Raw genomic sequence first — 57,671 nt, 5'->3', positions numbered from 1 at the left:
ATGGTCCTTAACCAGTAGTACAAAATGCTATAATCTGTATCTGGTTTCTCTTTTTTAGCCCATACTGCGGCCCCAATGGCGGCTATGACGGCAATAATGATCCAGTCGATGAAACTTCCTGTGGCAGAACCAAAGCTGGGGAAATACCTGGTAATGAAAAAAATATCTCCATAATTGAGGTTGAGCCAGTTAATGGCAAAGATTCCTTTATAGTACTTCCAGTCCAGCGGGATGGTTTGAAGAATGAAATAGATGAAAAAGAAGCGCAGAGCGGTTTTTTCATAACCATTCCATTCAGGAGAAGATTGATCTAATTTAATAGTTGTCATAATCTATAAATTTTAATATCCTGGATTATTTGGCCCTAATGCCGGATCTATCAGCAGCTGATCATTGGGAATAGGCATCAGGTATTTTCTGACGTCAGTAATGTTCAGTACAACGGATGCTCTTCCTGTTCTTACCAGGTCAAACCAGCGGTGCGGCTCAAAAGCAAATTCAACTCTTCTTTCATTTTCAATAGCCAACAACACATTTGCTTTGGTAACTGCAGGTGTTCCCGCCAGTCCAGCACGGTCTCGCACCGCATTCAGGTCAGCAATGGCACCGGCTAACTTATCATTGGCAACAGTTGCACCGTCGGGAGCCTGGTTACTTCGTGCTTCGGCGCGGATCAAATAAAGTTCAGCTATGCGAATCAGATAAGAAGGATCTGTTGCAGGACTCCTGTAATATAAATTGCCATACCAACGGTTCTGGTTGTCTTTTGCCACCAAAACACTTCTTGTACCTCCAATCAGTGGATCATTTACCAATGCTACAAATGCATCATTGGGTGCCCATTGGCGAGTTCCTCCATTTTGCTGAGGCTGCCATTGTCCACGATGCCCATTGGTTTCTGCTGCGCTGTAAAAGAGTTCGAACACAGACTCCTGAGTGGCCCTGGCATCGTTCTGAAAGAAACTTCCAAAAGGTTTCAGTAATTTGTAATTCGCGTTATCAACAATCAGCTTTGTTGCATACAATTCTGCATTTGCCCAATCGCCTCTATATAAGTAATACCGCGACTTTAGCGCCCATACTGTTTTTCGGGTAGCTCTATGTCTGTCCGTAGTTTCAGTCAACAGAGGTTCTGCTTTATCCAGATCGTTCAACACTTGTGCGTATACTTCATTTTGCGGACTGCGCGGAATCCCACTGTTATCAGTTGCCGTTTCAGTAGGCTTGGTGATCAGCGGTACGCTGCCCCAGGTGCGGGCCAGATCGAAATAGGCTAATGCACGAATAAAATAAGCCTGACCGACGATCTGGTCTTTTGTACTTTGGTTAAGGAGTGGATCTGTTACTCCAGGAACCTTTTGAATAACCTGGTTCGCCCTGCTAATGGTTAGGTAAATGGCCGACCAAGCGCTGCTGATGGTAGAGTTGTCAGCACTAACATTATGATTTATGAATTCCTGAACCTGTGATTGTGAACCTGTCCATTGTATGTTATCACCATTGAGATATCCAATTGACTGAAATGTGGTACCATAATAAGACCCGGATGCCAGTGCAGCATAAACCCCGGTTAGTGCAGTTTGTGACGATGCATTGTCGTAGATCGTTTGCTTGTCTGACACTGATGCACGAGGCTCTACATCCAGGTATTTCTCGCAAGAGGAGAAGGACAGGATGCTAAAGAAGGACAAGATATATATTGCTTTTTTCATGATTTCTAATTTCTTATCCCTAATTATAGGGACACATTTATACCAAATTGAAAACTCCGTGGCTGTGGTGGTGTACCCAAATCAATTCCCTGCGCATTTTGTGAACTACTGGCAGAAGACTCAGGATCAAGGCCTGTATAATTGGTGATCAGGAACAGGTTATTAGCCGTCACAGACAATCTCACCCTATCCAGCTTAACCCGTTCTGTAATCGATTTAGGAAGTGTATAACCAAGTACCAAAGAGCGTAAGCGCAGGAAAGAGGCATCTTCCAGCCAACGACTGCCATCATCTTTATAGTTGTTGTTGTTAATTCCATCTGGCCTTGGTGTGTTCGTTACATCACCAGGCTTCTGCCACCTGTCTACGTTACTGGCAAAAATGATACGGTTGGCATCACGTGCTCCGCCAGCTTCACCAAAAAACCTGTTGTGGTTATACACCTTGTTTCCATAAGAAAAGGAAAAGAATACACCCAGATCTAATCCTTTATAAGCAAAATTATTACCCATACCGCCAAAGAACTTAGGCCATACGCTCCCGTAGACCTGCCTATCTGCAGCAGTGATCTTACCATCCTTATTGTAATCATCATACACCACGTTACCCGTTTGTGGGTCTACATAAAGCTCTTTATATAGGTAGAAAGAGTACAAAGGGCTTCCCTCTATATTCCAGATCAGGTCCCTGCTTCCAAACTTCACCGGTGCAGATAATTTCTCTATTTTGTTCTTATTTCCGGATATATTGAAGCTCGTTGTCCAGTTAAAGTCCTTTCCTTTAATATTGGTAGAGCTGATTCCCAGCTCATAGCCCCTGTTACTAATCTCTATCTGATTTTTAGTATAACTACTAAAACCTGTTGTAGCGGCTAACGGGCTGGAAATTATCCCATCACTGGTATATTTTCTGTAGTAATCAAATGAAAATGCCAGCCTGCCCTCAAATAAAGAGAGATCAAATCCTGTGTTGAACTGAGTAGTTTGCTCCCAGCCAAGATCAGGATTGGCAATTTGCTGAGGTGCTGTACCTGGGTTTCCAAGGTATGATGAACCTCCAGACCAAAGGCCAAGTGAAGAAAAATCATCGGCACCATTCTGGCTTCCTGTAATACCATAACTAGTTCTGATCTTCAGATCAGTGATAAAGTCCACATTTTTCAAAAAGTTTTCTTCTTTAACCTGCCATGCTGCACCTACGCCGGGAAAATACCCCCATTGCTTGTCCTTTCCGAATGCAGATGATCCATCCGCACGCAGACTGAAATCAAGCAGGTATTTGCCATCGAAATTGTAATCAAGCTTAGTAAAGAAGGCAGCAAGATTCCTTCTCGACCACCTTTCTGAACCAGTAGTTACCGCAGCCGAGGAAATAAGCTTATACGAATTGTTGGCAAAGCCTCTGCCGGTGGCCGAAGTGGTACTACTCACATCGCTTTGCAATGTATTACCCACTAAAATGCCAAATGTATGTTTGTCATTAACCTTAAAACTATAGGAAAGTGTTTGCTCATTAAGCAGCGAGGTGCGCTGACCAACGGATGAAGTGGCCAGACCATTTGGACTTCCCGAGATCAGGAAAGTATTCCAATATTCAGATTCAGGATAATTGGTATAGTCCAAACCAAAACTGGAACGGAACTTCAGTCCTGGTAAGAGTTCTGCCTCACCGTATAGGTTACCAATGTAACGTAAACTGGTAGAGTTGATGTCGTAATTTTCAAGCAAAAGCTGTACATTATCAAAGCCGGCTCTACCAACCAATACACCCTGTGCATTATAAGGTGACAGATATGTAGGTGTGTGCAGTGCCGCCTGAAGTAAACCACCAGCTGGCCCATCTCCTGCCCGGCCTTCATTGCGGTGGGTCCTGCCAAGGGTGTTGCTTATACCCACTGTTATTTTATTAGTGATCTTCTGATCAAAATTTGCCTTGAAGCTGGCGCGATCGAAAGATATAGGTGCCAGAATTGACTCCTGTTTGTTGTATCCCGCCGAAATGTAATATTTTGTTCCGTTGTTTCCTCCAGCCAAAGAAACATCGTAATTCTGCAGCGCAGCAGTACGAAAAACCTGACTTAAGCGGTCGTAAGTTTGCTGCTCTTCAGGTAAGCCTCTGCCTCCTTCTGAAACAGGACGGAACGGGCGGGTAGCAAAAGTTCCACCAGTATTGATGTAATTCTCGTTAATCAATTCAGCATGTTGTGGGCCGGTTGCCAGATCCCATAGTTTAATGGCTTTTGCAAAACCATTATTTACATTCAGATCAAGCTTCGGCTTCTGGTTAAAGTTACCACGCTTAGTGGTAATGATAACAACCCCATTGGCTCCCCTAACCCCATAAAGCACAGTTGCTTCAGCATCTTTCAACACAGAAATACTCGCAATATCGTTCGGGTTAATATCAGCAATAGGCGATGTGGACTTACCACCTGTATCATAAGTCTGCAAGCTGGTATTACTTATAAATACCCCATCTATCACATACAAAGGATTGTTGTTTCCGTTAATACTATTAGCCCCGCGCAGTCGAATGTTTACAGTCTCGCCTGGCACACCCGTATTATTGGTGATCTGTACACCAGCTACTTTTCCCTGAAGCTGCGATTCAAAGCTACCACCCGGAATGTTCTTTACATCATCGAGACTGGTTTTTACGACAGATCCGATTACGTTTCTGCGCTCCTGCGAACCGTAGGCCACTACTACCACATCATTTAATTGGTTAGTAATCTCCTTTAATTCTATTTCTATAGCTTCAGTTCTGGCTATCACTTCCCTTTTCTCATATCCGATAAAAGTGATAACCAAAGTATAGGGCAGTTTCTGGCCAGTTACAAAGTTGAACCTACCATCTTTGTCAGTCTGTACCGAATGTGTAGTACCTGTAATGCTTACACTGGCACCGGCGATTCCTTTTCTGGTTACCTGGTCTATAACCTGCCCTTTTAATGTAGAATTGACAATTGTTTGGGTTTGAGACCTGGAAATCAATGGAATAAATAAAAACATTATAAGACCGCTAAGCAGCAGTAATGTTTTTTTAACAAAGGAGCGAGCACTAGATAAAGGCCTCTCCTTTTTAAAATTTTGCATAACTTTAAAAAGTTTTAATTAATTAATCGTTGGTTGAAACTAGTGGCATTTCAGTAGGTGATTGGCGTTGCATACTGATGGCCAGCGTAAAGGCAGGATCTTATCCTGTCTTTATTTTTTTAAGGGAGTAGCAAAAATGCTATTGCTCGAAACAGCAACAACAGTAAGCTGAGAATTTCAACTTCAGGCGAATAGATGTGGCGTCTTCTTTTTTGTGGAGTAATTGTTTTTCCATGTGTTTATTTAATCATAGTAATTGATTCTTTTTCCACAAATGTAACGGCATTTTTTACAAAAACAAATTAATTCTATCGATTTACTAGATTTTATTATATTTGGCCGTCATAAGTCAATTGTAAATTAGAAATGAAAATAAAAATTGTTGTTGGAACAGCCCTGCTAGGTCTGATTTTATTTCATCAGGTATCTGCCCAGCAGCCCGTCCCATCAACGCATAAAAATGGGACAAGTTATCCTTCAAGATTTGGCTTTGGCAGGTTGGCTACAACAGCAGAAATTGCCTTATGGGATATAGACGTACGTCCAGATGGAAAAGGACTTCCTGCGGGGCAGGGTGATGTATTAAAAGGTAAAGTAATATATACATCAAAATGTATGGCTTGTCATGGCAATAACGATACAGATCTTTCAAAAATCAAACTCCCTGCTCCCGTCCTGGTTAGCGATACTTTAGCGAAAAGCAGGCCTAAGGCCATCGGAAATTACTGGCCGTATGCAACTACATTGTTTGACTACATCCGTAGAACAATGCCTTACAACCAACCCGGATCATTGACCGATAACGAGGTATACAGCATTACTGCCTATCTTCTTTATGCCAATAAAATCATTAAACAAAATCAGTTGCTGAATGCAAAAACATTACCAGGTATCGTTATGCCTGCAAAAAAACTGTTCATTATGGATGACCGTAAAGGAGGGCCTGAAGTCAGGTAAGGAACAATGAAAGCGCAAAAAAAAGATAAACAAGTTATAAAATCCAACAAGATAAGCCGCCGGACCTTGCTTGGCGGGATGGTTGCTGCCGCTGTTTTACCAGTGAATTCGATATTTGCAAAACATGTACAAACAGGACCGCATATTGCCCCTGAACCACCAGAAGATCCGACAAAAACAATAGGCCCCGGCCCAAGTGCACAAGGCAAGCGCTCAACATTTGAACATCCTGTACGCAAGTTTTCGGAGACCTCTTCACGTAGCCCTTTGCAGGATTTTCATAGCACCATCACTCCTTCCGATCTTCATTACGAAAGACACCATGCCGGCGTACCAGCCATTGACCCACAAAAATATGAGCTGCTTATCCATGGAATGGTTGAGCGTCCAATGAAATTTACACTTGCAGAGCTGAAGCGTTTTCCCGCTGTGAGCCGAATCTGTTTCCTGGAATGTGCCGGTAATTTTCGTGGAGGAAAGGAAGAATTAACTCCACAGGAGATACTAGGGCTTACCAGTCAGAGCGAATGGACCGGAGTTATGCTGTCAACCCTTTTTCGTGAAGTGGGTGCTGATCCAAAGGCTTTATGGTTCCTGGCAGAAGGCTCAGATGCTGCTGTCATGACCCGCAGCGTTCCGGTAAAAAAGGCCTGGGACGATGCTATGATCGTTTATGCACAAAATGGAGAGGCTATCAGACCAGAACAAGGATATCCGGTACGCCTGCTGCTCCCGGGATGGGAAGGCAACATGAACATCAAATGGCTGAGAAGAATAGAGTTATCAGACGAACCCTATATGACCAGGGAAGAAACCTCAAAATACACCTACCCGGTAAAAGATCGTATACGAATGTTCAGCTTTGAAATGGATGCCAGGTCGATTATTACTTTTCCTTCTTATCCTCAAAAGATAATGCCTGGCTGGGTTGAGATCAGGGGAATTGCATGGAGTGGCAGAGGAAAAATTGAAAAAGTTGAAGTGAGTACTGATGCGGGGAAAACCTGGCAGGATGCCAGACTACAAGATCCGGTGCTAAGCAAGGCGCATACTTATTTCAGGCATCTCTGGCAATGGGATGGTAGCCCAACGGAAATACTAAGCCGCGCTGTTGATGAAACAGGATATGTACAGCCAACCCTTAGGCAACTGGCTGAAGCACGTGGCACAGCTATGGGTGGTTACCACATGAATCCCATTACATCATGGCAGATTAAAACAGACGGCAGCACATTGTTTAAGCCCGAATAGATAGCAACCCTTTTACAAGGGCTTTCCATTGAGGATAAGACAGCCCAATTTTAGCACCCCAACCTACAAATACATTGCGGATGTTATCAAGGGTGTTATCGGTACCGGTATTAGGCATCTCGTTCCTACCGTGTTCCTCTGCACTAACAGTATTCCCCATACGTTTGACCTGAAAGGTCGAGGTTGCCTCATCTGTGAGAAAATGCGCTGTATCCTCTTTGTCGTTTAAAGGGTTAGCAGAAGGCCGTACCGTGATGCTCAATACTTCTGCACCATCCAATTCCTCGGTTATGATCTGTTCAATCCGAACCCAATCATAGCCTTTACCTGCAACAGTTCCCGGACCAGGAATATCAATTTTAATATGATCGCCATCTATTGCAAACCTGCTTACCTGATGACCACTAGAATCGGTAAGGTAAAAATTTGACATTTCAGTACCTGCGATCTTTGCCCATTGGTTTATATCCAGCAATCTTTCCTTCACAATTTTAAAAAAATCTACCGCCTCGGCTACCGAGGCTAGTTCGACCTTTTCTACGGCATTCATTTCTGTTCCGTTCTGTTGTTCAGGGACATGACTTGCTCCCGGATCATTGTTATGATTTGTTTCCATGATACCAATAGCAACTGATACAATCCTAAAAAGTTTTGATTTTAAATAAAATTATAGTGGTCTTCTCTTAGTCAGGAAACACCATCTGCTGTATACTGCTTCAACATATTCGTTGATGGGGCAAAAAACAAGCTGCCGGTGCATGCAGTGCTGAAATCGAGTATCCTATCGTAATTTCCAGTCGGAACTCCAATAAACATTCTTTCCAGCATTTTATGAGTAGTGCTAAAAGTGCTGGCATATGCAATAAAGTATGTGCCAACCTCATTTTTTGATGGAGATCCGAAGGGCATGTTGTCTCGCACGATCTTCAGCTCGTTGCCATCTTCATCTTCTATAGCTGCCAAAGCACTATGTGAGTTGTCAGGTTTTAGGTCATCAGGCATCTCAATATCGCTCATTTTATACCGACCTATTACTTTTTCTTGTTCTTCGACTGGCAGTTTTGTCCAGCCTCGCATATCATGCAGATACTTTTGTACGAAAAGGTAACTTCCCCCTGCATAAACCGGATCCTCGTCACCAACCGTGGCAAAGAATTCGCGTTGATCGCCTACGGGATTTTCTGTGCCATCCACAAAACCGAGGATCGATCGGCCATCCCAATACCTAAAACCATGTATTTCTTCCAAACAATCTGCAACCGGGTCTAATATTTCGGTTATAGCGGTCAACATATCAAAACAAACGGACATATCGGTACCACGTAAATGAAAATGCAGATCCCCTGGAGTAGCTACAGCCGTATGTTTTAAACCGGTAACAGGTTCAAAATTCTTAAGTTCTTTGGGTAGTGGTGTGGGCAATGAAAGTTGAAGCCAGGCATCATGACCAATACCCAATACACAACTTACCCGCCCACCAGGAACCCGTATAATATAAGAATGGTTAAGGTTAGCTACCAGAGCGCAAAGTTTTTCGAATGCAGGTTTGATTTCTATATTGTGCTTAAACTTCCACACAGTGAATATGGTATTATTATTTGGGTAGTCCGTTATATTTTGTGACTCTTGCGTTATCGGTCTTTTCATATCATTCTAATTTAAGATTTAAAATTAAAAACATGAGACAAGATTTCTGCAGAAAAAAAGATTCAGAGGCTTTTTTTGTAATTTTGTTATCCTTTTGATTTATGAAATAAAATCTCCACTATAAGTAAATACTTAAATAAAAGATGATCACAAGACAGCGCACCAATTGGCTGAAAATGTTATTTATATGGAAAGGATCCGTAATAAATAAAATTATCGTCCAGCTTATAGTTATTGCAGTATTATCATTGATCACCCTATACTTTAAGGGGAAAATATATGACTATAAAGTACACCTTAATCCCACAATTTTCACCTTAATTGGCCTGGCTTTAGCTATTTTTATGGGCTTTTGCAATACGGCAAGTTATGATCGGTATTGGGAAGGGCGAAAACTTTGGGGCGCATTAGTTATTGAATCCAGGTCTTTGACAAGGCAGGTGTTGACGCTTATAAATGATCCTTCTCCTGAAGGAAAAAAAAGCAAAGAAGATTTCATAAAAATGATAGCAGCATTCTGCTGGTCTCTTAATTATCAATTGAGAAATAAGTCCGGAACAGAACACCTTTCCCGACTGCTTTCGGCAGAGCAAGTGGATTATTTAAGAGATAAAAGACATATTCCAGTGATCATTTTAGATTTTATAGGAGAATGGGTCAGCAAACAAGCCAAGAAAAATCATATTGACACCATTGTTTTAGCTTCTATAGATAACAGGCTTAATCAGTTTTCACAAATCGTTGGAGGTTGTGAACGAATTTCCAATACGCCTTTGCCGTTTGCATATAGTGTCTTATTACATCGTACCGTTTATTTTTACTGTTTTTGGCTACCCTTTGGTTTGGTAGATAGCTTAGGCTGGATGATGCCTTTGATCGTGTTACTTATTAGCTATACTTTCATTGCTTTAGATGCGATTATACAGGAAATTGGCGAGCCGTTTGGAGAAGAAGAAAACGACCTCGCTCTTAATACCATTTGCAGGGCTATTGAACATTCGATTTTTGAGCAGGCACAAATTCCACAGGAAGACTATAAACCTACCAATTCCTATTTTGTAGACTAACTTATAATTGGTCTATTAATTCGTATATTTTAGGATTATGCTTTTTGATCTTAATTTTAACAAATTTTGATGCTGGCATATTACTTCCCCGGACAACATTATTAATAGAAACCAACACGTTGGTTTCAGGAAAATAAGTCATGGTGTTCCCTTCTGGTATCTGGTATGAAACGATAATGAATAATGGAGCGATCCGTTCGATGCCGTTGTCATAATTAAACAAATCTACCTTTTCCCCATCTGCAAATCCCGCTTTCTCAATATCTTTTTGATTCATAAATATTACCCGACGCTCATTCTTAATCCCTCGGTACCGATCGTCAAGCCCATATATTGTGGTATTAAATTGGTCATGCGTACGCGTTGTCGCCATCATATATTCATCCGGAGCTAGTACATTTTCAGGTATGGATGTTAGGGTAAATGGAGCCCGATCGCCAAATTTCTTGGTAATGAAGTTCCCTTCTCGTGCAGCATTAGGCAAATAAAATCCTTCTTTATGCCGCACCCTTAAATTATAATTCTCAAAACCCGGGATGCACTTTTCAATGTCGTCCCTTACCGCATCGTAGCTATTGGCATAGCGTTGCCAGTCGATAACCGACCTCCTCCCTAAAGTTGCAATCGCCATTCGGCATACAATCTGTGTTTCGTTCACGAGCTTATCCGATATTGGCTTTAGCATGCCCTTAGATGATTGTACTACGCCCATTGAATTTTCCGTACTCACAAACTGTGGTTCACCATTAACCATGTCGATATCACTGCGTGAAAAGGTTGGAAGAATCAATGCTTCCTGCCCATGCACCAAGTGGCTTCGGTTAAGTTTGATAGAAACCGAAACGCTTAAATTAAGCTTCCTTAATGCTTTAGCAGTAAAAGTAGTGTCGGGTGTTGCCGATAAAAAATTTCCACCCATACTAAAAAAGACTTTCACTTTGCTTTCGTGCATAGCTTTGATTACCCCAACCACATCGTATCCATGTTCACGGGGAGGATCAAAGCCAAAAACTTTTTGAATGCGATCCAACTGTTCGTTACTGGGTTTTTCGTTAATCATCATGGTTCGATTGCCCTGAACATTGCTGTGTCCCCGAACCGGACAAACACCAGCACCAGGCTTACCTATGCTTCCTTTAAGCAACAGTAAGTTTACGATCTCCTGAATCATCTCTACTCCGTTAGGTTGCTGAGTAAGCCCCATTCCCCAACAAAAAATAATCCGCTTTTTGAATGCCAGCATTTGGGCAGCCTCATAAATTGCAGCTTGTGATACCCCAGAGGCAGCTGCAAGATCTTCCAGTTTGTAATGGTCAAACTGTTTGATAAAGGCATCGTACCCAATAGTTTTATCTGCAATAAATTTTTGGTCAAATACCTCGCCTGGAGATTTTTTTTCAAAATCAATCAGCAGGAGCCCGATAGCTTTTAAAAGCTCCATATCACCATTTATTTTTACAGGCAGATAAAGATCTGCAAGCTTAGCACCACTTCCAATAATGCCATTTATTTGCTGCGGGTTATGAAAACCCATCAGTCCGGCCTCTGGCAAAGGATTAATCGCAATGATTTTTGCCCCGTTTTTTTTACCTTTTTCCAATGCACTCATCATTCTGGGCGCATTGGTTCCCGGATTTTGCCCAATGATCACAATCACGTCTGTATCGTAAAAATCATTTAGCTTTACAGTTCCCTTTCCAATACCAATGGTTGGCAACAAAGCAGTACCCGATGTTTCATGACACATATTAGAGCAATCTGGCATATTGTTGGTACCAAATTCTTTTGCGAATAGCTGATATAAAAATGAAGCTTCGTTACTCGTTCTGCCAGAGGTATAAAAAGCAGCTTGATCCGGTGTTTCTAGTGCATTTAGATGTTCCGCTATTTTTTTAAAAGCATCATCCCAGCTGATAGGCTGATAATGAGTGCCGCCTTTTGGCAAATAAACAGGTTCGGCCAATCTCCCTTTACTGCCTATTTCAAAATCCGTTAATTTGGCCAGATCGAAGACAGAGTTCTTTTTAAAGAAGTCTGCAGTAACTTTTTTGGTAGTTGCTTCCTCTGCCAGAGCCTTTGCCCCATTTTCACAATATTCGCCCAAAGGAGATCGATCATCATCTGGATCAGGCCAGGCGCAGCTTGGACAATCAAAGCCTCCCATTTGATTCATCCTAAACAAAGCCCTTGTACCACGAATGGGTACCCCCTCCTCAAAAAGATCACCAAATGCCGCCATCACAGCAGGAATTCCTGCAGCCCATTTTTCAACCTTTGTTAATTTCAGGTCTAATAATTTGTATGGATTTTCTGCAGCCGGTTCTTTTTTCTCTTTTTCCATAGCTCATTTGTTTAGTAATGGATTGGGAAAATTATCACTCTGGTCCTCTTCAACATTATCAAGACAAGTAAAGTCTTTTTCAATGAGTAAGCTAACAGGCCCCTTCCGATCATCAAAACCCACCCTATCTGTATTGTTGAGTTCATCAACCATTGTTTTTGGTATGCTTAGTACAATCCGATCGCCAATGTAATCAGCCGACAGACCATCACCATCTATAGTTTCAATGGCATACACCAGCGTTTTACCCACAAACTCAGAACGTTCCTCTAGAAAGCCTTCAGATCCCAGCTTTGCGACGTCAGATTTGGTCAGTCTATATCTCAGCGAGTTGCCTTTAATTCTAATTTTCATCTGTATATTATTTGTTTTTCAATTGTTATGAAGCTGTCAGATTTTTCATACCACTATGTAGTTTGAGAAATCATGATGGTTTCATGCGATGTTGGTATTAATATTCTACTGCTTAAATTGTAAATATTGAACCTGTCTTCTTTCAGGAAACCCAAAAGTGTAATATCAAATTCCGCAGCAAGTTCCACTGCAAGACTCGATGGAGCGCCAATGGCAGCAACAATTGCAATACCGGCCATGGCTGCTTTCTGAATTAATTCAAAACTTGCCCTTCCACTCAGCAATAAAATATGCTGATCCAATGGCAGGTCGTCGTTGACTAGTGCCCTGCCAATTAACTTGTCAAGTGCATTGTGTCGCCCAACATCTTCCCGCAACAGAACTAAATCACCTTTGACAGTAAAAAGGCCTGATGCATGAATGCCTCCGGTAGCTGCAAACCCGCTTTGGGCTGCACTTAACTTTCCTGCCAATTTATATAATATATCTGTTGATAGGTTTAATTGGGGTTTATCCTGATTATTAAAAGGACTAACTGTCCTAATAGATTCAATAGAGCCTTTTCCGCATACTCCGCAACTAGAGGTGGTATAAAAATTCCGGTCAGATTGCTGCAACTGAGGTATGAAATTTTCAGCGAGTTCCACCTGCACGATATTCTGCTTTTGTGATGAACATTTCATGTCTAAGTGATAGGTATCAGTCACATCCTGATAAGAAGAAATAATTCCTTCTGTAAACAAAAAGCCTACTGCAAGTTCCAGGTCATTACCTGGCGTGCGCATGGTCACAGATATATTCTTTTGTATCCGCTCTGACCGGGGGCCATAAGCAATTCTTATTTCAAGAGGCTCTTCTATGGAAAGTAGATCCGATAAAGGTGCACTTATTAAACCCTTAACCTTTCTGACAAGTATCTGCTTTATGGAAACTAATTCTAAATCCTCCATTTCCGTACGGTTTTAATAAAATAATCGCTCTTAAAATTAAGAAAAAATCAGTCTAAAAAGAATTGTATGGGAGATATTCAACCAAAGAATAATCGATTAGCCTCAGATATTATTTAAATCACTTATTGTGTTATAGTTATCAAAATAAGCCTTCCATTTTTTAGGAACAGGAAGGTAACAGGCATCTAGCTGTTCAAGTGCATATTTCATACTGTGCTTATGCAATTCCTGATTCATATACAAGGCATATACCTTGTCCAATGCCTTTGCTGAATATATGCCGCATAGTGGTTCAGATTGCTTTTCCTTCATAAAGACCAATGCATCGGCCGGCTTATCCTCATACTGTTGAACAACAAAGTCTAAAAGATCAACTTCCATGTTTATCATATCACAGGCAAGTACCAGTAAATCTTCCTTCGGATAAATAAGGTGTACGGATAAGATGCCTCTAAGTGGGCCTCCGATAGATAATACAGGCTCGTCTGCGATTAATGAAGAGGTAGGAAAGACAGTTTGGTATATTGGTAATTGTAGTGTATTTACGGATATGGCAACAGGAATTTGTAATGATGACAACTTTGCAAATGCTTGTTGCGCCCATGTTTGTTGCCCATTTTGCAACAGGCCTTTATCCTTTCCCATTCTTAGACTTTGACCACCTGAAAGAACTACTCCAATCATTTTTATTAGTTTATTGAAACAAATTTAGACATTCTATAAGTTCGATTGTTATCAAATTATCTCAATCAGTAATATTGGTAGTAATACCCGTAATCCATCTACCATTAATGCCTTTAGTTATTTTGATCTTTGAATTAAAGAATTGAAGATGAAAAGCATCATAACCCTATGGCAAGTTATTAAGGATAAGGTATATGATTTAACATTAAAAGCAAAATATAATTAGAAAAACAGTATTTTAATAGAGAAATATCACCAAAAACCATTAGCATATGATTAACTTAAATATCAATCAAAAATCTTATGAGGTAGATGCAGATCCAGATATGCCCCTTTTGTGGGCCATTCGGGATCTTGTTGGTCTGACCGGAACCAAATATGGATGTGGTGTTGCTCAATGTGGAGCCTGTGTAGTTCACCTGAACGGAGAAGCTGTACGGTCATGTGTAACCAAAGTTAGCCGGGCGGAAGGTAAAAAAGTCGTCACCATCGAAGGACTATCAAAAAACAATGATCATCCACTACAGTTAGCCTGGAATGAAGTTAATGTGCCACAATGCGGGTATTGTCATTCTGGTCAATTGATGTCGGCAGCTGTGCTATTGAGGGAAAACCCAAATCCTACAGATGAGGATATTGATAATGCTATGTCTGGAAACATTTGTCGTTGCGGTACCTATCCCCGCATTCGAAAAGCGATTCACTTAGCAGCAGAACTGCATAAAAAGGAAGGCAGAACAATATGAAAAGATCAATAATTATCATGGCAGTCATCCTCTCCATGATTGGAATCATGGCTTTCAGCTTGAGTACTGTAAACAACCATCCCAATGTTACTGGAGAAACCACACAGAAAATAAAAAAGGACAGTATAGCATCAGTAAAAGCCTTTGAACAGGTTTATAAAGTTTTAATGAGCCCACGCTGTATGAACTGTCACCCTTCGGGAGATATCCCTTTACAGGGAGACGACAGTCACCTGCATGAGATGTATCCAAAAAGAGGGCACGACGGCAAAGGCGTGTTTGCGATGAAATGTGCGAATTGCCATCAGCCGAACAATACTCCTGGTTTACATGCCCCACCGGGAAATCCGGACTGGCATTTGCCACCTGCAGATATGAAAATGGTGTTCCAGAGCAAAACAGCACATGAACTGGCTAAACAACTGGTAAACCCTAAGCAAAATGGCAATAAGTCTATGAAACAACTATTGGAACATGCAGACGATGGGTTGGTTTTATCTGGATGGAATTCGGGAGAGGGACGTTCACAGCCACCAATGAGCCATGCAGCATTCAAAAAAGCATGGGAAACATGGATCAATACCGGGGCATATGCTCCTAAAAGCAAATAAATTAATTCTACAACTATGAGTACTAACCAAGTTTCCAGAAGAGATTTTCTCAGGGTTTCAGGTCTGGCAGGCACAGCATTGTGCCTAGGTTTCTATTTCCCTTCAAGTGCCAAAGAAGCAGAAATCGTGAATACAAGTGGGGTAGCAAAATCAGAAGTAGAACTGAACGCCTGGATCCACATAGATACAGATGGCAAAGTCACTATTTTTAACCACCGTGCCGAAATGGGTCAGGGTTCTTTTCAGTCCGTTCCACAAATTATTGCCGAAGAGCTCGAAGTTGATCTGAAAGATGTAAATATCGTTTTCGCCCAAGGTAACAGAGAAAAGTACGGCAGTCAGATTACCGGCGGAAGTTCAACCATACGTGGATCTTATAAGAATTTATTAAAGTTAAGCGCAACTGCCCGGATTATGCTGATCACCATTGCAGCAAAAAAGTGGAATGTACCCATTACTGACTGCTATGCAGAATCCGGCCAAGTACTACACAAAGCTTCAGGAAAGAAATTTCACTATGGAGAACTCGTTGTAGATGCTTCGAAACTAGAAGCACCGAAAGAAGTTGTCCTTAAAAAAATCTCCGAATACAAACTGATCCGCAAACCACTACACAGGCAGGATACCCCACTAAAAACAAATGGTACTGCAATATTTGGTCTGGATAAGAAGTTACCGGGCATGCTTTATGCAACTGTTGAGCGTAATCCGAGGTTACGAGGAATAGTAAAAAGTTTTGATGCCAGTGCAGCCCTGAAAATACCAGGAGTTACAAAGGTTTTTAAAGTTCGCATGGGCGTTTTTAATACTTTTCGTGAGGGTGTAGCCGTTGTTGCAAATTCAACCTGGGCAGCAATGCAGGGGAAAAAAGCATTAAAGGTAGAATGGGATGATTCCGGATTCGAACACATAAACACCGCTGAAATCTACAAACGCCAGCAAGAAGACCTCCAAACCAAGGAAGGTTTATACCTAAAAAAACAAGGGAATCCAGATGATATCCTTAAACAGGAAGGAAAAACCATAGACGTAGTTTACCAGACTCCTTATCAGTCGCATAGCTGCATGGAACCTGTAAACTGTGTTGCTCATTATCAAGGCGACAAGGTGGAGATTTGGGGACCTATCCAGGCTCCGGAATGGGTACAGGATTACATCAGCGGGCAATTGGGCTTACCTAAAGAAAAAGTCATCGTTAACATGACTTTCCTGGGTGGTGGATTTGGCAGAAAAGCATTTATGGATTATCCTCATGAGGCCACAATGATCTCCAAAGAAATCGGAGCTCCGGTTCAGGTGGTGTGGACAAGAGAGGATGATGCTACCCAAGGACCATACCGTCCGGGCATTTCATACAGGTGCCAGGGTGCTATTCATAACGGAGAGGTAACTGCACTCAAATTCCGCATGTCAGGTCAGAATAATGACCATTGGCGAGGTGGGAAAACAGACCAGGCGAACCGAAGCACCTCCGAAGGATTTCTTAAACCATACTTCGACGGCATCAAAAACATCAGCTTTGCCGAAGTACAATTTGAAACACCTATTCCTACTATGTGGTGGCGCTCTGTATATGCCTCTACCAATGGATTTGCCTATGAAAGTTTTCTGGATGAGGTTGCTTTAGCAGCAGGTAAGGATCCTCTGGATCTCAGGAGACAGTATTTACAGGATGAACGATGCCAGCGATTGATTGACAAAATGGAAGAAGTTTCGGGCTGGAAGAAAAGGAAGAAGAATGAAGGTTTTGGCGCTGCCATTACAGAATGCTTTTCCAGTACGGTGGGCCAAATTGTAAAAGTATCCAAAGATGCTGGCGGTAAAATTAAAATAGATCAGGTTTGGGCCGTGATGGATTGTGGATGGTACGTAAATCCTGATATCATCCGAGCTCAGGTAGAAGGAAGCATAGTAATGGCATTAGGTGCGGCCACAATTCACGAAATCACATTTAAAGATGGACTGGTAGAGCAAAGAAACTTCTATGATTATAAAATGCCAAGAATTACAGACATACCACCAATAGAAGTGCACATTATGGAAAATGAGGCAGATGCAGGCGGAGTTGGTGAACCGGGTTTACCGGCCTTTGCCCCGGCCCTTACAAATGCCATATTTGATTTAACAGGGAAGCGGATAAGGAAACTTCCATTTGATTTAAGCGCTGTTTAATTACGAGATTCTGATGAAAGAAATTGCTGACATACTTAAGGCCTATCAAAAAGCTTTGAAGGCAAACAAAAAGACAGCACTGGCAACCGTAGTAAAGGTAGAAGGATCTTCCTATCGCAGACCAGGAGCCAGAATGCTGATTACAGAAGATGGACAACTTACAGGCGCCATTAGCGGGGGCTGTTTGGAAGGTGATGCCTTGAGAAAAGCACTTTCGGCTATTGTGCAACAGGAAAACAAGCTCATCACTTATGATACAACCGATGAAGAGGATGCAAAGATTGGTGTACAACTAGGCTGCAATGGCATTGTCCATATCCTTTTTGAACCGATAGTTGAAGAGGAAGAACTCAATCCAGTTGCCATTTTAGCTGCCTTAAGCGAGAAACGTGAGGATGCGGTTTTGGTCACACTTTTCGCTCTAGATTCAAAAGTGCAACCTGGCACAAGTATGCTTTACCGAAAAGATAGCCTCCAATCTAATATCCCCGTAGAAATAAAACAATCAATAATGGATGATGTGGCTAAGGTATGGGATAATAAAACTTCGGTTTTCAGTAATTATCAAACGCCTGAAGAAAATATAGACGGGTTTTTAGAGTTTATCCGGCCATCCATTTCTTTGGTTATTGCTGGTGCCGGAAACGATGTACAACCGTTGGCAGAGGTAGCTTATCTTTTAGGATGGGAGGTAACGATTGCTGATGGCAGACCCGCTCATGCCTCAACAATACGTTTTCCAAATGCAAACCAGGTCTTGGTCAGCAAACCGGAGCAACTTCTATCACAAGTCCACATAGATGAACAAACAGCATTCGTGCTGATGACCCACAATTACAATTATGATCTTGAACTCCTGAATCTTCTTCTAGACACCAATGCGCCATACGTTGGTATTCTTGGACCTAAAAAGAAACTGATCAGGATGCTCGGTGAACTGGACAGGAATACCTCGGAAAACGAATCCCGGGTACATGGACCGATTGGCCTTGATATCGGAGCAGAAACTGCAGAAGAAATCGCTATCTCGATTGTTGCAGAAATTAAATCTGTTTTTTCGGGTGCTTCGGCAAATTCCCTGAAAGTAAAAAGGAGCCCAATACATGTCTATTCTAATTTATGAACACGGGGATCATCATATTGGCAGCAGGGAATTCAAGCCGGCTGGGTCGGCCCAAACAACTCTTAAAGTATAAAGGCAAAACACTGTTGGATTTAGTAACCGAAGAAGCCTTAAAAATACCCATTATACCAACTGTTGTGGTTCTTGGTGCCTATTCAAAAGAAATATTAAACCATCACACTTACCTGGAAATTGCCTATATTGTCAATCCTAACTGGCAAACAGGAATATCCTCGAGTATTGCTGCAGGGATGTCTGCGATAGGGAATCAATCAAAGGAAATAGAAAACGTAATCATTGCGGTCGCGGATCAGGTTTTCATTACTTCAAAAGTCTTTGAGAAACTCCTTCAAAAGCGTAAGCTGAGTAGTAAAGGCATCATTGCCAGTAGTTATGCTGAAACGGTAGGTACTCCTGTCCTATTCAGTAAAAAATACTTTGAAAAGCTTTTATCTCTTACCGGCAATACAGGGGCAAAAAGTATTGTACAATTAAACATGGAGGATACAGAAATTATCCCCTTTGAGTTAGGACATATAGATATAGATACAGAAACAGATTACAACAATTTAATCAAACACCAATGATAACAGATTCTTTTGGACGAGTGCACGATTACCTGCGGATATCACTTACTGATAACTGCAATTTCCGCTGCTTCTACTGTATGCCAGAGGAAGAATATGACTTTACCCCAGCTTCAAGGCTGATGCAGACAGAAGAGATTGTTCAGCTTGCAAAAATATTTGTAGAACAGGGTGTAAAAAAAATCAGGTTAACCGGTGGAGAGCCTTTGGTGCGTAAAGATGCAGCCGCGATCATAACTGCTTTAGGCAAGCTTCCTGTAGAATTGGTGATCACCACCAATGGAACGCGTATTGCAGAAATGCTCCCTGCACTAATTGCAGGTGGCATTAAAACAGTTAACATTAGTCTAGATACTCTTCAGCCAGAAAAATTCTTATTCATTACACGTAGAGACCTGTTCCATCAGGTACGTAGCAATATAGAACTGCTTTTACATCACAAAATTACTGTTAAAATAAATATGGTAGTGATGAAAGGGCTCAACGATAATGAAATTAAAGATTTTATAGATTGGACAAAACATAATCCCATCCAAATCAGGTTCATTGAATTTATGCCATTCAGCGGGAATAAATGGACCAGCAATAAAATGTTTTCTCTTAATGAAATACTGGCTACCATAGCTAAAGATTTCACCATGCTTCCGGTTAAAGCCGCACCACACGATACAGCAAAAAGTTTCATGATTCCGGGACACGAAGGTTCTTTTGCCATTATAAGCACCATGACAGCACCATTTTGCAGTACTTGTAACAGGATGCGGTTGACTGCTGATGGAAAGCTCAAAAATTGCCTGTTCTCTGATGGAGAGACAGACCTACTGAGTCCTTTAAGAAACAATCAAGACATTCTTCCATTGATCCAATCTTCTATTTGGAGTAAGAAAAAAGAACTTGGCGGACAGCTTATTGAGCATTTCGAAAAACTGGATGCGGATTCCATCAAGAACAGAAGTATGATTACCATAGGAGGATAATTTAAAATGATAAGCGTTAACGAGGCAAAACAACTGATTTCAGATCATACTCAACCGTTGCAAGCCCTAAAATTAAGTCTAAAAAAGGCTTCAGGACACATTTTAGCTGCAGATATCTATGCGCGCTATGATATTCCGGCTTTCAAACAATCATCTATGGATGGATATGCTTTGGTTTATCAGGATTCCTCATCAGAATTAGAAATGATCGGGGAAATGGCCGCTGGCACCAGCCAACTGTTGTCCATTAACCCCAATCAAACCACCAGGATTTTTACCGGAGCTCCCCTGCCTGAAGGTGCGGATACAGTTGTGATGCAGGAAAAGATCAGTAGACAGGGAAATAAGATCACGCTTCAGGATCCAAAGCTGTCGCCCGGAGCAAATGTTCGTCAAATAGGATCGGAGATTAAAGCCGGAGCACTTGCCATGCAAAAAGGAACCGCGCTAGGCCCCGCTGCTGTAGGATTTCTGGCTGGAATTGGCATTCAGGATGTGGAAGTTTTCCCGATGCCTAAGGTAGCCATCATTTTAACAGGTAAAGAACTTCAGCAACCTGGCATGGAGCTTAATTTTGGTCAGGTATATGAATCTAACTCCTATTCTTTAACTGCCGCAATAAAAAATGAAGGAATCACTGAAATTGAAGTAACAGAGGCTGATGACAATCTGGAAATACTAACAGATGTGCTTAGGTCAGCATTACAGGAACATGATGTTGTTCTGCTTACCGGCGGTGTGAGCGTAGGAGATTACGATTTTGTACTGGAAGCCTCAAAGAAATGTGGGATTGAGCAGATCTTTCATAAAGTAAAGCAAAAGCCAGGTAAACCATTATTTTTCGGAAAAAAAGATCAAAAACTGATATTTGGTTTACCGGGAAACCCATCTTCGGTTCTTAACTGCTATTACAATTATGTATTGCCGGCTCTGAAAGCAATTTCGCACAAAGAAAATAGTGTAAAAGAAATAAGTGCCGAACTGACGCACGACTGTCAAAAACCGGCTGGCCTTACCCATTTCCTTAAGGGAAGTTACAAAAATGGCAAGGCAACACCATTAAATGCTCAGGAGTCGTTTCGGTTAAGCTCTTTTGCACTGGCTAACTGCCTGATCTATCTTCCCGAAGAACAGCAGGATTTCAAACAGGGAGATGTTGTAACCATTATGCAATTACCTAACTAAGACCATAGCTGGGTGGTTATCTTGCAATTTATTAGCAAAATCAGCATTTTAAGGGTAAATTAGCATTATGGAAATTCAGATCATCAGTTTTGGAAAAATATCCGAATTTATAGCACATCAGAAGATCGAGATCTCTGACATCCGCAATACCGATGAGTTAAAAGCTTATCTGGAAACCTCATTTCCATTGCTTAGCAATATGAAATATAAGCTTTCCCTGAATAAGGATATTGTTCAGGAGAATACGGCGATTTCAAATCAAGATACAGTAGGCATAATGCCACCTTTTTCAGGAGGATAATACCATAGAAGTGGAAAGAAAAGTAAAAAACATATTCATTGACGGAAGGATCGAACCTGCGTTCATAGCTGAGAGCATTTCTAAACACAGCGTTAAAACAACTATTGGCGGCCATAGCATATTTATGGGACAGGTGCGGAAAGATGAAATTGAAGGAAAGCTTGTGGCAGCAATTGAGTATACAGCTTATCAGGAGCTGGCACTAGAAAAAATGCATCAGATCAGGGAAGATATTTTTCAAAAATACCCACTTCATTGCATGCATGTTTACCACAGCCTGGGCACAATAAAAGCGGGTGAGATCTGTCTTTTTGTATTTACCTCATCTACACGCCGCAAACCGGCAATAGATGCCTGTGCAGAAATCGTGGAAAGATTAAAAGCAGAACTGCCAATTTGGGGCAAAGAAATATTTGAAGACGATACACATCAATGGAAAGAGAATAGCTAATATGGTAAACATTACAAAAAAATCAAGCACACTAAGAATAGCTATTGCAACTGCTACAGTAAAAGTATCTAAACCGGAAACCATTGCAGCCGTTGAACAAAGAAAAATACCCAAAGGCGATGTTTTCGAATTTGCCCGTGCAGCCGGACTTTTGGGTGTAAAAAAAACGAGCGACCTCATACCTGATTGTCATCCCCTTCCAATAGAATATACCTCCATTACCTACGAAATTGATGGACTAAACATCCATATTACTGTTGAAGTGCATACTATATACAAAACAGGTGTAGAAGTTGAAGCCATGCATGGTGCCTCCATTACTGCCCTCACCATGTATGATATGCTCAAACCCATCGATAAGGGTGTTGAGATTCAAAATATCAGGTTGCTAAAAAAATCCGGTGGTAAATCTGACCTCAAGAATTTACAGTTTCCAGATATCAAGGCAGCTGTAGTAGTCTGCTCTGATTCTATATTTGCAGGTAAGGCTCAGGATACATCAGGAAAAGCCATTATTGGATTATTGGAGCAACTTGGCATCGAAACAATCAAATATGAGATCCTTCCAGATGAAGTTGACAGTATCAAAGAAAAGGCTATTGAACTCTGCGGAATTGAACATCAGCTCCTGATTTTTACAGGAGGTACCGGACTTTCTCCGAGAGACGTTACGCCAGAAGCCATTAGCCCCTTAATTGAACGTAAAATTGATGGAATTATGGAAACAGCACGAAGATATGGTCAGGAACGCATGCCTTACGCCATGTTATCCCGTGGTGTTGCAGGATTTATAGGCGAAACACTTGTACTCACCTTTCCAGGTTCGAAAACTGCGGTAGAGGAATATATGTCGGCCTTGTTTCCACAATTATTGCACCTTTTTAAGATCAATAAGGGGCAAAAACATTAAACCTTTTGTCCAGATTTTTCCCTAAAGTATTTCTATATATCCGTCACTTCCGTTCAGCCTAATGCGCTGACCATCTCTGAGCAGCTTTGTAGCATTGTCTACTCCAACAATTGCCGGCAATCCATATTCGCGTGCAATTACTGCTCCATGGGTCATCATTCCGCCAACCTCTGTAACCAGACCTTTTATCGATACAAATAAGGGAGTCCAGCTGGGGTCCGTGAAGGTGGTAACCAATATATCTCCATCTTCCAGGTTTGCATCTTCCATATTTAAGATTACACGTGCCCTACCCTCTATCACTCCTGAAGAAACCGCCAGACCTGCAATAGCATCGGTCGGAAGTTTTTTTTCATGCTTGTATTTACCCGAAACAATTTCGCCGTCTGATGTGATCACCCTTGGCGGGTTTAGTTTTTCGTATGATTTGAACTCGTCTTTTCTTTTGCCGATGAGCTGGTTGTCTGGCTTATGGGTATGTACCATTTCGCGAAATTCTTCAATGGTAAGATAGTAAACATCTTCCCTATCTGGAATGATGTTGGCTTTTGCAAGTTGTTCCGCTTCTTTCAGCAAAGCCTGCTTATAAACGAAGAAGCGATTAACTATCCCGTATTTTGGATATTCGCGATAACCTGCAAAACTCCTGAGCAGGCTGATCATTTGTTTTGTCTCCCTGATTTTTTGTTCACCATCTGGTAATGATACCAATCGGCCTACTAATTCTTCTTCTTTTTTCAGAGCTTCCTGTCGTCCTTGTTCAAATTTTCGCTTGCCGGCTCCAGATTCAAAGTTTTTAATATTGCTCAAAATTAAAGGGACAAGTATAGTAGGGTTTTCACTCCAACGGGTTTTGGTAATATCAATCTCACCGGCACATCGCATACCATATTTATCGAGATATGCGTCAACAGCGTGACGGGCGTCTGGTCCACCGTTAAACTTAGCAAGTTCGTCCAGATAATCATCTGCTTTTACCTGTTGCAAGTATTCAATTATTTCCGGATAAGGGCGGATTGCATCCGCTACATCCAATAGTGCCAAACCCATCTCCGAAGTAATATTGTTTGATACGGATTGAGAAAGCATGTCTGCCACATTTTTTTCACCTAGCCATTCGCTCATCTTTTCATTGAGCCAGGATGAAGCATTCATTGCAGCTATGATCACACCCATATGTTGTGCCTCAAATATTGTCTTCTTTGATTGCTGGATATCTTCCAGAATAAAATCAAACACATCCGTTCCTGATTTCGTTTGGATGTTTTGTTTTAGCGCTTCTACCGATGTCTCATTATGTTTAATCAAGTCAGCAACGATTGCAGGGTCGTTTCCCACTTGCGCCAAAATATCCGCGGACGATATCCCCTTAGTACTTTTAACCGGCATAGGTGCTTTTTCATCATTTGGTAACGATTTTATAAAATCTCGCCGCTCTGTAATGGTCAGAAGTGCCTCTTTTATGAGCGGATCATGTTGTCCCATCGCCTCTAATAAATTTTCCCTTGCAGTAGACATAGCAAGGCTATCCGCAACATCTACAAACAACCTTCCACCAGCTTTAAACATAGGCCTGGCAGCTCTTAACTGCCATAGGGACAATCCAAGTGGTTTCATAGGATCAGTCATCATTTGCTGATGACCAACAGATATATAAACATGGTTCTCCTGATCATTCGCTTCCGGGATCGGATACAAGGTCGTAATGGGCCGGCTCTGCACAATATAAAACGTATCGTCCACCAAACACCACTCGACATCTTGTGGGTTACCGAAATGCGCTTCGATTTTTCTACCCATACGTTCCAGCTGTAGAATCTGTTCATCCGTCAGCGTCGGGGCATTCTGCTGATCTGGCCCGATTTCCTGCTCCTTCGTGCCTCCCTCTTTTGAGGCATAAATAGCCAGTTTCTTATTGGATATCTTCCTATCGATAATATTGCCCTCAGAAACCTTATAATTATCTGCATTCACAATTCCGGAAACCAATGCCTCGCCCAATCCAAAACTGGCCTCAATAGATACTATTTTTCTGTTTGAGGTAACCGGATCTGCTGTAAACATAATTCCTGCTACATCCGGGGAAACCATTTTCTGAACAACAACCGACAGGTGGACCTTCCTGTGATCAAATCCGTTCTGCAAACGATAAGTTACAGCCCTATCTGTAAACAGTGACGCCCAGCATTTGCTGATGTATTTTAAGACTGCCTCTTTACCAATAATATTCAGATAAGTGTCCTGCTGCCCGGCAAATGATGCGGAAGGCAGATCTTCCGCCGTTGCGCTAGATCGTACAGCAAACGCATCCTTTTCATCAAACTTTGTGAGAAATCCCACAATCTCTTTCTCCATATCTTCAGAAATGGATATTCCTTCGATAACCTTACGTATTTTGTTGCTAAGCTCCCTGATTTTAACTCGCTCTTCTACCTTAATATCACTTAATTCATCCAGCAAACTGTTAAACTTCTGATTATTTTCAGTTATTCTTTTATACGCTTCAGTGGTCACGCAAAAACCTTCCGGCACCCTTATTCCTTTGATTCCAACGAGCTCTCCCAGATTGGCGCCCTTCCCTCCTACAGTCATAAAACTTGATCTGTCGATGTACTGAAAACCAATTACATTTGTGTTCGTTTTTCCTGGCTTTTTTGCTGAGTTGAGTTTGTTATCCGGTATCATACTGATGGCTTTTTAGAGATGTGCAAAGCCAAAAATATAAGTTATAACGTATCAAAATGCCGTTTTTCAACTATATTTTTTCAAGCGCAATAATGAGAAAAGTATCAACGTTATCTATACAAACAGAGCATAATAGCAACCATACGGGGTTCTACTTTAAATCGACTCCAGCTTACTTTTTCCCAGATTTATTTTCCAAAAACTCCCATTCCAGCAAATGAGAAACTTGATGCTCTTTCTTAACGATCTCGTCAAAACGCTTGGTTAATTCAGGATGTTCTGAAGCAATATCTGTTGTTTCGTTCCGATCTGTTTTCAGGTTAAAGATTTGCCAAGGACTATTTAAATTCTTGCGAAGATTTACTTTTACCCCTTTCCAATCCCCCATCCTTATTGCCAGTTGCCCACCCTTTTCAGGATATTCCCAATAGATATAATCACGCTGCTTCTGCTCTTTATTTTTCCCCAACAATGTTGGCAGTAAAGATATACCATCTGTATTATTCGGTTTTGTACCCGTTATCGCGGCAAAAGTAGCCATCATGTCGAACTGTGCAGATATAAAATCACTGGTCGTATTTGCTGGTATCTTACCAGGCCACCTGGCAATAAATGGTTCTCTGATCCCTCCTTCATATACATCCATCTTTAATCCACGCAAGCCATCGACACTGTTAAAGAACTTAGCATTTACCCCACCATTGAATGTGGCTCCGTTATCGCTTGAAAACATAATGATCGTATTGTCGTCTAGCCCTAGCTTTTTAATTTCGGCCATAATAATCCCAACCTGATCATCCAGATAAGTGATCATAGCAGCATAGGTTGAATATGGGTACTTAGTTGGTGCGTATCCCTGTTGTCCGTAGTAAGGATACTCATTGAACTGCCCTATATACTTTTTAACATATTCATCAGGTGCTTGTAACGAAACATGTGGAATAGTATAAGGCATGTATAAGAAAAACGGCTTCGATTTTTGCTCATTAATAAAACGAACAGCCTTTTTAGTCATTATGTCTGGCGAATACACTTTGCCTTTGTAATAATCAAAATCCTTATCGGTCGCTTTTGTAGAATCGAGACCTTTATGGACGTACATATAAGGATTATCAAGCATAACCTTCTCATCATTTTCCCAAAGGTGAGAGGGATAAAAATTATGGGATTGCTTTTGGTCCAGGTATCCATAATAATAATCAAATCCTTGCTTTAAGGGTGACCCTGTTGTGTTGTTCATTCCTAAACCCCACTTGCCGGTTAGAGCTGTGACATAACCAGCTTCTTTTAACATTTTCGGAATCGTAAATGTTCCTTCGGGCAATGGCATCTGCCCGGCTTCCAAGCTATCTGGGAAACCGCCCATTTCATAGTTACCACGGATGTAAGAATGGCCACCGTGTTTGCCAGTCATTAGCATGCAACGGGCGGGCGCACAAACTGGTGTACTGGTATAATGTTGAGTGAATTTCATCCCCTCTTTGGCCAGTTTATCCAAATTAGGAGTCTTAATCTTTTTCTGTCCGTATGGGCCAATCTCAGCGTAACCCAAATCATCCGCGTAGATGTAAATGATATTTGGTTTCTTTTGTTGTGCCTTTCCCTGCGAAAAGACGAGTTCAGGAAATAGCAACAGTAGTGCAACTACAATGTTTTTTATCTTGACAATGTTCATCCTCTAAATACTTTAATAGCTAAAGTAATAAATAATGAAGATGACCAGGTCAAGAAAAGTCGATCGGAGTTTCTTATTAAGGGGTGCCAAAGAAATATTGGCACCCTTTTTTGATGTACACTACTTGCTACAAGACATCTCTTGTGGCATTTTTAATTCTAACCGTTACCTCGTAAGTTCCCTCCTGATAGATTCGGAAAGTAAATCGCGGATTAATGCTATAGCCTCGGTCTGGAGTTGGAGTAAGACCTGGGTCGAGTTTGGCAAAGTTGCCTGGAATTCTGTAATAAATGGTATAACCCTGTCCAGGAGGGCCCGCAACAAGCGGGAATGGAACTACTTCAAAGTTACAGGCCATTGTAGAATCTGTTAATACGAGGGGATGGAACCTGGCAAAAGTATCAAAGCTATTCCTGTCTCCACGTTTGATGAACTCATTTTTCTTTGGATTAAATGGAGTGCCGTTTTTATCTACTATTTTTAGAATAATCAATGTACCTTCGTTGGAAGTCTTTTTAATCTTAACTTCTGGCTCTCCAATATCCCCAGACGCACTGGATCCATCCTTAAACCACGCACCGCCCCCTGCAGATTGCTCCGCTACGGGCCCATCATATAAAGAAAACTGGCCAATGTTTTTAAAATCCTTTGAACCATTCTCATTGGTTGCCCGAATATCAAATTCATAGGTCCCAACAGCCACATTTGCAGTTGTTCCATAAAAAGTAAATGCTCCAGTATGTGTATTAAATTCAACCGGCGGTGCATTTAATAATTGCCTGTGCTTATTTAGCAATTCAACAGTTGTATCCCTATTCACATCAAACTGAGAGATAAAAATATACCGCTCGTAGTTTGTATATAATAGTTCTGCATGTTTTTTTGTAACCGCATCACGAATATCTAACAATTCATAAGTTACCGGTGCACTGGAGCCATCATTGTCTACCGGCTTAGTTTGAACTGTTATGCCTTTTTGAATTTTTATTGGGCTATCCCGGTATCTGATCTGATTGCTGAGAAAACCGTTTTCGACTTTTTTACAAGAGAATATGATCCCCATCGCTACAAAGCCAAATGTTATAAGTTTTATATATCTTTTCATATTATTAGCTTAAAATCATTAATTCTTGATATCACCGAAAAAAGTAAACGTGTGGTTGTTATTTACCACATGTATCACACCGGTGTTGGTAATAATTCCTGAGGTTTGCACACGTGCCTGCAGCAATTGTTCAGGATCAACCAATGGGAGTTGTGTAGAGTCAGTAGGAATGGTACCCGTTCCATCCTCCTTTTTAACTATTTTAGTGAGGTAAACATATTTTGGTTTAACTGGGAAGATGTTAGGGTCGGTATAATCTGTTGTTGGAATGGCCTGAATTAACCTGAATTCCCCATCGTTAGATTTCCTTAATTTCCCCACTTCACTTAGTGCCTCTACGGGGAGTCTGTCTTTAAACAAGTAAGCCCTCAAAGAATCCTTCAGCTCTGGGAGCTTTAAAGAATCGAATGTAAAAACAAGGTTCTCATCATTTAATTTAATACGCAGATGTGCCTGTTTTGCTTTAACATAATTACTTATAGCGTAATTAGTTAAAGCAAAAACCGTCCCACTGGCGTTTACTTCATCTTTTAGACCCATCCGATCTACCATGATGATGAGCGTATCAAACAGCTTTTTGGTTTTTAGATAATCGTATGTGGTCATATCAACCTTAGGGTTGTAAAGACTACCACCGATCACATAATCTTTCTTGCAAGAGTAAACAGTAACCACTGTGACTATTGCAATGCATATCATAATTAATTTTTTCATATCTGATTCATTTAATGATTAAAGCCTTCCTTGCCAGTATGGCGTTTGTGTTAACGTAAAGTCGTCTTTGAACATTCCAGGATCTATTGGCCATAACCAGCCACCTTCAGGAGTGCCATTCATGAACTGGTCTTTAAAGCGTTCGTTATAGGTAGGAAGTGTTTTGGTTCTTACCATATCGTAGTAAGACTGGCCTTCGAAATATAGTTCACGAAGCCTTTCTTCTAGGATTGTTGTGCCCAAAGCTGTGCCTCCCCCGACATACTCAGCAACCTTAGCTCTTTTTCTGATGGCATTGAGCAGTATAACCGCCTCTCCATCACGACCCAATTTGTTCAACGCTTCTGCTCGTAGCAAATAAATATCTGCCAAACGGAATATGATCAGGTTATTGGATAGCCTCGGATCATTTTTTGCCGAACCATCGGCGTAGGTTACATTAGAGAATTTAATGGTCTGACCCTCTGACGACTGCGCCTGGAAGAAGAAAGTTCTATACCTGATATCAGTAGTATCTTTATAGATTTTATTGATGTAAGAGGTATTTACAGGCCATTGAATATCTGCCTTGTTGGCTACATAAGGTCTTCTTAGAGTTGGGGCATACCCTCCTCCGTTTAAAGAAATACCTTCACTTTGTCCATAGCTGATGTTGATCTCGAAGATTCCCTCAAGAGATTTACCGATAAACACTTTTGAATAGTTTGTAGAGTCGCTTAAAGCATACCCTCCATTCTTAATTACATCATCCGAAGCGATTTCGCTCCCTGCATAATCTCCTGTCCAGGCTTTTATGTGTGCTTCCAAAGCAAGTGCACTTCCCTTATTTGCCCTTACAGCTCTTTGATTTTCATCACTGTAACCAAAAACAAGATTAGCTTTGGCAAGTTCAAGATCCTTGATGCATTGAGCAAGCACTTCGGCCGCAGGTGTACGAGGAATATTTTTTGCCTGATTAATATCAAGATCAGGTTCAAGTCTTAACGGAACATCGCCCCATATTCTGCTCATGTAGAAATAAGTGAAAGCACGAAGAAAATAAGCTTCTCCTATGATACGTTTCTTATCATCCTGATTGGTAAATTTCTCGATAGCGATACCTGGAACCTTGTTAATTATCAAATTTACCTGCTGTAACAGTTGATAATAAGATTGCCAGTTCCAGTTCCCGGAACCTACGTTTAAACCAGTAAATTCTCCATTTGAAATGTTATAATTTTGATTGTCCCTATCAGATCTGATGCTAAATTCACCTGAAGGCGCATCACCATACACATGCCACGAATAATTGTTTAGCAATACCCGTCTTAGAGAAGAGTATGCTCCGGAAATGGCACTATTTGCATCTTGTCCATTAGTAAAATAAGCTCCGGTAAAGGTCGAATTATGGGGTTCGAGGTCCAGAATTCTTTTGCAAGCAACAGAGCTGATGACTAGTATTAAAAGCACAAGCCCTGTAATATGTTTTTTGAAATGTATTTTCATGATTTCATATTTAATAAATGATAAAACTATTAAAGCCCTATTTCCAGACCTATCGTATACTTTTTAGGTATGGCGTAACCGCTGCCGTTGTAAATACCAAAGGCATCAACCTGCTCAGCATCCGGTAAATTGGCCGATTGAAAAATATGAAGGTTATCTGCCATAGCATACACCCTTAGCCTGCTTAATGATAGTCTTTGTAATACTTTTGGCTTAAATGCGTAGGCTAAAGTGGCCGTTTTTATACGGATATAAGATCCGTTTTCAACCCATCGAGAGCTTACTGCAGCGTATTTGTAACGCGTGCCAGAGAATGAACTTAAAGAAGGATAATTTGCATTGTCCCCCGGATTCCGCCAGTAATTAATGCCATTTAAATATGGAAATGCATTGTTGCTTAATGCGTGCAAAGGATCAGGATCACCATCATCTGTTGGTACTAAATGCGAGAGCTTTCCTACCAGGTAATCGTTATAGATATCTCGTCCTAACGTAAATGTCGCAAATACGGAAAGGCTAAAATTCTTATAGCTGAAGGTATTTACCATACCTCCTGTCATTTTTGGATTTGGATTCCCGGCAGGTACATAATCTGTAGCGTCAAGAATTCCGTCTCCGTTCTGATCCTTCCATATTGGATCTCCACCTTTAAAAGGATATCCATAAAAGCTCAGCACACTTCCGTCGATGGGATTTACAGGAACATCTCCATCAGTGGCATATATGCCCGTTTGCTCAAATACATTATACTGATTGATAGACTGCCCTTGTCGCAAAAGGAATTTATCTAAATAGATATCCCGGCCACCATTTGGCAGCGATGTGATCAGATTTTTATTGAAAGCAAAGTTGAAATTGGTTTCCCACTGAAATGCTTTTGATGGATTGAAATAATGAGCAATGAATTGAGTTTCGATACCACTATTTCTTGTACCAATGGCATTTGAAGTTATAGTTGAGTAACCTGTAGTAATAGGGAGTGCAAGTGTAAATATTCCCTCGGTCGTATTTCTGACATAAGCATCGGCCACAAAATTAAATCGGCCATTTAAAAAAGTCAGGTCTACACCAATATTCGCTTGTTTTGAATGCTCCCAGGTAAGTTCACTGTTTGACAAGCCTCCTGAAAAGTTTGGAGACACTGAAGGAACTCCATTATACGTATTCGATTCGTTTTGACCTGTTGATGGGTTTGAGCTACCCGGGAAACTGCCCGCCCCAACGTTATAGGTATTGAACGATAGGTAACTATCGCCACCATCCGGTTGTCTGCCTGTGATACCATAGCTACCACGAATTTTAAATAAGGTTAACCAGGAGCTGGCAGCTTTCATGAAAGGTTCATCACTAACGATCCATCCAGCGGAGAATGATGGAAAGAAACCTACCCGGTTACCTTTACCAAATTTTGATGATGCATCGGCATTTATTACGCCCGAGAACAGATATCGCCCCTTAAAATCATAGTTAGCTCTGAAAAAGGCAGTTTGGATACCGCTTTCGATCAAATCTGAATAGGCATAAGAACCCATTTTATTGATCACTTTTACTACACTAATCTGATCGTTAGGTATACCATCAGCCTCGGCATATGTTGCCCTGTATTGATGGAACTCAGTATTCTGTCCGGCAAGTAAATTTAAATGATGGGTATCATTAATAGTGGTCGAAAACTGAATGGTATTGCTCATCAAATAGTTTGCAGAATTGTCTACAAAGCTCGTTGCATACCCTGTTCCACTTCTGCGAACTGTTCCTGGTGTGAAAGTATCCTTTCTGCTATTTGCAGTTTCATAAGATATGATGGTGTTAAATAACCATTTGTCAGAGATTTTCCAATCGATGGTCGGACTTATGCTTAAGCTGTTATTGGTATTGGCATCTGTTTGGATATTTGTATTTCCAAAGATGAAATCTCTATTTGCATCAGGGAGAAAAAGATTTGAAGATGGCAGTGGACTGCTTGCATAGTATCCTCCATTAAAAGGGCTGTTACCTCCACTTAAATCACTAACAGATCTTGGTCTGTCGAGACGGTTATAGCGAATTTGAACACCAACCTCCAATTTAGGGGCAAGCTTTACGCCCATTCTGCTGTTGATACTATACCTGTCGAAACCTGATTTTTTAATGATACCGTCTTCAGAATAATAATTTAACCCATAACGATAAGTAAATTGCTCTGTACCGCCGGTAAATGACAGATCATAATTATCCACTTTACCAGTCTGATAAAGTTGGCCTCTATAGTCATTCGCATTATTAAAAGCACTGTTTAAACTATCAGTAAGTATTTGAGGAATGTTTTTTAGGTTATCATACGTTCCATAATGGTTGATCAGTTCCATTTTTGCGCGGCCTTCTTCTGCTCCTATCAGTACCTTATCAAGGTTTGGGCGTTCTGTAATACCATGGTAGGTAGAGAAATTAATTTGCGTTTTTCCGGTTAATCCTTTTTTTGTTGTGATAAGAATAACTCCATTGGCTCCACGAGATCCATAGACTGCTGCAGCTGATGCGTCTTTTAAAATATCGATGTTCTCAATATCACTAATAGGTATACCTGCTAAGACATCTGTACTGGTTCCGTTACCAAAATTCAAAGCCGCAATATCCTCCGTACTCTGCATTACGTTATCCACTACATATAGCGGTCCGCTAATCGCTCTGGCCAAGCTGGCTTTACCAGAAGCCGAATTGGGATTATTGTCGATGTTTCTGCTCACGGCGGTATTTCCGCGCAATACAACAGTACTTCTTACCCCTGGTTCGCCTGAAAAGTTCTGCACGTTTAATCCAGCAACACGACCTTGCAATAAGGTACTTAGGGACGGCGCCGGAACATCAGCAATAGATTTAGGATCAACCGAGGTTATAGCAGCACTGGCCTTTCTTCTGGAAACTTTCTGGTAACCAATAACAACTACATCATTTAACGTCTTTTGATCAGATTCCAGCTGAATTTCGATATTGGTATCACCGGCTTTTACTACAATTTCTTTTGCTTTATAACCAAGCATACGAAACACGATTGTACTTCCAACAGGCATGTTTATTGAATAACGCCCCTGATCGTCTGTAGAACTGCCGTTGTTGGTACTCTTATTTATTACCGACACCCCTGGTAATGGCTGATTGTCGGTTGCATCTTTAACGACACCGTTAATATGGATTGCTGTGGTGGATTGGGCGTAGCCACTAAAAAATATAGTTCCTAGTGCTATCTGCAATAGCATTACTACGCCTAGTATTTTATTCTTATATAAAATTGCATTCATGAATTTTAAATTAATACCTGCTCCCTATTTGTCATCAGGAGTCCAGGAGTTCAGATTGATTGGTTTGGTTTGAAACATTAAAGTTTCCATTGGTTGGTTTAATTTTGATTGTTAGGTTATTCCATAGGCTAAATTGTTTTAGTTAGATTTATTTGTTTAATAGTCGGTTTATTATTATATGTTGATAATTTTTAGGTAAAACGATTTAGCTATTTAGAACTAATTTGGCTTAAATGTCAAAAAGTGAGCAAAAAAAGTTTGGTTTTTAAATAATCTGAACGAAAATCAGGCTACAAAGAATACAATACCCAACAATTCAATTATTTCATGAAGCTAAAGTAATATAATTTTAAATTCACTGGTATTTATTTTGATATTTTTAATAAAAAAACTTCAAAAACTAATAAAAAACAAAATAAATTAAATAAAAAAGCGTAAAAATATATGCTATACAAGAATTTAATACTCTATTTAACAAAATAAAAGCAACAAAATAACACTACAATTAAACTTAATAGAATATTTACTGTCATTAGCAACAGAATATCTATTAGGAATATCTCAATAAAACCTAAGCTACTGACCGTATTTATAACTTTGAAATTCGTTTGGAGACATGGCAGCATGTTGCTTATAAAGACAAAACAATCCATTTATAAAAAACCGTATACCGGCTAACCGGTATACGGGTAAATATTCCTGATTTTATTTCTATGCGTTTTCAGCCGCCTTAACAATCATTTCTGCAACAAGTTCAGGTTGTGACATAAAAATAACGTGGCTCCCTTTAACTTCTTCGACAACGGTATTTGAACGTTTGTACATATTTCGCTGAATTTCAGGATTGATGCTTTTATCTTCAGTTGCAATTAATCCATATGAAGGTTTATTTCTCCAGGCAGCATCTGTAATTGGAGTTACAAAACCCTTTGCATAAAACGCACCCTGAGAGGCATACATAAACTCAGCTTCTTCAGCATCGATATCCGCACAGAAACCTGCGTGATATTTGTCTTTATCATAATAAACTATACCTTTTTCATCAGGCGGCAAAACGCCGTTTTCTGGTGCTGGCGGAGCAGTTTGCAGCCATTCCAAAGCTGATTCTCCATTATCTGGCTGGAATGCTGCGATATAAACAAGTGCAGCCACATTTGGATGATTCCCTGCTTCGGTAATTACAGCTCCACCCCATGAATGGCCAGCAAGAATAGCTGGTCCTCCTATTCTATCAAGCGCCACATGTGTAGCAAGGACATCATCCTCAAGTGAGGTTAATGGATTTTGTACCACTGAAACATTGAAACCTTTTTTTGTCAATACGTTATAAAGTGCTTTATAACCAGAACCATCAGCGAATGCGCCATGTACCAGAACAACATTCTTAACATTTAAATTTTCCATCGTTTTATTTTTTTATGAGTGATTGAACAATACAAAGTTGCACCATAAATTCTGGGTTAGGAATGGACAGTCTTCCCGAAGGATTGTAATTTTTTCCCTTTTTAACTTATTGTAATTAGAATAACTATCGTAACCGTAACTTAATCCTCGCTTAATCCGGATCATTTACCTTCATCTACGATTTAAAGTAGTGAAATGGCAATCTCTGGCAAGAAATTCAGCATATTCTGTATTAGTTGGCTCCTGCTTTCACTGCAATTTATTGCTTGTCGGAAATCTGACCCAGAAAAACCAGATTACCCTGCAGGTTCCAACGAAAAAATCAACAGCTGGGTATTAGACAGCATGCGGGTATACTACTATTGGCAAAATAGTCTACCTTCTAATCCAGAAATTACTAAAGCTCCTTTGGATTTTTTTTCATCAATTAAAAGTACTGAAGACAGATTTTCGAAATTAGTCAATCCAACTTTGCCAGAAAGCTACTATCCCTCACTGGTACATAATTTCGGATTTGACCTAGCGATTTATCGCGATAGTTCGGGAGAAACTAAGACGGTAGTGACTTTAGTTGTACCTGGCACTATAGCAGAGCACGATGGGCTGAAAAGAGGAAGTATTATTCTAAGTATTAATCAAACTACTCCGTCGGCTATAAATGCACCTAACCTCATCGCCGCAAGCATTAAACAGCGTAAAATAGTATTAAAACTTCAGCAAGGAGAAGAACTCATTCTCGGAGCAGCAATTGTGGCTGAAAATCCTGTATACAAATATAAAATCATCAGCAGTGCCGGTAAATCTATTGCCTATCTGTTTCTAAATTCTTTCGAAGGGCGATCAAAATATGACCTTCAGAATGCTTTTGCCTATTTTAAACAAAATAATGCAACTGAACTCATATTAGACCTTCGATACAATCCAGGAGGAGATATTGCCATGAGCGCGGTAATGGCAGCCGCTATTGCACAGGTTCAGGCATCTGACGTATTTATAGAGTACAGGGGTAATAAGAATGCCCCCTTAAGAAGGGAAAATTTTGCCAGTACGATAGCCAATATTTCTGCAGGATACAATTTCAGTTTTGAAGAAATAGCTTCTATGCGCCTACAAATAAAACAGGTATTCATTTTAACCGGAAACCATACTGCTTCGGCAGCTGAATTTTTGATTAAGGGTTTAAGACCCTGGTTAAGCGTAATTCAGGTCGGGCAGAAAACCTTGGGCAAAGACATGGCTTCCTTTCAGATCAAGGAGAACGAGAATACCCATACTTTGGCCAATTGGAGCATAGAGCCTATGGTATTTAAATTATTTAATAGCAATAGTGAAGGAAATTACCCCACTGGCCTAAACCCTGATATCACAGTAGATGAATTCAGCGAAGATTTGATCCCTTTTGGTGATCAGGCTGATCCGTTGATAAAAACCGCAATCGGTCGAATTGCAGGAGAGTCACTAAAAAGATCGTCCTTAAGCCAGAACAACATCCAGATACTATTCGATTCAAGGGACATGATAGATCAGATCGGTAGATCTGTTAGTGTTACAAAAGTGCAAAGCCCACCTAAAGGATTAACAAATAGATAATTGTAAGTTAACTTAACTATGAGGTGCCTTAAATACTTTTGTGTACCATCAACCCTTATATTAAATGACCAATGAAAAACTTAGGACACAAAGTTGTGGAGGGCTTCATCAATGGCAATGAAGAATCTTTCAATCAAGTTTTTGACGTATTTAGTCGCTCCATATGGTCGTTCTTTTATCAAAACACTCGATCGAAGGAAATCACCGAAGAGCTGGTGAACAACACCTTTATGAGGTTATGGAAATACAGAAGTAATATAGAGCCTGAAAAGGGTATTAAAAATTACCTGAATAAAATTGCACGAAGCATATTTTACAATTGGCTGGAGCAAGTTTCCAGAGATGAGAAAATGAAAGAGCGGTATAGCTCCGATTGCAAGCACAACGAGCAAAATCAACAGGAATGCAATGACCTTGATACATCAATTGACCTTAAACTCTTAATTGATCATGTACATGCGCTTTTGCCAGAAAAAAGAAGAAAAGTCTTCCTCCTTTCCAGATTTGGCGGTATGTCTTATGCCGAAATCGCCTCACATCTTTCTATTGGAAAAGAAACGGTAAAAGACCACTTATCTAAAGCATCGCAAACACTTTCAGCATTAAATAAGACGGGAGACTATATTTAAAATATATTTTACCCTCAAGCCCCCCTTACCCACAAGTTGTACTGTATATATTCATGTAAAGGCAGTGAATTGAACTGTCTGAATAATATACAATGGATAACGATAAAAGAAAAGAACTGCTCGAAAAATTTGCGAACAGAACATTAACGCCTAAAGAGCTTGACGAGTTTTGGATGATGATAAAATCCGGAGCACACCAGGAACTTTTGGAAGAGGATATTGATTTAGAGCCTTTAAATGTCAGAGAAGTACCTGTAGACATAGATGAGTCCTTGTCAAATATAAAAAATAGTCTCTCTAGTCAGATTGCACAAAAAAAACACCCACTAAAGCTTATTTACAAAATCACCGCAGCTGTAGCAGCCATAGTTTTACTTGTTGGAGGGTTTAAAGGTCATCAACATTTCAATTATATACAGGACACAAAAACTTTTATTACGGTAAATGTTGCCGTTGGTAAAATGCAGAAATTGATTCTGGCGGACAGTTCAGTTGTTACAGTCTCTTCCGGATCAACTTTTAGCTATCCTAAAGCATTCACAAAAACAGAACGACGCGTTTTTCTTACAAATGGAAAGGCATTGTTTGAAGTAAAAAAAGATCCAAGTAAACCATTTAGTGTAGAATCCGGAGACTTACAGACTACAGCTTTAGGAACTTCTTTTACCGTTCAATACAATGAGAGTTACCAGTGGGAAAAAGTAAGCCTTTATACCGGAAAAGTAGTCATCAAACCGAGGAACAAGGCATCTAAACAAGCACCCGTATTCCTTACCCCAGGCAAGGCCTACGAATACAATTATGGCAGTGGAAACATGAGTAGGTTTGATGTGGTTGTTAATGATCCAATTGGCAAACCAGAATTACTTTTTGAGCATACTTCCCTTAATGAGGCCTTATTTAGAATTAGCTCTTATTACAAAATAAGGATTGACTTCAATCCCAAAGCCACACTTTCATTTACAGTTAACGGAGATTTCAGCAATCAAACTGTTGATGAAACATTAAAAAACCTTGCATTTATTCACCAATTAAAATTTAAGAAAACTGACAGTTTAAACTACAGATTAATGAAGAAATAAGCTACTAAAAATTAAATCTCAAAAAGAAAGTGCCGTTCGGTAAAACGGCACTTTACAATGCGGGAGCAACCCGCTACTAAAAATTAAATTTCATACTAATAGTAAAAAATTTGTAACAAAAATATGCATTTTAAGATTCATATCCTAACGGATAAATTCATACAAAAAAAACCTAACAGCCTTAAATTCAACCTCTCATTTTTATTTATTCTGTTCGCCACACCTTTATTTTCTCAGGCATATAAAGATATCAGTATACCAGTAAGCATTCATTTTACAAAAGTAAAGGCCTCTGCCCTTCTTAAGGAGCTGAATAAGCAAACAAATTACAAATTTTACTATGATGATATGCTGGAACAGGTTGAACTGGAAAGCCTCAATTATACAAAAGCACCTTTAGGGAAAGTACTCTCAGAAATGACTCCGTTAGGATTTGGATTCTCCCTTGCTAACAACTCCATTTCGGTAAGGTATTCCAAAGCTTCTTCCAATATAAAGCGTATTAAGCAAGGCAAGATCACAGGAAAGGTGATTGACGAAAAGGGACAGCCTATGCCTGGAGCTGGTATAAAAATAATAGAGAACGGAAAGGTTATTCAAAGTAGTGTTGATGGCACATATTCCATAAGCATTGATCCGGGAACTTACACTTTAGAGGTAAGCTATGTAAGTTATCTGGCAAAACGTATTGGAGGGATACTGGTTGAGGAAGGCAAAACCACACCGCTTAGCATCGCTATGCAACCAGCTAATGAAATGCTGAAACAGGTGGTTGTACAGGGTAGTTATAAAAAAGAATCAATTGCCGGACTTTATGCCCAGCAAAAAAATGCAGCATCATTAACCGATGGTATCTCAGCCGAGCAAATTGCAAAAACACCCGACAATAATGTAGGTGCTGTGTTAAAAAGAATTAGTGGTGTAACAACTCTTGATAATAAGTATGTGGTTGTCCGTGGTTTAACAGAGCGCTACAATCAGGCCATGATAGATGGAATTGTAGTTCCCAATACAGATATGAACAGGCGTAATTTTTCTTTTGACCTGATACCTAATGAACTAGTGGCCAGTGTTGTGGTAAATAAAACAGCAACACCTGATGTTTCTTCAGAGTTTGTTGGCGGACAAGTTATTGTAAATACATTAAGTATCCCCGATCAGAATTTCTTAACGTTAAGCTTTGGAAGCGGTGGGAACACTCAAACTACCGGAAAAGATTTTTTAACTGCCGGAGGAAGAGCAAATAAAGATTATTTTGCATTTGATGATGGCAGACGTGAAAAGCCTGCCGGTCTTGTTTCGTGGAGCTTTGCAAATCGGCAGGACGACCCAAGAATAGAGCATACAGACGAAACAGGATATAAAACCGGCTACAGTGGCGCTATTGAACAAAGTAAAAAATTCGACAACAAGTCATTTGCGATTTACAAAAACCAGGCAATCCCAAATCAAAACTACCGCTTTACTTTAGGGCGTGTATACGAGATTAATGAACAAAAAGGACTTAAAATTGGCTTTACCGGTGGGTTGACATATCGTAATACGCAGCAAAGCAATGAATTTGAATCGGCCAGAAGTTTTGGGGCGCTTATTGATGGTTTTAAATCTCCTGATACACTTGGCCGTGGTACAGGCTATATATTCAATACCACAATTGGTGCAGTATTAAATGGAGGTATACAAGGTGAGAAATTCAAATTAAACCTCAGGAATTTATATACAAAAACGCTCAATGAGGATTTTTACCAAACAATTTTATTAGAAGATTCACAACAGAGTTTGTTCCAGACTAATCTTGTTGATCCTGTTTTCAGCAGCATAAATCAGCATAAAATAGAAGGTGAACACCTTATAGGTAGCAATGGATTTAAATTAAGCTGGAGTGGAGCTTACACCCATTTAAATCAGGCACACAAAGACCTCAGGAGTTTTAAATATCTCCAAATGAAAAACACGCTTGGAAAGTTTTATCAACAACCCAATGTAATGGCGGTGGACGATTTGAAAGACAATTACTCTGGTGACTATCGTTTATGGAGTGCAGTGAATCAGGATGATTTAAACTGGTCTTTGAATTTAAGCCAGCCATTTAATTTTTTGAACGAGAAGAGTTTGTTAAAAACAGGATATACCGGCTGGTACAAAAAAAGAAATCAGGATGTAACTATTGCAAAAATATACGGTAAGAGTAGAAATGCTGAGCCGGTAGGTGCCCCTGATTATATAGATAAATATGAAGACCTTTTAACTCCAGAGCGTGTAGGCTATGGGTTAAATCAAGCCTATTACTGGCTTGATATTGGGAATGGAGACATCAGCAAGGCAAATTCAAAATATCACGCAGGTTATTTAATGCTGGATCAGCTTCTTACCAAAAAGTTGCGCCTGGTATATGGAGTTCGTGCTGAAAACTTCAATCTACAGAATAAACAGGAAGCCGAGATAAGAAAAAGAGAGCAGGAAGAACAAAAATTTCCAGACAAAATATATCAAGGCACGGTCCCAGAACAAACAGGTGAAAAAAACTGGTATTTTCTTCCCTCTGCGAATGCGATTTACAGTCTGACTTCAAAAATGAACTTTAGAGGTGCATATAGCCAAACGATCATACGTCCGGATTTTAGAGAAACCCAGGTTTATGGTTTTCCTGATCCTCTATTACAGGCATTTATTATTGGAGGCAATATTAAAAGCACCCGCGTACAAAATATTGACCTTCGTTATGAGTTCTATCCTAATCCCGATGAAATTATCTCCATATCGGCATTTCACAAAAAACTAGACAAGCCCGCGGAGCTGGTGAATGAAACACCTCATGCAACTCAAACTACTTTGACCTATAAAAATCAGCATTCTGCAATAAATTATGGATTTGAAATGGAATGGCGCAAATCTCTGGGTATCATTGTCGAAGAATTGAAAAATTTTAGCTTGTATGGAAACGCTGCGGTAATTTGGAGCGAAATAAAAACATTTCAAAAGATGGAAAATCCTGATTTTAATCCGGATAAACCAAAAGACGCACCTCGGTATATTGATGTAATACAATCATTAAAGCGACCATTAATTGGTCAATCTCCATACATTATCAATGCGGGACTCGCTTATCAGTCCAAGTATTTCGGGACAAATGTTTCTTTCAACAGGTCCGGTTTTCGTTCTTATATCGTATCCACTCCTTCTGCTACGGAATTTCAACGGCCTAGAAGTCTATTGGACCTGCAGCTGAGTGGAAGAATTCTTAAACAAAAGGCGGAGATCAAACTGAACATCAGCAATATACTCAACGCAGCAGACGAGTATTATACCAACGCGAACTCCTGGTCAGAAACCTCCGATTCATTAGAGCCTTTCAAAAAACTAAAGGGAACAGACAGGTACGAACCTGAATTAGGAGACTTATTACGCTACCGGGTTAAGTACGGCCGCAGCTACAACTTATCTTTTACTTATAACTTTTAAAGGCATGTCATTCTATAAAAAAATAATCCTTTTAACACTGTCACTAGGTTGTTTCCTACTTGCATGCAAGAAGGAAATTGCACTAACAGCTCAGCGATTTGGAAAAATAAATTTTGGAAATCAAACATTGGTTAATCCATTGATCATCGATTATAACGGAACCACAATTTCGGTGGGACTTGATCTCACTAAAAATATCAAAGTTCCCATTGGAAAAGGCAAATTGAGTTTTAAAGACGACAAAGGCAAGGTATTAACTGATACAATTATTACTGTTGAAGAGAACGGCATCAAGAATTTAGTACTGTTTCAACCTTCATCTGAGGCAAAGCCAGCATTAGTTGAAAATACCCAGGAAAATGAGCCGAAACCCGAAGAAGGTTTTATGAAAATTAAAATTGCCAATCTCGCGCAAAAATGTTTACCGAAAAACGTAGATATCATTATAAAAATGTTTGACAATAATCTTGGAGATTTTGCTGATCTGGATACCATTGAAAACGTTAGCTCTAACTTCGGAGGATACACTAACTACAAAACCTTTACTCCTGTAACTGGCGACGGCTACCTCATATTCTATATTATCGATTCCACAACAAAACAACCTTTACATGAAGGTTTTGCTGGGGTTGTTGATATTAACGATTATAATAATGGAATCTTTTACAATATCATCACCTTATATATCAATGAGCAGACTGTAGAAGCATCAGGTGCGAATATGGTGGGTACTGACGGCAAACCCTACCAAGTGCAGGTAAACGCATTATTTATGAATTAAATCGGCCTATCTTTATATAAATAAATACTTAATATAACTAACATAACAATTTGAATATTAAATTATTAAAATAAATAAATAATATTAATTTAACACTACATCCCTTAACTTAGCAGTACTAAAAATTAAAATCAAAAAAATGGTAAAACATTTGAAAAACGCAGGCCTGGTAGCTATGGTAGCCGCCGCCGCTCTTACAGTATCAAGCTGTAAAAAAGATCAAAACAACGACGGAAGCGGTAACTTCAATCGTTCTTTATCAGCAGGATTTTCGAATCCAACTCAAAGTATTCCGGTAAACACAGATGGTGTGATCCAGGACAACTTTGACGGAAATGCAACAGACAACATCATTAATCTAACCAGCAGCAAAGTTTGGTTAATTGATGGAGTTAGTTATGTACCTTCTGGTAAAACTTTAAAAATTCCTGCAGGAACAATTCTTTCCTCAGGAGTAGACAAAAACTACACCGGTACTCAAACCAATCCTGATACAGGATTACCGGAAACTGTTACCAAACCAATCCACGGTGTTCTAGTAGTAGTTAAAGGTGCTAAAATTGATGCTGTAGGTACTGAGGCTTTGCCAATTGTATTTACCTCTCCGGCAGCTCCAGGTAGTCGTGTTGCAGCAGATTTTGGTGGTATCATTTTATTAGGTAGTGCACAAACTAATAAACCAACCACTACTGTAATCGAAGGATTACCTACTCCTCCTGCTGGCGTTGATGTTAGTTATGGTGGATCAACAACTGCCGACAATTCAGGAACATTAAAGTATGTAAGGATTGAATATCCTGGATTTAAACTTTTTGCTGACAATGAAATCAATGGTTTAACCTTAGGTGGTGTTGGTTCTGGTACTACTTTAGATCACATCCAGGTAACCTACTCAGCTGATGACAGTTTTGAATTCTTCGGTGGAACTGTAAATGCAACTTACCTTGTAGCTGCTGGTGGCGATGATGATGATTTCGATTTCGATTTTGGATATACTGGTTCTATCCAGTATGCAGTTGGGTTAAAAGCAATCAATTCTACTCACAGTACTTCATCTGGAAGTTCTGATGCAAATGGTATTGAGTCTGACAATGACAAAACAGGAAGTGCTGCAACTCCAAGAACAAAACCTACTTTAAAAAACTTCACCATACTTGGAACAAATGCAAATAACACTGCATTAAAGTTGGGTAATCGCTGGAGAAGAAATTCAGGTCTTGACATTCAGAATTCTGTGATCGCTGGTTTCCCTGCAGGTGTTATCTATGAAGGTGGTGCTTCAGGTACTTATACCAATAACATCCTGCATGCTTTTGCCGCAGCAGGTGGTTCTGTAACTCCTGACAATACTGGTGCTTCTGCAAATGCTTATCTAAAATTAGGTTCTGCACTCCCTACTTCTTTCTACGCAGGCCCTACAGCAGCAAATTATACAACTTATAGCTATAGCCCTGATGTATTGATCCCTCAGGCAACTTCTCCGGTAGGAACCCGTGGTGCAATTGCAGCCGGAACAGCTGCTGGTACTACCTGGTTAAAAACCTGGACAGAGTTTAATGCTCAGAAAAAAGTTTATTAACCCTCAATTCCCCTTGTTCCCAGAGCAGCCATGAAATGGCTGCTCTTTTTTATGTTGAAAAAATCTGCCCTATCCAAACCATATAAAAATGAAGCTGTTTATAAGAGATAAAACAAGTCGTAATTAAGCCCTTAAATTGTCGCATCAATACCTCATACGCGCTTACTTTTTTCTATAGTTTTGTTAAACAATATGTTAACCCTAAAAAAATATTACTATGAAAACATTACAGTTCACAAAAGAGATCAAAGCACCGGCCCAAAAAGTTTGGAGCACGCTTTGGAATGAGCCAACTTATTCACAATGGACAGACGCCTTTAATCCTGGTGGTGGTTCCAAAGTAGAAAGTGATTGGAAGGTTGGTGGTAAAACACTCTTCCTGGATGGAAAAGGTAATGGTATGGTTAGTACCATTAAAATAAAAAATGAGCCTTATCACATCGTGTTTGAGCATTTAGGTGAAGTAATAGATGGCAAAGAAGATACCACCAGCGAAAGGGTGAAAAGCTGGGCAGGCTCCCTGGAAGAATACCATCTTTCTGAAGACAATGGTATTACTAAACTTAAAGCTTCTGTGCAGGTAGGCGAAGAATGGGAGGAGGTTATGAATAACGGCTTTACCAAGGGCCTGGAAGAAGTAAAAAAACTTTCAGAATAGATAAAATAATTATTTTAGTTTAGGAAGTGATGTCCACCATTTATCCAATTTGGTTTTCAATCCCTGAACAATTTTCGGGTTATCTGCGGCCAGGTCTTTGGATTCATTTTGATCTTTTTGAATGTTATACAGTTGTGCATTGCTACCATCGCTGTTCATCAAAAGCTTCCACTGCCCTGACCGTATAGCCAGATTAGGACTTTTATCGCGACCTTTGGGAAATTTAAATGCGATATCATTACGGCCATATTCCCAATACATATCCATATTTCTAGGAGATGGCTTTCCCAGCAACGCTGTACTACGGTCTTTACCGTCGCCGCGATAGCTGCTAGGTAGTTTTACCCCTGCTATTTTAGCTAATGAAGGCAACAAATCAAGTGCGCTTAATACCGAGGTCTCGTCGGTTGTACCGGGTGTTATGTGGCCAGGCCAACTGATCATAAATGGCATGCGGGTGCCCCCCTCATACAAAGAAAGTTTAGTACCGCGTAATCCGGCAGCCCGAGTGCCTCTAAAGCTTGGCAGCGGCCCATTATCGCTGGTAAAAATAACAATGGTGTTTTTATCTAGCCCAAGCTTTTTCAACCCATCCAGCAGCCTGCCAATCTGGATATCGTATTCTTTTAATACCAATTTAAATGCAGCCTCTTCTTCCGGATTCATCGGATATTGGCCTGTATATTCTGTTTCTTTTCGAGGTACCCATGGAGTATGTACATCATCAGGCCATAAATTAATAAAACAAGGTTGTCCTTTATGTTTCTGCATAAATTCCAATGTTTTATCTACAAAGTATTTAGTACGGTCCCATCGTTTTATACTATCTTTTTCAGACCAGATCCAGTTTGTAGCAGTAATTAAAGGATCGGGATCAGGACTTTCGTAGGTACTAGCATGCTCATCAAACCCATATTTCTCAAATCCAGGCGCATTGGTAACATCACGGCCTCCACCCAAATGCCATTTTCCGAAATGTCCTGTAGCATATCCGGCGCTTTTAAAAATTTTAGCAATAGTGGGTGCTTCAGGGTCAAGAAAATCTGCTTGCTGCGCATTACGGTTATGTTTGCGATTATCTAAGTAAGTCGAAAAATTCCATCTTGCTGGATAGTTACCTGTTATAAAACCCGCCCTTGATGGGGAACAGATTGGCGCAGCACTGTAAAAATGAGTAAATTTCCTGCCGTTAGCAGCAATCCTGTCAATATTGGGTGTAGGTACAAAATTACCCCCAAAACTACTCACATCGCTATACCCCATATCATCAGTAAGTATATAAATTATATTTGGCCTGTTAACCGGCGGATTAGGTTTTGCTTTCGAAGGAAATACCCACCCCAGCAAAGGCACTAGTATAAATGCAATTATTCCGAAAGCTTGTAATTTCCTTTTCTTTTGATTTAATAACATATGTTACGCCTTTAATGTGCTGGTAACGGATTGGTAACCACAACATGAAAGTGTTCTACTATTGGAAATGGATCGTAATAATGATGTAAAGCCTCTTTCCAATTGTTATATACTTCAGATTGTCTGAATCCAATTGTATGGTCTTCGAGATTTTCCCATTCAACAAGTAATAAGTATTTGTTGTCTTGTTCAATACATTTCTGCAAACTATGTCTGATGTATCCGGTTATTGAACTTATATATTGACCCGCTTCTATAAAATCTGATTCAAATTGATCATTTCGTCCTTCCTTAATATACAGGGCAGCAACTTCTAATATCATATTGGGCTTTTTGTTAATGATTAACAATATAGAAAATTATAAATTGAAAATGAATTAAGAAGGTCTTTCAATTGCGATTAAAAGACCTTCTTAATTCATTTTCAAAATCGTCTACATTCTTAAATAGCAAACTCAAATGGCGCTATACCGCATCAATTGCCTCACGCAATTCCTTCGCAGCTGCTGCCGGATCTTCGGCTCCATAAATTGCTGCACCTGCAACTATCACTTTTGCTCCCGCTTCGACAACAGCGACCACATTACTGATGTTTACACCACCCGCTACAGAAACAGGAACTCCAACTCTTGCAGCTTCGTCTATCAATACCTGAATTGAATAACCATCTGTCCACTGTTCGTCTAAACCCGCGTGAAGCTCTACAAATTCCACTCCCAGTTTACTTACTTCCTGAGCGCGTCTCACCCGATCCGGATAACCAATCGTGTCTACAACAACCCCTTTGCCATGGGCTTTTGCTGCTTTAACAGCGCCAATGATTGTAGCATCTCCCGCTGCTCCCATTACTGTAACTAAGTCTGCACCAGCAGTAAAGGCGACATCAGCTTCCAACTCACCTGCATCTGCAGTTTTAAGGTCTGCAAAAACCAATTTATCAGGATGCGCGTTTTTCATCGCTGTAATAACTGCCGACCCCATGTTCTTAATCAGAGGTGTCCCCAGTTCAATAATATCTACATAGGGTGCTACTTTAGCTGCCAATGCCAATGCCTCTTTTGTGGTTAATAAATCTATTGCTACTTGTAATTTTGCCATAATGATAATATATAATTGATTGATTGTATTTATTCAAGATTTGCATGCCTTTTCCATAGCTCTGCGGCTGGTATACCATTAAATTTCCACAATGACTGAAATACTGAATCCATTAATAACAGCAAGAATTGCTCAAACAAACTTCCTGCATATTGCCTAGAGCGACTGCTCTCAAGATCTTGCTTTCCTGCTGCAGGTATCAAAATTAATTGATCTGCAAGACCAGAAAGTAGCGAGTGCTCTTGAGTTGAGATCGCGACAACAATGGCTTCAACTTCCTTTGCCTTCTGTGCCGCCCTTACAATTGTACTAGTTGTTCCGGATCCGGAGGCCGCAATTAATAGATCTCCTTTTAGTATGGCAGGCGTAATGGTTTCGCCCACAAAGTAAACTTTAAGCCCCAGGTGCATAAATCGCATTGCAGCCGACCGCATCGCAAAACCAGAACGCCCGGCTGCAATAATAAAAATATGATTAGCAGACCCAACATAATTAACCAGAGTGGCCACTTCGTTGAAATCCATTTGTTTTAACAACCAGGTATTTTCAACTAAAATCATCTCCAGACTGGCACGGATATCATTAGCAATCTGCTTCTCACTTATGTTTTCAATCTCCATTTTTCTTATTGTTTAATCCTCCGTAAAAGTAATGAGGGCTAATCGGTTCAGCCTTACACAATCAGCGCATTATGTGGGACAATCAGGAAACTAAAGGGTCAAAAAGTCATAAATAAGCCACAAAAAAAGAAGGGTTTCCGAATAGTCCACCATAATTTCCCAATCGTCCAATACAACAAACTCATAGTCCTTATCTTTATGCCATGATAAATGCAGCACTGCAACCGGGACTTGAAAAATCGTTAATTTATATACGGAATTTGGGTAATTGCCCTCCGAGTTATCTTAATGACCCCGGACGGAAGGATTTTTTTGAGATTGTCTGGCTAAAAAATGAAGAAGCCCTACACGCACTAAAAGACACAGAACTGGAGGCAAAGGCTGACTGGATTTATCTGATCCCCCCATATAGGGTTCATCAATTGAATAAAGCGGGAAAAAATGGCGAGCTGATTTCTTTTAAAAGAAGTATGCTGGAAGAAGAAGATAAAGAATTTCTTCTTGATCTTTTCAAAATATTTAATGTACAGGGTGAATTTTCCTGCCTCAGGCTAAATGAAACATCAGCCACTGAACTTTCGGGAATATTCCAATTACTGGATAAAGAATATACCAGCAATAATATTGTTATGGTAAGGGCATTGCTCAAAGTTTTTTTGCTTAAACTGATCCAGGTAAAAGAACATGAATTCACCACCCAGGATATCCATCAAAAAAGGGTATATGAATTTTTAATGCTGTTGGAAAGTAATTACCAGCAAGTTCGAAACACTGATTTTTATGCAGGCAAATTAGGGATTAGTTCTAAACGCCTCAACCAAATCCTTAAGGACAAACTAAATAAGACAGGTATGCAACTGATTCATGACAGACTTATTTTGGAGGCAAAACGCAGTATCATTCACAGCGAGAATACCATTAAAGAGATTGCTTATGAGTTGGGTTTTTCTGACCGTCCGTACTTTAGCCGATTCTTTAAAAAGCAAACCGGGCAAACACCAGAAGAATTTCAGAAACAAGCCAAAACTCATATAAAGATAAAATTCAACACTTTAGTTGGCGATATAGAAGGCTAAACTTGGGTATTGATTATATCTTATGTATGGAGTCTTTTTGCCTGCTGACCACAAATTCTTTTGCTTTTGCCAATTTCTTTAATGTTTTGGGATAATTGGAGTGAATTTCCATCAGGGCATCTCCTATCTGATTTCCGCTTGTAAAATCTATTTCAAAAAGCCACTCTGCAAGACCAATATCGGCCCACATTTGTCCTTTTCGGGTATCTGTGGGTTGCCTCAGATGAATAGCAGGAACATTTGATGAAAAGGCTATGATCGGGGAGTGCATTTCAAAACTGACCAGTGCTCTTGCCTTAGCATAAACTGATTGCGCTTCATCCGGAATCCAATAGGTATCTCTCCATATCACATGTTTTTTAACATCTTCGGGCAGTGGGTCTATCAGCATTTCTTTGGCCAGTTCTACCTGATATGTGACTTCGGGACACGCCAGAATCTTTAAACCCGTTTCCCGTACCCATCTGATCATTACATCACGAAGTTTCGCATGATCGGTGTCTTTATAGTACTGCGAAATCATGTATTTCTTTGATTCCTCCTCTGTTGGCTCTATGTTCTTCATTTTCCAATAAGGGGTGTACCTCAGTCGTGGTATGACACAAATAAATTCTCCACTTTTCAATCCTTTCGAATCCAGGTAATCAGCAGCAAGTTTATCATTACGAAGATTGATTGCAAAAGTTGCATCCGGGGCAAACTCAGTTATCGGACATTTAGATCGCAGTGATTTCAGGTAATCTAATGAAGCAGTATCTCTGCAATAGATAAATGAGGCTTTATTAATTAGATCTAAAGATTTGACATCTGCATCTACCAGCGAAATTCCGTACATTCCAAAGGGCTTACCGGTTTGTTTATGCCATGCGGCGAGATCAGCAGGAACTACAATCCAGGGTCCGGAACCATGTACCATGATGTCGCACGTTTCAAATGCCTGTTGCAAGGCCGGTGTTGTCGGTTTACCTGATGCATCGATCTTTCCGGGGGCAAGTTTTAGGTTCCTAAAACTCTTCTTTAGCAACACATCAACGCCATTATCCAGACTATTTGGCCATAATGTGATCTCTGCCTCAGGCAAATAGGTTTTAAACAGTTCCATTATTCCAAAAGTGTGGCCAATATCACCTATGTTTACCGTTTGCCAGGATGAGCGTAGTAATATCCTGGAATTTGCTTTAATATAGCCACTTTCAATAGCTCCCATAAGGCTGGAAATAGCAGGAAGTGCAGCCATAACTGCAGCATTCTTAATAAATTTTCTTCTTTGCATCTTCAATCAAACTTTCTTTACTGCTGTTTAACAATCTTAAAAACATGAACCTGTGGCTGATTTACCTGATAAATAGTGTCGGCAAGTACAGACAATTGTCTGAGGGCTTCTGTTTCTGAACTCTTTTTCAGCAAGTAATTCTTAAATTGTTTCTGGTGATATTCATAATGCCCGCCACTTTTTAATGTTTTCAGTCGGTTTTTAAGATATCCAGCCACCAGAGTTGTATCTGATGCATCTTTAAGTTCAGAAAGATGCATAAATTCAACAAAGCGGAGATTGCGGATTACTGCTTCCACATCTCTGTATTTTATGCAAGTATTCATTACCGTTATGGCTTGCCGGTATTGAGGCGTATTTTTGTATAGCGCAAGATTAATCCCCGTCGAGAGGTTCTTAGCAGTAACCCCTGCAATAAAAACATCATCAATAAAAAGATGGTAGTTCCCCGGTAATATTTTTTTTACCTGCAATAATTCCGTATTAAACTCTTCATTAAAGGGAACCCATTTGAGCGCATCGGCAGCAGATTCCTTAATCGGAAAGGGCAGGCTTTTCTCAAGACATTCAAAAGTTAATAAGCTGTCTGTATTTGATTGTTTTCTTATTTCTGCGTTAAAGCTACCCTCTTGCGATGCTTTTAAATCATCTCCAATAATCAGTTTAGATACGTATTGGGGCGACTTTGTATCCTTCAGGAACTGATAGGCCATTACAAAATGTCCTGCCGACTGTGGGTGTACCCGATCTTTACCGATGATGGTAAAAACAGGGTCTTTTAACTGCTCTTCTTTATTGATGCGGAGCAATACTGATTGAAAATCGACCAGGTTGGTATGATACTTTTCAGACAAAAATTGCATATGTTCTGCACAACGCTGCAAAGCATCATTTACACCATATAGGTTTTCTGTTTCCATAACTGCGGTCTGGTCATAAATAGATGGTTTCAGCAGCGTAACACCTTCTACGTTCTTTTTTAAAATTTTTACCGCAGCCTCTGTGCTGCTCCTATATGCTGCCAATGCCTGTTGCTTTAAGGTTTCATTAGAATTTGCTTTACCATAAAGTTCCCGTTTTACGTCATTCATGCCTATCATCATTACCGCATGAGTTGGCCGATGGATGAGCACATCTTTATCCATTCTTTTTAAAATTCCCGTTGCAACATCTCCTGATATTCCGCAATTGTAAAAACGTATTTTTTGAGCCGGGAACCGAGTGGCATAATAGATCCATAAGTCATTGTAGTATTCGCCATTGTTGGTAATGCTGTTTCCAATAAAACACACCCTGCTTCCGGCAGGAAAAAAACTCTTGTTGTTTTGCTGGGCAAATCCAAATGATGTAGAAATGAACAGGATAATAAATACTGCCCTTAACCTTGGCGAAAATAACGGCATACTTTTTACTTACAAGGTTTAAAAATCATCAGAACAGTTCCCTCCTTTACTGGTTTTTTAAAACGCAAGGCCAATCTGGTATAAGGCTTTCCGCCCTCAGAAAGTTCCTCACTTTTAATTTCAAACGCTTCTTTAGTTACTATGGTAATGAATAACTTATCTTTTTTGCCGGTAATTTCGATTTGATTGGCATCGATCTGCTTCCAGCTACCTCTGGTGATCAGGGCGGTTTCATAACTCTGATACTCACTAAATGCAAAATGATCTGTTACGCTAAAAAATCCATTATGTTTGCGGTTATAAATAAATTCCCGTTCCAATTTTTTGAGTTCCTTTACTGGGTAAGCACTGGCAATATCCATAACCATTTTATCCTGCTCATTGGTAAAGCTGGTGCTAAGGACATTCCCTTTTGCTGCAGCACCTGGTATTTGCTGCTGACCGGCAATGAGCGGTACCGGATGCCCATAGGAAGCAATGGTTTTGTAAGAATACCTTTCTGGTCCAAATGTTTTTGATGTATATGGGATAATCCCCGGATCGCCCATTAAAACCTCATCTCCTACTACAACAGAGAAAGATCCAACATCGTTATGATTATGATGTTCATTGTTGTTGCCCCCTTTTATTGCCACCCCCATATCCATTTCGGACGCTGCGCCCGGGCGGACAGTGAGCACACCCGCCTGATCAAAATAGGATCGCAGGTCAGATTCTGATTCTTTGATTGGAAGTTGCTTTGCTGATACCTTTTCCGGAAAAACAGAAAGGATACTAGTTGCCAGGTCCACAGGACGATCTGGAAAAACCACATTCTTAAACTCTGAAATATCAACACCCAGATTCCGGTTTACATAAAAGAGAATAAAGGGTGAGGGCTGGGTATATGGTCGGCAATCGCCAATTGATGGAAAAACACCATGGATAACTACAGTTTTGGGAAGGAATTCGGCCATCAGTTTTACTTTTGGATCAGCAAACAGATCGATTTTTCCACCCGTACTTTTATAAACTGTTTCACGTAAAAGAACAAAGTTTCCAAAACCATAATTATAATAGCCTAGTCCTTCTGTACAATATCCGTCGGGCAGAAAGCCCTGGATTCCATTTTTGTGATAGCGTTCCGCAATGGCAATAAATTTCGCCCTTTCAGTCTTATTGTTGAGTATCGTCTCAGCAGCCCCAACTGTCCCGGAAAGGCATACTGCATTAAAGTTATTGGTGTTTGTTAAAAAGAAATTTTCATTGTTTCCTGTTGCAATTGAATTTAATACAGGATCAAATACCCGTTCCTGCACAGCCTTGATCGCTTCTTCTTTAACTTTTTGATCGATCTTATCATCTAACAGATATAGCGCCTGTGCAATGTGCTGTGCATAACTTACCGCCGATAATTCGACCAGGTATTTTTTACCTTCAAAATTTACCTTGTTATAATCATGTGTGGGGTTTACCCAGGATTTTTGACGGCACAGCTCGAGTAATGCATTTTCTGCGGCTCTTGTATATTTCCCCTTATCCGTAAGGCATTCTGCAAATACATACCAGGTTAGCCATAAGAGGCGTTTTTGTAGCATATTTTTACCTGGAACAGAAGTCCCTTTAGTCCAGTATGCCAAATAATCGTCGTCACTCCAGGCCGGAAATGACAGGTTCAGTGAGCTGTCGGCACTACTGATTACGCTGTTATACTTCCCGCTTTTAAACAACATGTCCCAGGCTTTCCTGTTTTTATAGGTATCCCCGAATCCGAAAGGCTTATCTGGTAACATGGCCACAATTTGATCAACTCTTTGCATATCCAGGGGTTGGACCTGTACAATAGGTTTTGAATTATCATAAACGGTATTTTTAAGGCTTTGGGCGCTTACTATACTTCCTCCTATTGCGAACAAAGAGATAATTAGCCCTGGGGTCATTATTCTGTACACTAATCTCATAGCTTTAAAACTAATATCCCGGATTTTGTATCAGTAAGTTATTCAGTTGAATATCATGAATAGGAATTGGCATAAAAATGTTTCTGGCCGACACCTTAGTAGCGGCAGTAGTAATGTTCGTTGCAGTTCCTGCATTTGCGTTGGCATATGCCAGAAAGCTCTTCATATCCTCAACAAATTTGCCCCAGCGAATCAGGTCATTTCTCCTTAATCCTTCAAAACACAATTCTCTTGATCTTTCTTCTTTTATCGCTTCTAAAAGCTCCGATTTACTTGAAATTTGCAATGCAGAAAGGTCAGCGTCATCAGGTTCAGTAATTATCGCTGTAGCGTTAGCACCGGTTCCTCCACCGCCAATAAGGGTAACTGTTGGCGCGGAAGTATAATAAGGGCCTCCTACTGTTAATGTCCCTGGCGAAGTAATGGTAATTCCAGTAACTGAACCGTCTGAGATGGTTGCCTCGGCGGTAGCCCCACTGCCGCCGCCGCCGTTGATTGTTACTGTGGGAGCACTGGTATAGCCTGAGCCGCCATTGGTTACAGCAATGTGCTTAATCACATTTCCATATAATATGCCGTAAGCTCTTTTACGAACCAAATTCACATACTGATAAGCATTTGCAGGCCCGTTAACTTCGTTTTCTGCTTCGGCAAGCATAAGCAGTACATCAGAATAACGCAAAAATGCGAAATTCTGGGAGGTATAGTTTTTATCCTTGGGGTTCACAACTTCATACTCCCGGCGCCACTTTCCTGCATTCATAACCCAGGTACCTGTCACGTTGGTCTTTTTAGCTGTTGCACCTGTACCCCAAGTATAATTAGCACAGTTCCAATCCCTCCTCCAGTCGAAAGAAGCCTTATTGGGTTTATCATTGCTCAAAGGATTGACTTGATAGGAAGCATACAATTTTCGGGTCGCGTTTATCGAACCGGAACTGAAGCCCTTATTGGCATCATTGCAGGTAATTCCACAAAAGCGCCCGGTATAAGTGTTTCCCAAATTAACGCCTCCGGTATTGTTGCCCCAGAACTCCAATTCCCACATACTTTCTTTCACATCATATTGCTCCCTGGCATATTTAATAAAAACATCTCTATAATCGGGGTTAAGGGCGTGTTCAGGTGCGCTTCCTGTAGGGTTAACAACCTTATTGGCCCAGAACAGTGCATCTTTATATTTTTCTGTATCCTTTAACGGAAAGCCTGCCATATAAAGGTATACCCTGGCCAGCATCCCCTGAACTGCAGTTCGGGTAACCTTCCCCCCTGACCCCAGAACCGTAGCCGTTTGCGTTTGCAATAAAGCCTCCGCATCAATCATATCCTTTGTAATCTGCGCATAAACATCTTTCATCGGTGTCCTTGCAACATTAACTTCTGTTACTGATTTAGTTGGGGTAAAGATCAATGGAACATCACCGTAATTGCTCACCAGCATAAAATATTGAAAGCCGCGCAGAAACAATGCTTGCCCCTTGATCACATCTTTCGCGGTTTGGTCCATGGTTACATTGTCTACTTTCGAAAGCAATAAATTGGCCCGTTCAATACCTACATACAGGCCTTTCCAGAACAATTCATTTTTGGGATCTGCGGCATCATATTGATAGGACGTTGTAAGTTCCACTATTCTACCATAAGATTCGTCTGTATTGGTATTGAACATATATAAATAATTATTTCCATATACCTCCTGAGTGCCCAATGAATTGTATATACCATTGAGGGCACTTTGTAACTGCTCCGGGGTTTTGTAATAAGCGTCTGGGTTAATAAAATCCGTTGGGTTGGTATCCAGCACTTTCTGGCAGGAAGTAGCTGCTGCCACCAGCATGGTGAGGTAAAAATATTTTATCAGTTTCATACTTTTATAATAGATCAGTTAGAATGATAGGTTTAACCCGAATATGAGCGTGCTTGCACGGGGATAGGCAGAAAAATCAAATCCGGGGGTAAGGGTAGAATTTCGGACGGACACTTCAGGATCTGGTCCGGAATAATTTGTCCATGTTGCAATATTTTGAGCAGAAGCGTAAATCCTTAAACTTTTAAGCTGTGCTTTTTGGAATATTCTTGATGGAAAATTATAGCCCAGTGATATCGTTTTTAACCGGAGGTAAGAACCATCTTCAACTACCCTGCTTGAGTAATAAAATGGCCCCTGCCCTCCGGTTCGAAACAAAGTATTACTGGGATTATCTGGCTGCCATCTATTGGCATAACTTGCGTACTGATTGAAAAACCTGGATTGCTTTCCGTTGCCATCAAATAGCATACGGTTAGCGTTGATGATGTCGTTTCCGTATGACCATTGAAGAAATACATTAAGATCAAACCCTTTATAAGAAAAATTATTTGATAAACCACCTGTATGCTTAGGAAGACCGCGTCCAATTACCGTAAAATCATTTGCATTAACATTTCCATCGCCATCAAGGTCTTTATATTTGATATCGCCTGGTTGCACCGTAGGATTTCCATTTCTGGGAATATTTTCTTTAAGCGTATAAACGCCTTGGGGGCTCTTATCAAAATCTTCATACTGATAAACACCATCCCAAATTGCACCATAAAATTGCCCTACTGGCTGTCCAAGAAGGGCTATGTAAGGAGAAAGCGCATTCCATTTTTGATCAAAACCTACCGGACTTTTTAAAGAAGTTTGGTTCTCAGAAAGTGCCAGTACTTTGTTTCTATTGAAACTGATGTTAAAACTTGAACTCCAGTTAAATTCCTTCCTATGAATATTAACCGTGCTCAGTGAGATTTCAAGACCTTGATTTTGCATTTTCCCTACGTTTTTATAGGCATCAGACAATCCGGTGGTATAAGGCAAAAGGGCCTGCAATAACAGATCATGGGTTGTTTTTCTGTAAATGTCAAGAGTTACATTTACACGTTGTTTAAAAAGGCTTAAATCATAACCAATATTCACTTGTTTTGTAGTTTCCCATTTTAAGTTGGCATTTCCAAAAGCACTTAAGATGGCTCCTTTAGAAGGAGAGCCATTGCCATAGGAATAACCCGCGGAATTGGGTTGTGTGATCTGGTCGAGATAGGAAAAGTCGGCAACCCTATTGTTGCCTGTCTCGCCGTAACTTAAACGTAGTTTAGCATCAGAAATAAATGTAAATTTCTTCATAAACTCCTCAGCACTCATCCGCCATGATAGTGCACCAGAAGGAAAATACCCCCAGCGCTTCCCCTGTGCGAATTTTGAAGATCCATCGGAACGGAAAGACGCAGTAAAGTAATATTTTGATTTATAATTATAATTTATGCGCCCGAGGTACGACAAAAGGCCCCATCTGGAACTTAATGAAGTACCGATCAGGGAAGGCGATTCATCTAAACCATCAAGGCCTAATGATTCATTAGGTACGTTGAGAGCAGCAAAGCCATTTACTCCCGTTTTATTTCCTTGCATGGTATACCCTGCCAATACAGTAAGATCATGCACCTTATTAAAAATCTTTTTATAGCTGAGTGTATTTTCATTTAGCCAAACGGTAGAAGGGTTATAATAAACTGATCCGTTCACACCACTCGAATTACGTGGATTACCCAGTCGGGTCTGGGAGTTATTAAAGGCCTCAT

General features: G+C 40.3%; 46 protein-coding genes (2 of these 46 cut by a window edge). 21 read left to right on the top strand and 25 right to left on the bottom strand.

What is annotated here, in order from left to right; all coding sequences use genetic code 11:
- The 3 genes in view from HQN86_RS06135 to HQN86_RS06125 are tightly spaced (at most 23 nt apart) and all read right to left on the bottom strand, a layout consistent with a single transcriptional unit that may run on beyond the window.
- Positions 1 to 329, bottom strand: the beginning of a protein-coding gene (locus HQN86_RS06135; protein ID WP_172660114.1) for a DoxX family protein. Its footprint begins 1,006 nt before the window's first position; the window shows 329 of its 1,335 coding nt (coding positions 1-329); the start codon lies at positions 327 to 329; its stop codon lies beyond the left edge, outside the window.
- Positions 330 to 341: 12 nt separating this feature from the next.
- A complete protein-coding gene (locus HQN86_RS06130) occupies positions 342 to 1,712 on the bottom strand; it encodes a RagB/SusD family nutrient uptake outer membrane protein (protein WP_172660113.1) in 1,371 nt (456 codons plus the stop codon).
- 23 nt (positions 1,713 to 1,735) lie between these two features.
- On the bottom strand, positions 1,736 to 4,723 hold the full coding sequence (locus tag HQN86_RS06125; RefSeq protein WP_246269448.1) for a SusC/RagA family TonB-linked outer membrane protein: 2,988 nt from the start codon (positions 4,721 to 4,723) through the stop codon (positions 1,736 to 1,738).
- A gap of 450 nt (positions 4,724 to 5,173) precedes the next feature.
- Here HQN86_RS06125 and HQN86_RS06120 point away from each other — a divergent pair, with 450 nt between their 5' ends.
- Both HQN86_RS06120 and soxC read left to right on the top strand, forming a co-directional pair.
- On the top strand, positions 5,174 to 5,764 hold the full coding sequence (locus HQN86_RS06120) for a c-type cytochrome (RefSeq protein WP_172660111.1): 591 nt from the start codon (positions 5,174 to 5,176) through the stop codon (positions 5,762 to 5,764).
- A gap of 6 nt (positions 5,765 to 5,770) precedes the next feature.
- Complete coding sequence (gene soxC / locus HQN86_RS06115; RefSeq protein ID WP_172660110.1) at positions 5,771 to 7,015, top strand: sulfite dehydrogenase; 1,245 nt, start codon at positions 5,771 to 5,773, stop codon at positions 7,013 to 7,015.
- On the opposite strand, the gene HQN86_RS06110 is transcribed toward soxC, so the two are convergent.
- Together HQN86_RS06110 and HQN86_RS06105 are read right to left on the bottom strand one after the other, a co-directional pair.
- Positions 7,002 to 7,631 (bottom strand): hypothetical protein, encoded by a 630-nt coding sequence (locus HQN86_RS06110; RefSeq protein WP_172660109.1) that lies wholly within the window; start codon positions 7,629 to 7,631, stop codon positions 7,002 to 7,004. The genes soxC and HQN86_RS06110 overlap by 14 nt on opposite strands.
- Before the next feature lie 71 nt (positions 7,632 to 7,702).
- The gene (locus tag HQN86_RS06105) at positions 7,703 to 8,662 is read right to left on the bottom strand and encodes a Dyp-type peroxidase (RefSeq protein WP_216854331.1); all 960 of its coding nucleotides are present in this window, start codon (positions 8,660 to 8,662) and stop codon (positions 7,703 to 7,705) included.
- Between the two features lie 143 nt (positions 8,663 to 8,805).
- On the opposite strand from HQN86_RS06105, the gene HQN86_RS06100 reads away from it, so the two are divergent.
- Entirely contained in the window at positions 8,806 to 9,729 is a 924-nt protein-coding gene (locus HQN86_RS06100) for a bestrophin family protein (RefSeq protein ID WP_172660108.1), read from the top strand.
- Between the two features lies 1 nt (position 9,730).
- On the opposite strand, the gene HQN86_RS06095 is transcribed toward HQN86_RS06100, so the two are convergent.
- The 4 genes from HQN86_RS06095 to mobA all read right to left on the bottom strand — a co-directional run bounded on the left by HQN86_RS06095 (position 9,731) and on the right by mobA (position 14,058).
- Positions 9,731 to 12,070 carry an FdhF/YdeP family oxidoreductase gene (locus HQN86_RS06095; RefSeq protein WP_172660107.1) on the bottom strand — a complete coding sequence of 780 codons (2,340 nt, stop codon included), beginning with the start codon at positions 12,068 to 12,070 and terminating at the stop codon, positions 9,731 to 9,733.
- Between the two features lie 3 nt (positions 12,071 to 12,073).
- Entirely contained in the window at positions 12,074 to 12,424 is a 351-nt protein-coding gene (locus tag HQN86_RS06090; protein WP_172660106.1) for a DUF7009 family protein, read from the bottom strand.
- Positions 12,425 to 12,477: 53 nt separating this feature from the next.
- Positions 12,478 to 13,374: a formate dehydrogenase accessory sulfurtransferase FdhD gene (gene fdhD, locus HQN86_RS06085; protein WP_172660105.1), complete on the bottom strand. Its 897-nt coding sequence runs from the start codon at positions 13,372 to 13,374 to the stop codon at positions 12,478 to 12,480.
- A gap of 102 nt (positions 13,375 to 13,476) precedes the next feature.
- The gene (gene mobA / locus HQN86_RS06080; protein ID WP_172660104.1) at positions 13,477 to 14,058 is read right to left on the bottom strand and encodes a molybdenum cofactor guanylyltransferase; all 582 of its coding nucleotides are present in this window, start codon (positions 14,056 to 14,058) and stop codon (positions 13,477 to 13,479) included.
- 272 nt (positions 14,059 to 14,330) lie between these two features.
- On the opposite strand from mobA, the gene HQN86_RS06075 reads away from it, so the two are divergent.
- The 10 genes from HQN86_RS06075 to moaCB all read left to right on the top strand — a co-directional run bounded on the left by HQN86_RS06075 (position 14,331) and on the right by moaCB (position 23,121).
- Positions 14,331 to 14,804: a (2Fe-2S)-binding protein gene (locus HQN86_RS06075; RefSeq protein ID WP_172660103.1), complete on the top strand. Its 474-nt coding sequence runs from the start codon at positions 14,331 to 14,333 to the stop codon at positions 14,802 to 14,804.
- The gene (locus HQN86_RS06070) at positions 14,801 to 15,415 is read left to right on the top strand and encodes a cytochrome c family protein (RefSeq protein WP_172660102.1); all 615 of its coding nucleotides are present in this window, start codon (positions 14,801 to 14,803) and stop codon (positions 15,413 to 15,415) included. The genes HQN86_RS06075 and HQN86_RS06070 overlap by 4 nt, the downstream gene beginning before the upstream one ends.
- Before the next feature lie 15 nt (positions 15,416 to 15,430).
- Positions 15,431 to 17,587 (top strand): molybdopterin cofactor-binding domain-containing protein, encoded by a 2,157-nt coding sequence (locus HQN86_RS06065; RefSeq protein WP_172660101.1) that lies wholly within the window; start codon positions 15,431 to 15,433, stop codon positions 17,585 to 17,587.
- Between the two features lie 13 nt (positions 17,588 to 17,600).
- Positions 17,601 to 18,710 carry an XdhC family protein gene (locus HQN86_RS06060; RefSeq protein ID WP_172660100.1) on the top strand — a complete coding sequence of 370 codons (1,110 nt, stop codon included), beginning with the start codon at positions 17,601 to 17,603 and terminating at the stop codon, positions 18,708 to 18,710.
- Positions 18,707 to 19,297 carry a nucleotidyltransferase family protein gene (locus HQN86_RS06055; protein ID WP_172660099.1) on the top strand — a complete coding sequence of 197 codons (591 nt, stop codon included), beginning with the start codon at positions 18,707 to 18,709 and terminating at the stop codon, positions 19,295 to 19,297. Before HQN86_RS06060 ends, HQN86_RS06055 begins: the two co-directional genes overlap by 4 nt.
- Positions 19,294 to 20,274 (top strand): GTP 3',8-cyclase MoaA, encoded by a 981-nt coding sequence (gene moaA / locus HQN86_RS06050; protein ID WP_172660098.1) that lies wholly within the window; start codon positions 19,294 to 19,296, stop codon positions 20,272 to 20,274. Before HQN86_RS06055 ends, moaA begins: the two co-directional genes overlap by 4 nt.
- Before the next feature lie 6 nt (positions 20,275 to 20,280).
- Positions 20,281 to 21,459 (top strand): molybdopterin molybdotransferase MoeA, encoded by a 1,179-nt coding sequence (locus HQN86_RS06045; RefSeq protein WP_172660097.1) that lies wholly within the window; start codon positions 20,281 to 20,283, stop codon positions 21,457 to 21,459.
- 67 nt (positions 21,460 to 21,526) lie between these two features.
- On the top strand, positions 21,527 to 21,760 hold the full coding sequence (locus tag HQN86_RS06040) for a MoaD/ThiS family protein (RefSeq protein WP_172660096.1): 234 nt from the start codon (positions 21,527 to 21,529) through the stop codon (positions 21,758 to 21,760).
- A gap of 10 nt (positions 21,761 to 21,770) precedes the next feature.
- Complete coding sequence (locus HQN86_RS06035; protein WP_317171657.1) at positions 21,771 to 22,211, top strand: molybdenum cofactor biosynthesis protein MoaE; 441 nt, start codon at positions 21,771 to 21,773, stop codon at positions 22,209 to 22,211.
- On the top strand, positions 22,174 to 23,121 hold the full coding sequence (gene moaCB, locus HQN86_RS06030) for a bifunctional molybdenum cofactor biosynthesis protein MoaC/MoaB (RefSeq protein ID WP_246269446.1): 948 nt from the start codon (positions 22,174 to 22,176) through the stop codon (positions 23,119 to 23,121). Before HQN86_RS06035 ends, moaCB begins: the two co-directional genes overlap by 38 nt.
- A 21-nt stretch (positions 23,122 to 23,142) precedes the next feature.
- Here the strand turns inward: moaCB and ppsA are convergent, their stop codons facing one another.
- The 7 genes from ppsA to HQN86_RS05995 form a co-directional block, all read right to left on the bottom strand.
- On the bottom strand, positions 23,143 to 25,806 hold the full coding sequence (ppsA, locus tag HQN86_RS06025) for a phosphoenolpyruvate synthase (RefSeq protein WP_172660095.1): 2,664 nt from the start codon (positions 25,804 to 25,806) through the stop codon (positions 23,143 to 23,145).
- 172 nt (positions 25,807 to 25,978) lie between these two features.
- Positions 25,979 to 27,481 carry an arylsulfatase gene (locus HQN86_RS06020; protein WP_172660094.1) on the bottom strand — a complete coding sequence of 501 codons (1,503 nt, stop codon included), beginning with the start codon at positions 27,479 to 27,481 and terminating at the stop codon, positions 25,979 to 25,981.
- A 127-nt stretch (positions 27,482 to 27,608) separates the two neighbouring features.
- Positions 27,609 to 28,586 carry a DUF5007 domain-containing protein gene (locus tag HQN86_RS06015; protein ID WP_216854330.1) on the bottom strand — a complete coding sequence of 326 codons (978 nt, stop codon included), beginning with the start codon at positions 28,584 to 28,586 and terminating at the stop codon, positions 27,609 to 27,611.
- 18 nt (positions 28,587 to 28,604) lie between these two features.
- On the bottom strand, positions 28,605 to 29,300 hold the full coding sequence (locus HQN86_RS06010) for a hypothetical protein (protein ID WP_172660093.1): 696 nt from the start codon (positions 29,298 to 29,300) through the stop codon (positions 28,605 to 28,607).
- Between the two features lie 18 nt (positions 29,301 to 29,318).
- Positions 29,319 to 30,785: a RagB/SusD family nutrient uptake outer membrane protein gene (locus HQN86_RS06005; protein WP_172660092.1), complete on the bottom strand. Its 1,467-nt coding sequence runs from the start codon at positions 30,783 to 30,785 to the stop codon at positions 29,319 to 29,321.
- Positions 30,786 to 30,814: 29 nt separating this feature from the next.
- The gene (locus HQN86_RS06000) at positions 30,815 to 34,063 is read right to left on the bottom strand and encodes a SusC/RagA family TonB-linked outer membrane protein (RefSeq protein ID WP_172660091.1); all 3,249 of its coding nucleotides are present in this window, start codon (positions 34,061 to 34,063) and stop codon (positions 30,815 to 30,817) included.
- A 711-nt stretch (positions 34,064 to 34,774) separates the two neighbouring features.
- Positions 34,775 to 35,467: an alpha/beta hydrolase gene (locus HQN86_RS05995; RefSeq protein ID WP_172660090.1), complete on the bottom strand. Its 693-nt coding sequence runs from the start codon at positions 35,465 to 35,467 to the stop codon at positions 34,775 to 34,777.
- 195 nt (positions 35,468 to 35,662) lie between these two features.
- Here HQN86_RS05995 and HQN86_RS05990 point away from each other — a divergent pair, with 195 nt between their 5' ends.
- The 7 genes from HQN86_RS05990 to HQN86_RS05960 all read left to right on the top strand — a co-directional run bounded on the left by HQN86_RS05990 (position 35,663) and on the right by HQN86_RS05960 (position 45,248).
- A complete protein-coding gene (locus HQN86_RS05990; RefSeq protein WP_172660089.1) occupies positions 35,663 to 37,057 on the top strand; it encodes a S41 family peptidase in 1,395 nt (464 codons plus the stop codon).
- Between the two features lie 71 nt (positions 37,058 to 37,128).
- A complete protein-coding gene (locus HQN86_RS05985) occupies positions 37,129 to 37,686 on the top strand; it encodes an RNA polymerase sigma factor (RefSeq protein WP_172660088.1) in 558 nt (185 codons plus the stop codon).
- Between the two features lie 92 nt (positions 37,687 to 37,778).
- Positions 37,779 to 38,768: a FecR family protein gene (locus HQN86_RS05980; protein ID WP_172660087.1), complete on the top strand. Its 990-nt coding sequence runs from the start codon at positions 37,779 to 37,781 to the stop codon at positions 38,766 to 38,768.
- 123 nt (positions 38,769 to 38,891) lie between these two features.
- A complete protein-coding gene (locus HQN86_RS05975) occupies positions 38,892 to 42,230 on the top strand; it encodes a TonB-dependent receptor (protein WP_172660086.1) in 3,339 nt (1,112 codons plus the stop codon).
- 4 nt (positions 42,231 to 42,234) lie between these two features.
- The gene (locus HQN86_RS05970) at positions 42,235 to 43,011 is read left to right on the top strand and encodes a hypothetical protein (protein ID WP_172660085.1); all 777 of its coding nucleotides are present in this window, start codon (positions 42,235 to 42,237) and stop codon (positions 43,009 to 43,011) included.
- A 139-nt stretch (positions 43,012 to 43,150) separates the two neighbouring features.
- The gene (locus HQN86_RS05965; RefSeq protein ID WP_172660084.1) at positions 43,151 to 44,590 is read left to right on the top strand and encodes a hypothetical protein; all 1,440 of its coding nucleotides are present in this window, start codon (positions 43,151 to 43,153) and stop codon (positions 44,588 to 44,590) included.
- A gap of 217 nt (positions 44,591 to 44,807) precedes the next feature.
- Entirely contained in the window at positions 44,808 to 45,248 is a 441-nt protein-coding gene (locus HQN86_RS05960) for an SRPBCC family protein (protein ID WP_172660083.1), read from the top strand.
- Between the two features lie 9 nt (positions 45,249 to 45,257).
- On the opposite strand, the gene HQN86_RS05955 is transcribed toward HQN86_RS05960, so the two are convergent.
- The 4 genes from HQN86_RS05955 to hxlB form a co-directional block, all read right to left on the bottom strand.
- A complete protein-coding gene (locus HQN86_RS05955; protein WP_172660082.1) occupies positions 45,258 to 46,661 on the bottom strand; it encodes a sulfatase-like hydrolase/transferase in 1,404 nt (467 codons plus the stop codon).
- An 11-nt stretch (positions 46,662 to 46,672) separates the two neighbouring features.
- Positions 46,673 to 46,984, bottom strand: a complete 312-nt coding sequence (locus HQN86_RS05950; RefSeq protein ID WP_172660081.1) for an antibiotic biosynthesis monooxygenase family protein — start codon at positions 46,982 to 46,984, stop codon at positions 46,673 to 46,675.
- A 142-nt stretch (positions 46,985 to 47,126) separates the two neighbouring features.
- Positions 47,127 to 47,759, bottom strand: coding sequence for a 3-hexulose-6-phosphate synthase (gene hxlA, locus HQN86_RS05945; RefSeq protein WP_172660080.1), 633 nt, complete (start codon positions 47,757 to 47,759; stop codon positions 47,127 to 47,129).
- A gap of 29 nt (positions 47,760 to 47,788) precedes the next feature.
- Positions 47,789 to 48,379 (bottom strand): 6-phospho-3-hexuloisomerase, encoded by a 591-nt coding sequence (hxlB, locus tag HQN86_RS05940; protein WP_172660079.1) that lies wholly within the window; start codon positions 48,377 to 48,379, stop codon positions 47,789 to 47,791.
- Positions 48,380 to 48,582: 203 nt separating this feature from the next.
- Between hxlB and HQN86_RS05935 the strand changes: the two genes are divergently transcribed.
- On the top strand, positions 48,583 to 49,455 hold the full coding sequence (locus HQN86_RS05935; RefSeq protein WP_172660078.1) for a helix-turn-helix domain-containing protein: 873 nt from the start codon (positions 48,583 to 48,585) through the stop codon (positions 49,453 to 49,455).
- A gap of 13 nt (positions 49,456 to 49,468) precedes the next feature.
- Here HQN86_RS05935 and HQN86_RS05930 read toward each other — a convergent pair whose 3' ends face one another.
- The 5 genes in view from HQN86_RS05930 to HQN86_RS05910 are tightly spaced (at most 18 nt apart) and all read right to left on the bottom strand, a layout consistent with a single transcriptional unit that may run on beyond the window.
- The gene (locus tag HQN86_RS05930; RefSeq protein ID WP_172660077.1) at positions 49,469 to 50,728 is read right to left on the bottom strand and encodes a polysaccharide pyruvyl transferase family protein; all 1,260 of its coding nucleotides are present in this window, start codon (positions 50,726 to 50,728) and stop codon (positions 49,469 to 49,471) included.
- A gap of 17 nt (positions 50,729 to 50,745) precedes the next feature.
- Complete coding sequence (locus HQN86_RS05925; protein ID WP_172660076.1) at positions 50,746 to 52,131, bottom strand: SGNH/GDSL hydrolase family protein; 1,386 nt, start codon at positions 52,129 to 52,131, stop codon at positions 50,746 to 50,748.
- Between the two features lie 5 nt (positions 52,132 to 52,136).
- Entirely contained in the window at positions 52,137 to 54,071 is a 1,935-nt protein-coding gene (locus HQN86_RS05920) for a heparinase II/III family protein (protein ID WP_172660075.1), read from the bottom strand.
- A 10-nt stretch (positions 54,072 to 54,081) separates the two neighbouring features.
- Positions 54,082 to 55,938, bottom strand: coding sequence for a RagB/SusD family nutrient uptake outer membrane protein (locus HQN86_RS05915; protein ID WP_172660074.1), 1,857 nt, complete (start codon positions 55,936 to 55,938; stop codon positions 54,082 to 54,084).
- Between the two features lie 18 nt (positions 55,939 to 55,956).
- Positions 55,957 to 57,671 carry the 3' portion of a SusC/RagA family TonB-linked outer membrane protein gene (locus HQN86_RS05910; protein WP_172660073.1) on the bottom strand. 1,441 nt of this gene lie beyond the right edge of the window, so the window shows 1,715 of its 3,156 coding nt (coding positions 1,442-3,156); its start codon lies beyond the right edge, outside the window — the gene reads right to left on this strand; the stop codon is at positions 55,957 to 55,959.

Source organism: Pedobacter panaciterrae, assembly GCF_013204795.1.
GTDB lineage: Bacteria > Bacteroidota > Bacteroidia > Sphingobacteriales > Sphingobacteriaceae > Pedobacter > Pedobacter panaciterrae.
The sequence above is the reverse complement of the archived record's forward strand: the minus strand, read 5'-3'. Positions and strand labels throughout refer to the sequence as shown.

Bases quoted from the DNA above. Each gene is read 5' to 3' on its own strand.
- HQN86_RS06130 (WP_172660113.1), bottom strand. From the start codon at position 1,712: ATGAAAAAAGCAATATATATCTTGTCCTTCTTTAGCATCCTGTCCTTC.
- HQN86_RS06125 (WP_246269448.1), bottom strand. From the start codon at position 4,723: ATGTTTTTATTTATTCCATTGATTTCCAGGTCTCAAACCCAAACAATT.
- HQN86_RS06120 (WP_172660111.1), top strand. From the start codon at position 5,174: ATGAAAATAAAAATTGTTGTTGGAACAGCCCTGCTAGGTCTGATTTTA.
- soxC (WP_172660110.1), top strand. From the start codon at position 5,771: ATGAAAGCGCAAAAAAAAGATAAACAAGTTATAAAATCCAACAAGATA.
- HQN86_RS06110 (WP_172660109.1), bottom strand. From the start codon at position 7,631: ATGGAAACAAATCATAACAATGATCCGGGAGCAAGTCATGTCCCTGAA.
- HQN86_RS06105 (WP_216854331.1), bottom strand. From the start codon at position 8,662: ATGAAAAGACCGATAACGCAAGAGTCACAAAATATAACGGACTACCCA.
- HQN86_RS06100 (WP_172660108.1), top strand. From the start codon at position 8,806: ATGATCACAAGACAGCGCACCAATTGGCTGAAAATGTTATTTATATGG.
- HQN86_RS06095 (WP_172660107.1), bottom strand. From the start codon at position 12,070: ATGGAAAAAGAGAAAAAAGAACCGGCTGCAGAAAATCCATACAAATTA.
- HQN86_RS06090 (WP_172660106.1), bottom strand. From the start codon at position 12,424: ATGAAAATTAGAATTAAAGGCAACTCGCTGAGATATAGACTGACCAAA.
- fdhD (WP_172660105.1), bottom strand. From the start codon at position 13,374: ATGGAGGATTTAGAATTAGTTTCCATAAAGCAGATACTTGTCAGAAAG.
- mobA (WP_172660104.1), bottom strand. From the start codon at position 14,058: ATGATTGGAGTAGTTCTTTCAGGTGGTCAAAGTCTAAGAATGGGAAAG.
- HQN86_RS06075 (WP_172660103.1), top strand. From the start codon at position 14,331: ATGATTAACTTAAATATCAATCAAAAATCTTATGAGGTAGATGCAGAT.
- HQN86_RS06070 (WP_172660102.1), top strand. From the start codon at position 14,801: ATGAAAAGATCAATAATTATCATGGCAGTCATCCTCTCCATGATTGGA.
- HQN86_RS06065 (WP_172660101.1), top strand. From the start codon at position 15,431: ATGAGTACTAACCAAGTTTCCAGAAGAGATTTTCTCAGGGTTTCAGGT.
- HQN86_RS06060 (WP_172660100.1), top strand. From the start codon at position 17,601: ATGAAAGAAATTGCTGACATACTTAAGGCCTATCAAAAAGCTTTGAAG.
- HQN86_RS06055 (WP_172660099.1), top strand. From the start codon at position 18,707: ATGAACACGGGGATCATCATATTGGCAGCAGGGAATTCAAGCCGGCTG.
- moaA (WP_172660098.1), top strand. From the start codon at position 19,294: ATGATAACAGATTCTTTTGGACGAGTGCACGATTACCTGCGGATATCA.
- HQN86_RS06045 (WP_172660097.1), top strand. From the start codon at position 20,281: ATGATAAGCGTTAACGAGGCAAAACAACTGATTTCAGATCATACTCAA.
- HQN86_RS06040 (WP_172660096.1), top strand. From the start codon at position 21,527: ATGGAAATTCAGATCATCAGTTTTGGAAAAATATCCGAATTTATAGCA.
- ppsA (WP_172660095.1), bottom strand. From the start codon at position 25,806: ATGATACCGGATAACAAACTCAACTCAGCAAAAAAGCCAGGAAAAACG.
- HQN86_RS06020 (WP_172660094.1), bottom strand. From the start codon at position 27,481: ATGAACATTGTCAAGATAAAAAACATTGTAGTTGCACTACTGTTGCTA.
- HQN86_RS06015 (WP_216854330.1), bottom strand. From the start codon at position 28,586: ATGAAAAGATATATAAAACTTATAACATTTGGCTTTGTAGCGATGGGG.
- HQN86_RS06010 (WP_172660093.1), bottom strand. From the start codon at position 29,300: ATGAAAAAATTAATTATGATATGCATTGCAATAGTCACAGTGGTTACT.
- HQN86_RS06005 (WP_172660092.1), bottom strand. From the start codon at position 30,785: ATGAAAATACATTTCAAAAAACATATTACAGGGCTTGTGCTTTTAATA.
- HQN86_RS06000 (WP_172660091.1), bottom strand. From the start codon at position 34,063: ATGAATGCAATTTTATATAAGAATAAAATACTAGGCGTAGTAATGCTA.
- HQN86_RS05995 (WP_172660090.1), bottom strand. From the start codon at position 35,467: ATGGAAAATTTAAATGTTAAGAATGTTGTTCTGGTACATGGCGCATTC.
- HQN86_RS05990 (WP_172660089.1), top strand. From the start codon at position 35,663: ATGGCAATCTCTGGCAAGAAATTCAGCATATTCTGTATTAGTTGGCTC.
- HQN86_RS05985 (WP_172660088.1), top strand. From the start codon at position 37,129: ATGAAAAACTTAGGACACAAAGTTGTGGAGGGCTTCATCAATGGCAAT.
- HQN86_RS05980 (WP_172660087.1), top strand. From the start codon at position 37,779: ATGGATAACGATAAAAGAAAAGAACTGCTCGAAAAATTTGCGAACAGA.
- HQN86_RS05975 (WP_172660086.1), top strand. From the start codon at position 38,892: ATGCATTTTAAGATTCATATCCTAACGGATAAATTCATACAAAAAAAA.
- HQN86_RS05970 (WP_172660085.1), top strand. From the start codon at position 42,235: ATGTCATTCTATAAAAAAATAATCCTTTTAACACTGTCACTAGGTTGT.
- HQN86_RS05965 (WP_172660084.1), top strand. From the start codon at position 43,151: ATGGTAAAACATTTGAAAAACGCAGGCCTGGTAGCTATGGTAGCCGCC.
- HQN86_RS05960 (WP_172660083.1), top strand. From the start codon at position 44,808: ATGAAAACATTACAGTTCACAAAAGAGATCAAAGCACCGGCCCAAAAA.
- HQN86_RS05955 (WP_172660082.1), bottom strand. From the start codon at position 46,661: ATGTTATTAAATCAAAAGAAAAGGAAATTACAAGCTTTCGGAATAATT.
- HQN86_RS05950 (WP_172660081.1), bottom strand. From the start codon at position 46,984: ATGATATTAGAAGTTGCTGCCCTGTATATTAAGGAAGGACGAAATGAT.
- hxlA (WP_172660080.1), bottom strand. From the start codon at position 47,759: ATGGCAAAATTACAAGTAGCAATAGATTTATTAACCACAAAAGAGGCA.
- hxlB (WP_172660079.1), bottom strand. From the start codon at position 48,379: ATGGAGATTGAAAACATAAGTGAGAAGCAGATTGCTAATGATATCCGT.
- HQN86_RS05935 (WP_172660078.1), top strand. From the start codon at position 48,583: ATGATAAATGCAGCACTGCAACCGGGACTTGAAAAATCGTTAATTTAT.
- HQN86_RS05930 (WP_172660077.1), bottom strand. From the start codon at position 50,728: ATGCAAAGAAGAAAATTTATTAAGAATGCTGCAGTTATGGCTGCACTT.
- HQN86_RS05925 (WP_172660076.1), bottom strand. From the start codon at position 52,131: ATGCCGTTATTTTCGCCAAGGTTAAGGGCAGTATTTATTATCCTGTTC.
- HQN86_RS05920 (WP_172660075.1), bottom strand. From the start codon at position 54,071: ATGAGATTAGTGTACAGAATAATGACCCCAGGGCTAATTATCTCTTTG.
- HQN86_RS05915 (WP_172660074.1), bottom strand. From the start codon at position 55,938: ATGAAACTGATAAAATATTTTTACCTCACCATGCTGGTGGCAGCAGCT.